General features: G+C 72.2%; 56 protein-coding genes and 1 pseudogene (2 of these 57 cut by a window edge). 28 read left to right on the top strand and 29 right to left on the bottom strand.

Translation table 11 applies throughout. The annotated features are described in order from the left end of the window. On the bottom strand, positions 1-902 hold the 5' portion of the coding sequence (locus ACWDXC_RS30885) for a hypothetical protein (RefSeq protein WP_449987531.1). 31 nt of this gene lie to the left of the window's left edge; only the first 902 of its 933 coding nucleotides appear in the window; its start codon is at positions 900-902; its stop codon lies beyond the left edge, outside the window. A 75-nt stretch (positions 903-977) separates the two neighbouring features. On the opposite strand from ACWDXC_RS30885, the gene ACWDXC_RS30880 reads away from it, so the two are divergent. Then, complete coding sequence (locus ACWDXC_RS30880) at positions 978-1,391, top strand: hypothetical protein (protein WP_449987529.1); 414 nt, start codon at positions 978-980, stop codon at positions 1,389-1,391. A gap of 5 nt (positions 1,392-1,396) precedes the next feature. Here the strand turns inward: ACWDXC_RS30880 and ACWDXC_RS30875 are convergent, their stop codons facing one another. The 8 genes from ACWDXC_RS30875 to ACWDXC_RS30840 all read right to left on the bottom strand — a co-directional run bounded on the left by ACWDXC_RS30875 (position 1,397) and on the right by ACWDXC_RS30840 (position 13,973). Further along, positions 1,397-3,898: a penicillin acylase family protein gene (locus tag ACWDXC_RS30875; RefSeq protein ID WP_364177287.1), complete on the bottom strand. Its 2,502-nt coding sequence runs from the start codon at positions 3,896-3,898 to the stop codon at positions 1,397-1,399. 384 nt (positions 3,899-4,282) lie between these two features. Next, complete coding sequence (cysS, locus tag ACWDXC_RS30870; RefSeq protein WP_449987526.1) at positions 4,283-5,656, bottom strand: cysteine--tRNA ligase; 1,374 nt, start codon at positions 5,654-5,656, stop codon at positions 4,283-4,285. A 9-nt stretch (positions 5,657-5,665) separates the two neighbouring features. Next, positions 5,666-7,507 carry a sigma factor-like helix-turn-helix DNA-binding protein gene (locus ACWDXC_RS30865; RefSeq protein ID WP_364176680.1) on the bottom strand — a complete coding sequence of 614 codons (1,842 nt, stop codon included), beginning with the start codon at positions 7,505-7,507 and terminating at the stop codon, positions 5,666-5,668. A gap of 48 nt (positions 7,508-7,555) precedes the next feature. Further along, a complete protein-coding gene (locus ACWDXC_RS30860) occupies positions 7,556-9,376 on the bottom strand; it encodes a UvrD-helicase domain-containing protein (protein ID WP_449987522.1) in 1,821 nt (606 codons plus the stop codon). A gap of 3 nt (positions 9,377-9,379) precedes the next feature. Next, entirely contained in the window at positions 9,380-11,641 is a 2,262-nt protein-coding gene (locus ACWDXC_RS30855) for a hypothetical protein (RefSeq protein WP_449987519.1), read from the bottom strand. A 145-nt stretch (positions 11,642-11,786) separates the two neighbouring features. After that, a complete protein-coding gene (locus tag ACWDXC_RS30850) occupies positions 11,787-12,563 on the bottom strand; it encodes a class I SAM-dependent methyltransferase (protein ID WP_219504750.1) in 777 nt (258 codons plus the stop codon). 100 nt (positions 12,564-12,663) lie between these two features. Continuing rightward, the gene (locus ACWDXC_RS30845; RefSeq protein ID WP_449987517.1) at positions 12,664-13,725 is read right to left on the bottom strand and encodes an ABC transporter substrate-binding protein; all 1,062 of its coding nucleotides are present in this window, start codon (positions 13,723-13,725) and stop codon (positions 12,664-12,666) included. A gap of 17 nt (positions 13,726-13,742) precedes the next feature. After that, positions 13,743-13,973 carry a putative acetyltransferase gene (locus ACWDXC_RS30840; RefSeq protein WP_219504753.1) on the bottom strand — a complete coding sequence of 77 codons (231 nt, stop codon included), beginning with the start codon at positions 13,971-13,973 and terminating at the stop codon, positions 13,743-13,745. A gap of 115 nt (positions 13,974-14,088) precedes the next feature. Here ACWDXC_RS30840 and fdxA point away from each other — a divergent pair, with 115 nt between their 5' ends. The 3 genes from fdxA (at position 14,089) to ACWDXC_RS30825 (ending at position 16,326) form a co-directional block, all read left to right on the top strand. After that, positions 14,089-14,412 (top strand): ferredoxin, encoded by a 324-nt coding sequence (gene fdxA / locus ACWDXC_RS30835; RefSeq protein WP_219504899.1) that lies wholly within the window; start codon positions 14,089-14,091, stop codon positions 14,410-14,412. A gap of 74 nt (positions 14,413-14,486) precedes the next feature. Then, positions 14,487-15,557, top strand: coding sequence for a succinyldiaminopimelate transaminase (gene dapC, locus ACWDXC_RS30830; RefSeq protein ID WP_449987516.1), 1,071 nt, complete (start codon positions 14,487-14,489; stop codon positions 15,555-15,557). Between the two features lie 100 nt (positions 15,558-15,657). Beyond that, a complete protein-coding gene (locus ACWDXC_RS30825) occupies positions 15,658-16,326 on the top strand; it encodes a DUF4178 domain-containing protein (protein ID WP_246644764.1) in 669 nt (222 codons plus the stop codon). Here ACWDXC_RS30825 and ACWDXC_RS30820 read toward each other — a convergent pair. After that, the gene (locus tag ACWDXC_RS30820) at positions 16,323-17,189 is read right to left on the bottom strand and encodes a hypothetical protein (protein WP_449987513.1); all 867 of its coding nucleotides are present in this window, start codon (positions 17,187-17,189) and stop codon (positions 16,323-16,325) included. The genes ACWDXC_RS30825 and ACWDXC_RS30820 overlap by 4 nt on opposite strands. Here ACWDXC_RS30820 and ACWDXC_RS30815 point away from each other — a divergent pair. The 6 genes from ACWDXC_RS30815 (at position 17,188) to ACWDXC_RS30790 (ending at position 22,162) form a co-directional block, all read left to right on the top strand. Further along, positions 17,188-18,024, top strand: a complete 837-nt coding sequence (locus tag ACWDXC_RS30815) for a 2,3,4,5-tetrahydropyridine-2,6-dicarboxylate N-succinyltransferase (protein ID WP_449987511.1) — start codon at positions 17,188-17,190, stop codon at positions 18,022-18,024. The genes ACWDXC_RS30820 and ACWDXC_RS30815 overlap by 2 nt on opposite strands. Then, positions 18,024-19,079 carry a succinyl-diaminopimelate desuccinylase gene (gene dapE, locus ACWDXC_RS30810; RefSeq protein WP_219504759.1) on the top strand — a complete coding sequence of 352 codons (1,056 nt, stop codon included), beginning with the start codon at positions 18,024-18,026 and terminating at the stop codon, positions 19,077-19,079. Before ACWDXC_RS30815 ends, dapE begins: the two co-directional genes overlap by 1 nt. Positions 19,080-19,289: 210 nt before the next feature. Further along, complete coding sequence (locus ACWDXC_RS30805; protein ID WP_449987508.1) at positions 19,290-20,087, top strand: LOG family protein; 798 nt, start codon at positions 19,290-19,292, stop codon at positions 20,085-20,087. A gap of 11 nt (positions 20,088-20,098) precedes the next feature. Then, positions 20,099-20,683 (top strand): LOG family protein, encoded by a 585-nt coding sequence (locus ACWDXC_RS30800; protein WP_449987505.1) that lies wholly within the window; start codon positions 20,099-20,101, stop codon positions 20,681-20,683. Positions 20,684-20,738: 55 nt separating this feature from the next. Then, positions 20,739-21,605, top strand: a complete 867-nt coding sequence (locus ACWDXC_RS30795; protein ID WP_449987502.1) for a hypothetical protein — start codon at positions 20,739-20,741, stop codon at positions 21,603-21,605. Then, positions 21,602-22,162 carry a DNA-3-methyladenine glycosylase I gene (locus ACWDXC_RS30790; protein WP_219504767.1) on the top strand — a complete coding sequence of 187 codons (561 nt, stop codon included), beginning with the start codon at positions 21,602-21,604 and terminating at the stop codon, positions 22,160-22,162. The genes ACWDXC_RS30795 and ACWDXC_RS30790 overlap by 4 nt, the downstream gene beginning before the upstream one ends. Here the strand turns inward: ACWDXC_RS30790 and ACWDXC_RS30785 are convergent. After that, on the bottom strand, positions 22,147-22,926 hold the full coding sequence (locus ACWDXC_RS30785) for an enoyl-CoA hydratase-related protein (protein WP_449987499.1): 780 nt from the start codon (positions 22,924-22,926) through the stop codon (positions 22,147-22,149). The genes ACWDXC_RS30790 and ACWDXC_RS30785 overlap by 16 nt on opposite strands. 20 nt (positions 22,927-22,946) lie before the next feature. Continuing rightward, positions 22,947-23,723 carry a PaaX family transcriptional regulator gene (locus ACWDXC_RS30780; protein WP_449987496.1) on the bottom strand — a complete coding sequence of 259 codons (777 nt, stop codon included), beginning with the start codon at positions 23,721-23,723 and terminating at the stop codon, positions 22,947-22,949. A gap of 181 nt (positions 23,724-23,904) precedes the next feature. On the opposite strand from ACWDXC_RS30780, the gene ACWDXC_RS30775 reads away from it, so the two are divergent. Together ACWDXC_RS30775 and ACWDXC_RS30770 are read left to right on the top strand one after the other, a co-directional pair. Then, positions 23,905-24,072, top strand: a complete 168-nt coding sequence (locus tag ACWDXC_RS30775; RefSeq protein WP_020545024.1) for a DUF3117 domain-containing protein — start codon at positions 23,905-23,907, stop codon at positions 24,070-24,072. Between the two features lie 78 nt (positions 24,073-24,150). Continuing rightward, positions 24,151-25,560 carry a leucyl aminopeptidase gene (locus ACWDXC_RS30770; RefSeq protein ID WP_449987493.1) on the top strand — a complete coding sequence of 470 codons (1,410 nt, stop codon included), beginning with the start codon at positions 24,151-24,153 and terminating at the stop codon, positions 25,558-25,560. Positions 25,561-25,584: 24 nt separating this feature from the next. Here the strand turns inward: ACWDXC_RS30770 and ACWDXC_RS30765 are convergent, their stop codons facing one another. Continuing rightward, positions 25,585-26,223 carry an O-methyltransferase gene (locus ACWDXC_RS30765; RefSeq protein ID WP_219504775.1) on the bottom strand — a complete coding sequence of 213 codons (639 nt, stop codon included), beginning with the start codon at positions 26,221-26,223 and terminating at the stop codon, positions 25,585-25,587. Between the two features lie 161 nt (positions 26,224-26,384). On the opposite strand from ACWDXC_RS30765, the gene sigE reads away from it, so the two are divergent. The 5 genes and pseudogenes from sigE to ACWDXC_RS30740 all read left to right on the top strand — a co-directional run bounded on the left by sigE (position 26,385) and on the right by ACWDXC_RS30740 (position 29,836). Continuing rightward, entirely contained in the window at positions 26,385-27,026 is a 642-nt protein-coding gene (gene sigE, locus ACWDXC_RS30760; RefSeq protein ID WP_219504778.1) for an RNA polymerase sigma factor SigE, read from the top strand. 1 nt (position 27,027) lies between these two features. Further along, a pseudogene (locus tag ACWDXC_RS30755) lies at positions 27,028-27,120 on the top strand (zf-HC2 domain-containing protein); the annotation flags it as partial. Between the two features lie 27 nt (positions 27,121-27,147). Continuing rightward, on the top strand, positions 27,148-27,555 hold the full coding sequence (locus ACWDXC_RS30750; RefSeq protein ID WP_449988054.1) for an anti-sigma factor family protein: 408 nt from the start codon (positions 27,148-27,150) through the stop codon (positions 27,553-27,555). Between the two features lie 164 nt (positions 27,556-27,719). Then, positions 27,720-29,393 carry a trypsin-like peptidase domain-containing protein gene (locus ACWDXC_RS30745; RefSeq protein ID WP_449987489.1) on the top strand — a complete coding sequence of 558 codons (1,674 nt, stop codon included), beginning with the start codon at positions 27,720-27,722 and terminating at the stop codon, positions 29,391-29,393. An 89-nt stretch (positions 29,394-29,482) separates the two neighbouring features. Then, positions 29,483-29,836 (top strand): sec-independent translocase, encoded by a 354-nt coding sequence (locus tag ACWDXC_RS30740; protein ID WP_219504782.1) that lies wholly within the window; start codon positions 29,483-29,485, stop codon positions 29,834-29,836. Positions 29,837-29,879: 43 nt separating this feature from the next. On the opposite strand, the gene ACWDXC_RS30735 is transcribed toward ACWDXC_RS30740, so the two are convergent. After that, entirely contained in the window at positions 29,880-31,019 is a 1,140-nt protein-coding gene (locus ACWDXC_RS30735; protein WP_449987485.1) for an Mrp/NBP35 family ATP-binding protein, read from the bottom strand. A 169-nt stretch (positions 31,020-31,188) separates the two neighbouring features. Here ACWDXC_RS30735 and ACWDXC_RS30730 point away from each other — a divergent pair, with 169 nt between their 5' ends. Further along, entirely contained in the window at positions 31,189-31,644 is a 456-nt protein-coding gene (locus ACWDXC_RS30730) for a MarR family winged helix-turn-helix transcriptional regulator (RefSeq protein WP_449987482.1), read from the top strand. Here ACWDXC_RS30730 and ACWDXC_RS30725 read toward each other — a convergent pair. Continuing rightward, a complete protein-coding gene (locus ACWDXC_RS30725) occupies positions 31,628-32,095 on the bottom strand; it encodes a DUF1003 domain-containing protein (RefSeq protein WP_219504786.1) in 468 nt (155 codons plus the stop codon). The genes ACWDXC_RS30730 and ACWDXC_RS30725 overlap by 17 nt on opposite strands. Beyond that, complete coding sequence (locus tag ACWDXC_RS30720) at positions 32,092-33,297, bottom strand: magnesium transporter MgtE N-terminal domain-containing protein (RefSeq protein ID WP_449987479.1); 1,206 nt, start codon at positions 33,295-33,297, stop codon at positions 32,092-32,094. The genes ACWDXC_RS30725 and ACWDXC_RS30720 overlap by 4 nt, the downstream gene beginning before the upstream one ends. 100 nt (positions 33,298-33,397) lie before the next feature. On the opposite strand from ACWDXC_RS30720, the gene ACWDXC_RS30715 reads away from it, so the two are divergent. After that, entirely contained in the window at positions 33,398-34,345 is a 948-nt protein-coding gene (locus ACWDXC_RS30715) for an EamA family transporter (protein ID WP_449987476.1), read from the top strand. Positions 34,346-34,349: 4 nt separating this feature from the next. Here the strand turns inward: ACWDXC_RS30715 and ACWDXC_RS30710 are convergent, their stop codons facing one another. Continuing rightward, a complete protein-coding gene (locus tag ACWDXC_RS30710) occupies positions 34,350-34,730 on the bottom strand; it encodes a hypothetical protein (protein ID WP_449987474.1) in 381 nt (126 codons plus the stop codon). A 61-nt stretch (positions 34,731-34,791) separates the two neighbouring features. Between ACWDXC_RS30710 and ACWDXC_RS30705 the strand changes: the two genes are divergently transcribed. Continuing rightward, entirely contained in the window at positions 34,792-35,724 is a 933-nt protein-coding gene (locus ACWDXC_RS30705; protein WP_449987472.1) for an HpcH/HpaI aldolase/citrate lyase family protein, read from the top strand. Here ACWDXC_RS30705 and ACWDXC_RS30700 read toward each other — a convergent pair. Then, positions 35,721-36,263 carry a DUF6529 family protein gene (locus ACWDXC_RS30700; RefSeq protein ID WP_449987469.1) on the bottom strand — a complete coding sequence of 181 codons (543 nt, stop codon included), beginning with the start codon at positions 36,261-36,263 and terminating at the stop codon, positions 35,721-35,723. The two genes, ACWDXC_RS30705 and ACWDXC_RS30700, sit on opposite strands and share 4 nt — an antisense overlap. Continuing rightward, on the bottom strand, positions 36,260-36,970 hold the full coding sequence (locus ACWDXC_RS30695) for a hypothetical protein (RefSeq protein ID WP_449987466.1): 711 nt from the start codon (positions 36,968-36,970) through the stop codon (positions 36,260-36,262). The genes ACWDXC_RS30700 and ACWDXC_RS30695 overlap by 4 nt, the downstream gene beginning before the upstream one ends. Before the next feature lie 101 nt (positions 36,971-37,071). On the opposite strand from ACWDXC_RS30695, the gene ACWDXC_RS30690 reads away from it, so the two are divergent. Continuing rightward, entirely contained in the window at positions 37,072-38,040 is a 969-nt protein-coding gene (locus ACWDXC_RS30690; protein ID WP_449987463.1) for a CPBP family intramembrane glutamic endopeptidase, read from the top strand. Between the two features lie 359 nt (positions 38,041-38,399). Then, a complete protein-coding gene (locus ACWDXC_RS30685; RefSeq protein WP_449987460.1) occupies positions 38,400-41,270 on the top strand; it encodes a hypothetical protein in 2,871 nt (956 codons plus the stop codon). Here ACWDXC_RS30685 and ACWDXC_RS30680 read toward each other — a convergent pair whose 3' ends face one another. After that, complete coding sequence (locus ACWDXC_RS30680; protein ID WP_449987457.1) at positions 41,271-41,648, bottom strand: NUDIX hydrolase; 378 nt, start codon at positions 41,646-41,648, stop codon at positions 41,271-41,273. A gap of 41 nt (positions 41,649-41,689) precedes the next feature. On the opposite strand from ACWDXC_RS30680, the gene ACWDXC_RS30675 reads away from it, so the two are divergent. Genes ACWDXC_RS30675 through ACWDXC_RS30660 form a run of 4 tightly spaced genes read left to right on the top strand, consistent with a single transcriptional unit; the run spans position 41,690 to position 44,782 of the window. Continuing rightward, complete coding sequence (locus ACWDXC_RS30675) at positions 41,690-42,364, top strand: DUF6758 family protein (protein WP_449987455.1); 675 nt, start codon at positions 41,690-41,692, stop codon at positions 42,362-42,364. Positions 42,365-42,400: 36 nt separating this feature from the next. Beyond that, the gene (locus ACWDXC_RS30670) at positions 42,401-43,009 is read left to right on the top strand and encodes a MarC family protein (RefSeq protein ID WP_308125735.1); all 609 of its coding nucleotides are present in this window, start codon (positions 42,401-42,403) and stop codon (positions 43,007-43,009) included. A gap of 11 nt (positions 43,010-43,020) precedes the next feature. Then, positions 43,021-43,728, top strand: a complete 708-nt coding sequence (locus ACWDXC_RS30665) for an MBL fold metallo-hydrolase (RefSeq protein WP_219504796.1) — start codon at positions 43,021-43,023, stop codon at positions 43,726-43,728. 28 nt (positions 43,729-43,756) lie between these two features. Beyond that, on the top strand, positions 43,757-44,782 hold the full coding sequence (locus ACWDXC_RS30660; RefSeq protein WP_449987450.1) for a PD-(D/E)XK nuclease family protein: 1,026 nt from the start codon (positions 43,757-43,759) through the stop codon (positions 44,780-44,782). A 96-nt stretch (positions 44,783-44,878) separates the two neighbouring features. On the opposite strand, the gene ACWDXC_RS30655 is transcribed toward ACWDXC_RS30660, so the two are convergent. From ACWDXC_RS30655 to ACWDXC_RS30645, 3 genes are all read right to left on the bottom strand, one after another. Continuing rightward, positions 44,879-45,790: an oxygenase MpaB family protein gene (locus tag ACWDXC_RS30655; protein WP_449987447.1), complete on the bottom strand. Its 912-nt coding sequence runs from the start codon at positions 45,788-45,790 to the stop codon at positions 44,879-44,881. A 13-nt stretch (positions 45,791-45,803) separates the two neighbouring features. After that, positions 45,804-46,694, bottom strand: a complete 891-nt coding sequence (locus ACWDXC_RS30650) for an alpha/beta fold hydrolase (RefSeq protein WP_219504799.1) — start codon at positions 46,692-46,694, stop codon at positions 45,804-45,806. 298 nt (positions 46,695-46,992) lie between these two features. Beyond that, positions 46,993-48,888, bottom strand: coding sequence for a DEAD/DEAH box helicase (locus ACWDXC_RS30645; RefSeq protein ID WP_449987445.1), 1,896 nt, complete (start codon positions 48,886-48,888; stop codon positions 46,993-46,995). Between the two features lie 352 nt (positions 48,889-49,240). On the opposite strand from ACWDXC_RS30645, the gene ACWDXC_RS30640 reads away from it, so the two are divergent. Then, positions 49,241-49,885 (top strand): ferritin-like fold-containing protein, encoded by a 645-nt coding sequence (locus ACWDXC_RS30640; RefSeq protein ID WP_219504803.1) that lies wholly within the window; start codon positions 49,241-49,243, stop codon positions 49,883-49,885. A gap of 348 nt (positions 49,886-50,233) precedes the next feature. On the opposite strand, the gene ACWDXC_RS30635 is transcribed toward ACWDXC_RS30640, so the two are convergent. From ACWDXC_RS30635 to ligD (ACWDXC_RS30615), 5 genes are all read right to left on the bottom strand, one after another. Further along, positions 50,234-50,464 (bottom strand): DUF3107 domain-containing protein, encoded by a 231-nt coding sequence (locus ACWDXC_RS30635; RefSeq protein ID WP_049574576.1) that lies wholly within the window; start codon positions 50,462-50,464, stop codon positions 50,234-50,236. Positions 50,465-50,551: 87 nt separating this feature from the next. Then, positions 50,552-51,172: a TetR/AcrR family transcriptional regulator gene (locus ACWDXC_RS30630; protein WP_364176594.1), complete on the bottom strand. Its 621-nt coding sequence runs from the start codon at positions 51,170-51,172 to the stop codon at positions 50,552-50,554. A gap of 61 nt (positions 51,173-51,233) precedes the next feature. Next, positions 51,234-51,446 (bottom strand): hypothetical protein, encoded by a 213-nt coding sequence (locus ACWDXC_RS30625; RefSeq protein ID WP_246644781.1) that lies wholly within the window; start codon positions 51,444-51,446, stop codon positions 51,234-51,236. A 47-nt stretch (positions 51,447-51,493) separates the two neighbouring features. Continuing rightward, positions 51,494-52,366: a non-homologous end-joining DNA ligase gene (gene ligD / locus ACWDXC_RS30620; RefSeq protein ID WP_364176591.1), complete on the bottom strand. Its 873-nt coding sequence runs from the start codon at positions 52,364-52,366 to the stop codon at positions 51,494-51,496. Then, positions 52,363-53,244, bottom strand: a complete 882-nt coding sequence (ligD, locus tag ACWDXC_RS30615; RefSeq protein ID WP_449987440.1) for a non-homologous end-joining DNA ligase — start codon at positions 53,242-53,244, stop codon at positions 52,363-52,365. Before ligD (ACWDXC_RS30615) ends, ligD (ACWDXC_RS30620) begins: the two co-directional genes overlap by 4 nt. A gap of 83 nt (positions 53,245-53,327) precedes the next feature. Between ligD (ACWDXC_RS30615) and ku the strand changes: the two genes are divergently transcribed. Then, complete coding sequence (gene ku, locus ACWDXC_RS30610; protein WP_449987438.1) at positions 53,328-54,221, top strand: non-homologous end joining protein Ku; 894 nt, start codon at positions 53,328-53,330, stop codon at positions 54,219-54,221. A gap of 1 nt (position 54,222) precedes the next feature. Here ku and ACWDXC_RS30605 read toward each other — a convergent pair whose 3' ends face one another. Then, positions 54,223-54,889 carry the 3' portion of a hypothetical protein gene (locus tag ACWDXC_RS30605; protein ID WP_449987436.1) on the bottom strand. Its footprint extends 107 nt past the window's final position, so 667 of the gene's 774 nt are visible here — the last part of the coding sequence; the start codon falls outside the window, past its right edge — the gene reads right to left on this strand; its stop codon occupies positions 54,223-54,225.

The raw sequence follows: 54,889 nt of genomic DNA, 5'->3' as shown, positions 1-54,889 counted from the left end.
TCGCCCGTCGGCTCGCTCGTGGGAGAGACGGTCGGCGGTGGCGGCTCGGTCGGGGTGTGACAGCCCGGCCCCGGGTCCGTCGGAAGGGTGGGCGGGGGTCCGGTCGGGGTCGGGGTCGGCAGAGGGCCGGTCGGGACGTCCGTCGGGACGTCCGTCGGATCAGGCGGAGGCGGCACGTCGGTGGGCTGGTCCGTCGGCGGGATCAGCGTGGATGTGGGCGTCGGAGTGATCGTCGGGGGCGGGGTGGAGGTCACCGTGGGCGGCATCGGGCCCGTCACCGTCGCCGTCGGGGTGACGGGCGGCACCGGGACCGGCTGACAGGTGATCGTCACCGTGGGGCCTGGCTCCGTGACGGTGACGGTCGGCCCTGGCTCGGTGACCGTGACGGTGACGGTTGCCGTCTCCGTGACCGTCTCCGTGGGGACCTCCGGGGGCGGCGCCGACGCGGTGACGGTGGCCGTGGGCGTGGCCGTGACCGTCCTGGTGGGCCACGGCAGCGGCTTGACCTTGATCTTCGGCTTGCCGCGCAGCTTGTACGCGCCCTTGCCCACCTTCTTCTGGACCTGGCCCGCGCCGGTGGTCACGGCGAGCTCGGCCGTGGTGGTCCGGCACGACTTGCCCTTGCAGGCGCGTTGCTTGACGCTGAACCTGGCGGCGCCGCCGTACTTGATGGAGACGTCCAGGTACGAGACGCCCTTCTTCTTGACGATCTTCGTCTTGGCGGTGTAGCGCCCGACCTCGGGTTTCGGGGTGGCGGTGCTGGGGAGCAACGCCAGTCGCGCGCCGGGAGGGGTTTCGATGAGGCGTAGGGGATCGGTGGTCGACGTCTGCGTGATCGCGATTCCGCCCGCACCGGCCAGTGCCGCGGTGCCCAGCAGAGCGCCCAGGATGGCTAATCTCATAATCCTGCTCTTGTGGGAGATTTCAGGACGCAGGCCATTATCCCGACCTGTCAAGATTGGTCAAGACTGAGACGTATGGACAGGCGCTATCGGTTCCGGCGCGTGGCGAACTATGTCAATCTCACCACGCCGCTCGGCCTGCTGATCGCCGCCGCGGGCGGGGCGCGCCGGCAGCCCGGCCCCGACGGGCTCGTGCTCGCGTACGGCTACCGCTACCGGTTCCCCGTCGCGGGCGCGTTCACGGTCGGGAACGTGGTGCTGACCAGGCGCGACGCGCTCAGCGACCGGCTGGTGCGACACGAGGGCAGGCACGCCACCCAGTGGGCGTGGTGCGCGGGGCTGCCCATGCTGCCGCTCTACCTGCTGGCCATGCTGGTCTCGCTGGCCGTCTGCGGCGACCAGGCGTCCTACAACCCGTTCGAACGCCTGGCCGACCTCGACGACGGCGGCTACCCGCGCAACGCCGCGCGCTGGCGCAGGCGGGCGTAGCCGCGTCAGGGAGTCAGCTTGAGCGTGTGCGCCGCCGCCTTCTTGACCGACTCCGGCTTCGAGCGCATCGGCAGCAGCTCGCCCCTGGCCCAGACGGCGGCCTGGTCCCAGTAGTTGTCGTGGAAGGCGTGCCCCGAGGCCCCGGTGAGGTTGATCCACTGCGACTTGTCCAGGTCGGACAGGTCGAGGACCATCCGCATCGACGGCACCGAGGTGATCGCGTAGTCCTCCAGGACGTTCCAGCCGGTGGCGTTGACCGCGTCCTTGTTGCCCGCGACCGCCAGCGGCCCCCGGTTGAACAGGGACTCGATCGGGCCGATCCCGGACGTGCCGAGCGTCTGGTGGGTGAGCGTGAGCCGGTGCAGGTCGCCCCAGCGCCACGCCTTGACGTCGTCGCCGAGCAGCTCGGTGAGCTCCCGGTAGGCGGAGGCGAGCGCCTGACGCAGGATGTCGTCGCGCTCCTCGACGCGCTCCTCGGTGGTGACGTCGTCCCAGAACGGGTCGCCGGGGGAGTTCAGCAGTTGCCCGACCACCTCGTACCAGCGGTCGCCGCCGCTCGGCCTGGCCGCCTCCGGCAGCTCGTCGTGGAAGGTCAGCCTGAGCAGGTGCCGCCAGACCGCGTTGAAGTACGCCGCCGGGGCCGAGTCGAGCCCCTGGGAGCCGTCCCAGCCGTCGAGGAGCTGCCTGGCCTGGGCGCTCGGCCCCGCCAGGCTCACCTCCATCAGCGCCGGGACGAGCGTCGCGGCCAGCCCGTTGTGGTCGTCCTGCTGGATGCGCGACATGGCGGCGGCGTCCAGCTTGCCCTTGCCGATCTCCTCCTTGAGCCGGTCGAGGATGCGCTGGGAGCGGAACCCGTACGACCAGTCCTTGGTCAGCAGCGGCGCGTAGCGGGAGGGGTCGATGACGGCGTTGTTGGCGGTGACGATGTAGCCCTCGGCGGGGTTGCGCACCGACGGGAGCTGGTCGTACGGGATCGGCGCGGTCTTCCAGTCGTACTCGCCGGTCCAGCCGGGCACGGGCACGGTGCCGTCGCCGTTCTCGCGTACGGGGATGCGGCCGGGGGCCTGGTAGCCGATGGTGCCGCTGGTGTCGGCGTAGACCAGGTTCTGCGCCGGGACGTCGAACAGCGCGGCCGCCGCCCGGAACTCGTTCCAGTCGCCCGCCTCGTTCAGCGCGAAGATCGCGTCGGCGGTCCTGCCGGGGGTCAGCGCCGTCCACGACAGGGCGACGGCGTTGGCCTCGCCGCTCGGCTTGACGGCGCCCATCACCTCGTTGACCAGCGGCCCGTGCCGGGTGGCGCGCACGGTGATGGTCACCGGCCGCCCGCCCGCGACCTCGATCTTCTCCTGCCGAACCTCCAGCGGGACCCGCTCGCCCCGGTAGAGGTAGGTGTCGCCGTCGACCTTCTCCAGGAACAGGTCGGCCACGTCCGGCCCCAGGTTGGTGAATCCCCAGGCGATCTTGTCCGTGTGCCCGATGACCACGCCGGGGACGCCGGAGAAGGAGAACCCGGTCACGTCGTAGGAGCACGCGTCGCTGAGCTCGCGGCAGTGCAGCCCGGTCTGGTACCAGACGGAGGGCATCTGGGCCGACAGGTGCGGGTCGTTGGCCAGCAGCGGCTTGCCGCTGACGGTGTGGTCGCCGGAGACGACCCACGAGTTCGAGCCGATCCCGTCGCGCTCGGCGGTGCTCATCGTGCTCGGCACCGCCTTCAGCGCCTGCGCGGCCTGGGCGAGCACCCGCGCGCCGGTGCGCTCCTCGCGCGGCGGCCGGGGGTCGGCCCGCTGGTCGTAGACCTCCTTGACGACCGCGCCCACGGTGACGATCGGGTCGTGCCTGTCGTACGGGTAGCCGGGGTAGAGCTGCTCGACCCGCTCGGGCGGCAGCTTGGTGAGGGCGAGCGCGCGGTCGATCTCGTCCTCGAGGTTGGAGCGCAGGTCCCACGCCATGGCCTTGAGCCAGGAGACGGAGTCGAGCGGCGTCCACGGCTCGGGGGTGTAGCCGCCGTTCTGAACCTTCAGGACGGAGTATTCGAGGCTGCGGTCGGAGGCGTTGGGGTTGGCCGCGAGCCAGGCGTTCACGCCCTTGGCGTAGGCGTCGAGGTAGCGCTTGGTGCGCTCGGTGAGCTCGGCCAGCTCCTGCTCGGCGACCCGGCGCCAGCCCATGGTCCTGATGGCCTTGTCGTTGTCGAGCGTCGCCGTGCCGAACAGCTCGGACAGCCGCCCGGCGGTCACGTGCCGCCGGAAGTCCATCTCCCAGAACCGGTCCTGCGCGTGCACGAAGCCCTGGGCCATGAACAGGTCCTCGGAGGTGCCGGCGTAGATGTGTGGGATTCCGTTTTTATCGCGATAAATCTCTACATTTCCGGTTAGCCCTGGCAACCGGAGCGTGCCTTCCAACTGCGGGAACGACTGGCGTACCGTGTGGACGAGCACCCCCGCCAGCACCAGCGCCAGTGCCAGCAGAACGGTCAAGATCCGCGCGGACCAGCGCAGTGGCCACGGCATCCACGCGTACGGCCTGAACCTCACGAATACCTCCATCCATCCCGCGCTGGACTAAGTCTGGCAGCCCTCGCTCACTCCTTCCGCCGCCCGTCACGGGGGGTTTCCGAGCCTGTACCGCGTGACATGACGCAACCCCGATGCAACCCACGATCTGCGTATCGTGCGCATGGCGCGTACCGTCCACCACCGCATCAGGACGGCGCCACGCGGGCGGACGGTCCCTGCCATGCCGTCCGCCCGACCTCTCGATAGGTGCTGTTTCCGCGCAGCGATCAGCCGCCCCGCCGCACTGCGTACGGCGGGGCGGCTGGGCAGCGGACCAGGCGGACCCTCAGGCGGGTCAGGCGGACCCTCAGGCGGGTCAGGCGGGTCAGGCGGCCGGGCTCAGCCCCAGCTCTGGCCGTCCGGGGTGTCCGACACCCTGACCCCCAGCTCGGCCAGCTCGTCGCGCAGCCGGTCGGCCGCCGCCCAGTCGCGCGCCTCGCGCGCCCGCGAGCGCTGCTCCAGCAGCTCGGCCGCGCCCCCGGGCAGCGCCGCGGGGCCCCTGCCGATCTGCGTCGACAGGTCCAGCGCCAGCACCTGGTCCAGGTGCAGGAACGACTCGAACTTGGCCCCGGGAGCCACCTCGGGGTCGCGCTCCAGCTCGCGCATCAGCCGCAGCGCCGACGGCGTGTCGAGGTCGTCGTCGAAGGCCGCCTCGACCCGCTGCACGTAGTGCGCGGCCATGGGCGAGCTGGGCGACTCCGACCACTCGGCCACCCGGGTCCGCCAGCGGCGCAGCGTGCGGTCGGCGGCCCGCAGGGTGTCCCAGGTGAGGTTCATCTGCTGGCGGTAGCGGTGCTCCAGGAACGCCAGCCGCACCGCCAGCGGGTCGAGCCCGGCCTCGGTCACGTCGGACAGCAGCACCACGTTGCCGCTCGACTTGGCCATCTTGCGCCCGTCGAACAGCAGGTGCTCGCCGTGCACCCAGTGCTTGACCACCTCGTGCCCGGTCGCCGCGCCGGACTGGGCGCGCTCGTCCTCGTGATGCGGGAAGCGCAGGTCGATGCCGCCGGTGTGGAGGTCGACGCGCTCGCCGAGGAACCGCAGCGACATGGCCGAGCACTCCAGGTGCCAGCCCGGGAACCCGGCCCCCCAGGGCGCCTCCCACGACAGGTCGCCCTCGGCGGGCTTCCACAGCGCCCAGTCGGCGTGGAAGCGCTTGCGCGGGTCGACGGCCTCGATGCGGTGGGCGGGCTGCAGATCCTCCAGCCGGTTGCCCGAGATCTCCCCGTAGGAGGGGAAGGTCCGTACGTCGAAGAACACCGATCCGTCCGGGACCGTGTACGCGTGTCCCCGCTCGATCAGCTTGGCCACCAGCTCGACCATCAGCTCGATCGTCTCGGAGGCGCGCGGCGTGTGCTCCGGCGGGCGCAGGTTGAGCGCCAGCGTGTCGCGGCGGAACTCCTCCTCGTACGCGCGCGCCAGCTCGGCGGGGGAGCGCCCCTCGGCCCGCGCCTGCATGCGGACCTTGTCCTCACCGGTGTCGGCGGCGCTGTCGTCCGTCACGTGGCCGACGTCGGTGATGTTCTGGCAGACGACCATGCGCACCCGCTGCCGCTCCAGCACCCGCCTGATCAGGTCGGACAGCAGGTAGGAGCGCAGGTTGCCGACGTGGGCCGACCGGTAGACGGTCGGCCCGCAGGTGTACATGCGCAGGGCGCGGGATCGCTCGATCTCCTCGACCTGCCTGGCACGCGTGTCGTAGATCCGCAGCATTCCCCGATGCTAGCCGCCCAGGTAGCCGAGGATGTCGCGGTCGCCGCGCTCCCGCAGCCTGGCGAGCACCTCCTCGCGTGTCGCCGTCTCCGGCAGGCCGATGCGCGCGCCGATCAGGCGCAGCCCCTCGGCCTCGGAGCTGACGGGCGCGGTGTAGCCGATCAGGTAGAGGGCCCGGTTCAGCGGCGGCATCGCGGTGGCCGCCGCCGGCAGGTGACGGGTCAGCAGCTCGCCGCCGTCGGAGACGGTCAGGAAGACGTGGTCGCCCTCGCTCGCCTTGAAGTCGGCCAGCACGTTGCGGATCGACCCCATCGTCGGCTGGTTGTGCCAGCTGATCACCACGTCGCCGGTCGCCGTGGACGCGGTGAGCTGCCCGCCGGGCGCCATCCCCAGGTAGGCGGCGAACCCGGTCGGCAGCGGCGATCCCGAGCCGCGCAGGTGCTCGGCGTTCACGTCCACCCGGTGCCACCAGCGGCCGTCGCGGCTGCGGAAGCTGCGCCGCGTCTCGGAGACGTCCTTGCGCGGCTGGTACGGCTCCGACTCCCCGGTGGGCGAGGTGCCCGCGACGCGGATCCAGCCGCGCTGGGTCCGCTCGAACCCCGGGCCGCCCGAGTAGGCGCGCACCGAGCTCTCGCTGACGTCGTAGCGGGAGGTGAGGTTGGTGACGATCGTGCTGACCGACGCCTCGCCGCCGGCCCGCTCGATCTCCCGGGCGATCATCTCCCTGATGCCCAGGTACTCGTCGCCGCCCCAGCGGGTCAGGCCGTACTTGTTCCTGTCGACGCGGCGGAAGCGCTCGTCGGCGGTGAGCTGGTTGCGGATGCCGACCAGGCTGTAGTCCTCGCCGATGCGCTCCTGGATCTCCTCCGGCGTCAGCGGGCGCCCGGCCACCGCCAGCACCGCCTCGGCCTTCTCGTTGATGCTGCGCGGCCACGGCACCACGTGCTGGTCGAGCACGCGCAGTTGCGGCACGGCGAGGATCCAGCGCTCGGCCACGTCCTCGCGGACGCCGAGCTGGGTGACCATGGCCACGGCCTCGCCCAGCGGGTGCGGGCCGTCGGCGAACAGCTGCCTGGTCTTCTCGCGCAGCTCGTCCGCGCCGCCCGCGACCAGCCACCCGTCGGCCTGCTCGTAGCCGGTCAGCAGCGTGCGCACGAACCGCCAGGCGGGGATGCCCAGCGTGCGCAGGTCGCCGCGGTGCCACGGCACGGCGGCGGCCAAGTCGTCGGCGGGCACGGCCGAGCCGAGCCGGCCGCGCAGCCAGGCGACGTGGGCGACCAGCGCGGCGGCGTCCGGCCCGGCCAGCCAGGCTTCGACGTGGTCGCGCAGGTCGCGTTCGATCTGCCGGATCCGCTCCCTGGTGACCGAGAAGCGCTGCGCCAGCTCGTCCAGCGTGGCCCGGTCGGCCGCGTACAGCCGGTCGCGCGCGATCGCCCGCTGGCGGTCGTCCAGCGCGCCGAACAGGGCGTCGATCAGCTCGGGCAGCGGCTTGTCCTGGCGGACCGGCACGGGCGCGACGGCGGCGGGTTCGAGCAGCCGGTCGAAGACGCCCCCGTACAGCTTCTGCACCACGTCCTTGCCGAGCATCTCGGGGGTCCGCTCGGCCTCGGCCGGGTCGGAGAAGCGCAGCAGGGGAAGGATGTCGCCCAGGAGCAGGTGTCCCCAGAAGGCCACGGACAGGTCGGCGAGCCGGGACGCGACGGCCTGCGTGCCGACGATGGCGCACACGCGGTCGAGCGGGATCGCCTGCCACCACGCCTCGGGCAGCTGGGGCTCTTCCGCGATCGGCGCGATCTGGCCAGGGGAGGTCCAGCGCAGGGGTGGCGCGAGGTCACTCAGGCTGAGGTTCATTGGGGTCCAACCGGCAAAGGGAAGATATCCGCAGTTCAGACTATGTGATCAGAAGGACAGAAAGGGGCTACCTCTTCCGGAATGGGATATGTAGAGCAATGATCGAGCACGCGTGCACGCGACGAACAGCATGCTCCGCTCCCGCTGCAACGCCCTGGCCCGGGCCCCCGGATCGTCGGGCGGCCGCTCGGGGACGACCCCCTCGGCCACCCCGATCAGCGCCACCCGGTCGAACTCCAGGCCCTTCAGATGCGCGAACGCCGACACCCGCACCGGCACGTCCCGCAACGCCCGCCGGGCCGCGCGCACCTGCTCCGGGCCGCGCGCGCCCACGGCGATCCGGTCCGCCGGCACGCCGTCATCCAGCCAGGCAGCGATCACGCTCTCCAATCCGGACAGCTCCGCCTCGGGCGACTCGAAGGCCCGCACCACCGGCCGCGCACCGAAGTGCGAGCCGCGGAAACCGTACATCGCCGACATGCCCTTGACCAGCCCATCGGCCGGACCGCCGCCACGCACCCGCACCGCGAACGCCAGCGTCTCGCGCGAGAGCCGGTGCGACAGCCGCAGCTCGTGCGACTCGGCCGGGATGCCCACCGCGCCCAGCGCCACCCGCGTGTCGGTCACCCGCTGGTGCGGGTCCCCGACGACGAACAGGTCGTCGTGCGCGCGCGGCGCCGCCGCGCGCAGCAGCCGCCACTGCGCCGGGCTCACGTCCTGCCCCTCGTCCACCACGATGTGACGGTACGGTTTGCGCCCCGGCTCCAGCTCGTCGAGCACGTCGCCCGTCGTCCTGGCCAGCAGCCGCAGCGCCTCCTCGGTCAGCTCGGCCATGCTCCGCGCCCCCGGCCCGACCAGCGCCGGACGCCGCCCCTCCGCCAGGCCCACGATGCGCATCGCCAGCCGTTCCGGATTGTCCACGTCGATCCGCTTGCGCAACGCCACGTCCCGCACGAGCAGGTCCAGCCGCGTCGCCAGGTCCTCCGCCAGCCCCTGCGAGAACGTCACCAGCAGCACCGGCCCGCGCCCGTGCGCCGCCAGATGCGCCGCCCGGTGCAGCGCCACCACCGTCTTGCCGGTGCCCGCCCCGCCCACCACCAGCACCGGACGCTCGTAACGCGCCGCCCTGGCCAGCCGGTGCTGCGGCGGATGCACGTACGTGCACCACTCCGGCGCCGTCAGCACCTGGTCCAGCTCCGACTTGTCCGACGCGAACGCCGCCCGGTCCGGGCTGCGCAGCAGCGCCGCGTGCAGATCCTCCGGATCGACCGGCTCCTCCGGCTCCGCCAGCGCGCGGCAGCCGTCCAGCTCCCGCCAAGCCTCCGTCAGCGTGCCGCCCCTGGCCAGCACTGCCAGCGGCAGATACTGCGTCGGCGGAAGCAGCGGCTCCAGCGCCTCCAGGTCCGCCTCGGTCGTCACGAGCCGCACCAGAGGCAGCGCCCGCGCGTCGATGCCCAGCGCCAGCAGATCACCATCACAGATCCGCTCGAACAGCCGCGAAGCCCCCGCCGACCGGCGTAACGCCGGCTCCACCCGCTCCAGCGCCTGCGCGTCCCACTCCTCGACCACGCCGATCACCGGGTTGACGCCGTAACGATGCCGCTGCGCGAACGACCAGGCGTCCGCGTCCGGCAGCACCGTGCGCAGCCAGTAGACGTCCCGCTGCCGCACCACCACCCCGCGCAGCCCCTCGGCCAGCCGCAGCGTCGCCACCCGCGCGTCCCGGCCGCCCCGCACCCGCTCGGGATGCGGCGCGCCCGCCACGTTCAGCAGGAACCGCCGCAACGCGACCACGGCGTCCCTGCGCACCGGCTGGGCCAGTGCGCTGAGCTCCCTGGGGGACTCAGGGCCGATCGCGAGCCGCGGCACGGCTCAGTCCAGAAGGCCGAGCAGGTCGCGGTCCCCGCGCTCACGGAGCCTGGTGAGCAGCTCGGGCAGCCCCACCGGGCCCGTCATCCCGATCCGCGTCGCGATCACCCGGGCCGCCTGCTCCCGCGTGCCGCCCGGAGCCGTGTAACCGACCAGGCGCAACGCCTTGGTGATCTTCTCGGCGCCCTGCGCGGCCACCGGCAGGTGCCGGGCCCGCAGCACGCCCTCGTCCGACAGCGTCAGGAACAGGTGGCCGCCCTCCTTGGCGCCCACGTCCACCAGCAGCCGCTCGATCGACTCCAGCACCGGCCTGCCGTGCCAGGTCATCGTCAGCTCACCCGCCGCGCTCCTGACCGTCCTGCTCTCACCCGGCGACAGCCCCAGGTAGGAGGCGAACCCGGTCGGCAGCGCGCACTCGCCTCCGGCGAGCTGCTCGGCCGTCACGTCGATCCGCAGCCACCAGCGTCCGTCCGGCTGGCGGAAACAGCGGCGGGTCTGCGACACGTCCTTCAACGGCTGGTACGGCTTGCCGTGCTCGCCCGAGTTCCCGTTGCCGTCCCCCGGCACCGGCACGGCCGGGGCGAACGCCTGGAACTGCGACGGCACCGGATCCGGCGGCACGAACCCCGGCGGCAGCGCCCCCAGCGGCCCGAGAGACCCGAGCGGTGTCGGCGGCTGCAACGGCGCCGGCGGCTTGGCCGGCTTCGGCGTGAACGCCGACGGGGCCGGGGGCGCCGGAGGCGCCTGAGGGACGGGCGGCACCGGCGTCCCGGGTGGCGGAGCCGGCGGGCGCGGCGGCAGCGTCGCGAGCACGAACTGCCACGCGGGCACCTCCAGCGCGCGGATCTCCACCCCGTGCCAGTCGGCCGCGTCGATCAGCCGCTCCTTCGGCGCCGCCGGGCCGATCGTCCTGCGCAGCTCGTCCAGATGCGCCCGGTACGGGGCCGCCTCCTCGCTGGCCAGCCAGCTGTCCAGCTTCGCCCAGAGCCGCTCCTCCGTGGCGGAGATCTCCGCCGGCGGCACCGCGAACAGCTTCGCCAGCTGGTCCACGGCCGACGGCTGGTCGGTGAACACCCGGTTCTGCGCGACGGCCCAGCTCTTGTCGTCCAGCCCGGCGAACGCCGCCTCGATCAGCTCAGGCAGCTCACCCGCCTGCGCCGGCCCTTCCCCGGCGGAGTCCTGGCGGCCCTCCTCCTCGGCCCGCTCACCCCAGCCGGCCTGCGCAGCGAGGGCCCCAGCGGGCTCCTCGGCCGCGTCCTCGCGCTCCTCGGCAAAGGCGGCGTGCTCGTGCCCGTGCCCCTCGGAGGCGGCGTGCTCGTGCTCGTCGTCGTCGGCGTCCTCACGCTCCCCAGCGGCGGCGCCGTCCTCACGATCCTCGGCGGGGGCCGCGTCCCCGTGCTCCTCCGAGAGGGCCGCGTCTCCGGCCTCTTCGGCGGAGGCGGCGTCCTGGCGTTCGTCCTCTTCGGAACGGTCACCCTCGGCGGCGGGTTGCGGGGCTTCCTGGGGCGCGCTATCTGCGGCGAAAAGCGCGGCCGCGCGCTCCTCCACGGGAGCCGCGTCCTCCTGCTCTTCGACGGAAGCCGCGTCCTCGTGCTCCTCGGCGTCGGCGGCGTCCTCACGCTCCTCGGTGGAGGCGGCCTCTGCGCGCTCCTCCTCCCCATCCGGACGCCCGCCCTCGGCGGCGGGGTGCGGGGGCTCCTGGGGCGCGCTGTCCGCGGCGAGGGGCGCGGCCGCGGCCTCCACGGCGGGCGCCGCGTCCTCGGCGGGGGCGGCGTCCTCGGGCTCATCGTCCTCGGGACGTTCGCTCGCGACGGCGGGGAGGGGCGTGGCGGGGAGTTCGCGCTCGTCGTCGAGGGTGACCGCGCCGTACCCGGACCCGGCCCAGGAACCGGGCCCCGGGGCCAGCCGGTGGAGTGCGGCCGAGAAGAGGGTGCCGAGCACGGGCCGGGCCTGGATGAACGGCTGGTCGGCCAGTTCGCGCCCGGTGAGCGCCAGCAGCCCCGGCCACGACCCCGCGCGGTCGAGCGCGATCGCGACGTGCGGTTCGTCCGCCTCGTCGGGGTCGAGCACGTGCAGCGCGGGCAGGATGTCGCCCACGGCGGCGGCGGGCCAGTGCTCCAGGGCGATCTCGGTGAGGAGTTCGCCGAGCGATTCCGGTCCGATGGCGGCGAGCACCCGGGGCATGGGCAGGCTGCGCCACCAGGCGTCCGGCAGGTCCGGCTGCCCGGTGAGCAGCGTGATCGTGGACGAGTCGCTCCACCTCAACGGTGGTACGAGGTCGCTCAGGCAGAAGTTCATCCCGTTCCGTTCACCAGCCCCTCACGCCGCCGTCTTGTAGCGGTGCCATCGTCGTCGCCCACGGAACAGACCATAGTCCGGCAAAACAGCCCTACGCATCATGCACTACGCATCAGCGTCGAACGGCGGCAAACCGTAGGCGCACGTAGTCGGCCATCCAGCCGCTCTCCCTGCGAAGGGCGGGCGCGGCGAGCTCGTTCACCCGCTGGAGCAGGGGTTCCACGAGGTCCTGGGGCAGCCCGTCGAGCGCCGAGGCGGCGAACATGCGCACCCAGTCGGCGGCCCCGCGCGGGCACTCGTCGAGCGGGGTGGGCCGGTCGAAGTACTCCAGCAGCCGCACGACGAAGCCTTCTTGCTCCAGGCGGCGGGCGTACTCGGCGGGGGTGGGGAAGTACCACGGCAGTTCGGGCTCGCGCAAGCCGTGCTCGCGCCAGGCGGTGAGCATCGCGGCGGTGAGCTCGGCGCAGTTGCCGGAGCCGCCCATCTCGGCGACGAAGCGCCCGCCGGGGGTGAGGGCTTCGCGCACGCTGGCGATGACGGCGGAGGGCTCGCGGCTCATCCAGTGGAGCGCGGCGTTGGAGAAGACGGCGTCGTACGGCCTGGCCACGGTGAAGTCGTGGCCGTCGCCGACGATGAAGTTCATGCCGGGGTACTGCGCGATGGCCTTCTCGATCATGGCGGCGGAGCCGTCGATGCCGAGCACCTCGGCGCCGCGGAAGGCGATCTGCGCGGTCAGCACCCCGGTGCCGCAGCCGAGGTCGAGAACCCGTTCGCCCGGTTGGGGGTCGAGCAGGTCCACGAGCGGCGCGCCCTGGGTGGACACGTAGCCGAAGCTGCTGTCGTAGGCGCGACTGTTCCACCGCTCCACGCTCGGTGTGTCGTATCGCAAGCCGATCAGCTCTCATTCGTCAGACATCGGGCCCCCGTGGCCGTGCTGTCCGTTCACTTTAGAGCCAATTGTCGCTACGACATATCAGGTCACTTCAGGCTCATCCCACGCTGCGCGCCCACTCCTTCCTCAGGTACGCCTTGGCGGCGTCCGTCTGCGGGATCGTCAGCAGCACGGGCGGCCCGGGGGCGACCGGCAGCTTGGCCGCCTGCTCGGTGTCGAGCGTGCCCTTCATCAGCATGGCCTCGCCGCGCGCCGGCCTGGCGTACCCCTTCTGGAACAGGTTCTGGCCCTCGTCGGAGAAGAGGAACTCCTGCCACAGCCGGGCGGTGGCCGGGTGCGGCGCGTCCTTGTTGATCGCCTGTACGTGGTAGGCGCCCAGTTCGGCGCCGCGCGGGATCGTCACCTTCCAGGAGGTGGCGTCCTGGGCGGCTCGGGCGGCGTTGAGGTGGTCCCAGTCGACGATCACGTTCGCGTGGGCCGGGTCGGTGAGCTGCCCGGCCTGCTTGAGCCTGCCGAACAGGTCGACGGCGCGCTTGGGCTGCGGCATGCCGCCCTGCAGCGACGCGGCCATCACGCCCTTGAACGCCGCGGCCGAGCGCAGCGGGTCGCCGTCGAGCGCCACCTTGTAGCCGGGCTTCAGCAGGTCGCTGAAGGACGCGGGGGCGGGCACGGCACGCGGGTCGTACCCGAGCGACATGTAGCCCCCGTAGGCGGCGTACCAGGCGCCGCGCGGGTCCTTCACGTGGTCGGGCAGGTCGAGCCAGCCCTGCACCTTGTACGGCGCGAACCGGTGCGCGTTGGCCACGGCCACGTCCATCGTCAGGTCGAACACGTCGGGCTTGAGCTGCGCGGCGGCGTCCAGCGAGCGCTTGCTGCTGGCCCCGGGCTCCAGTTCCTTGACCTCGATGCCGTACTTGTCGGCGAACGTGTCGATGATCTCGCCGTAGTTGACCCAGTCGCGGGGCAGCGCGATCACGTGCAGCGTGCCCTCCTGCTTGGCGGCCTGGGCCAGGCGCTCCATGCTGGTGAAGCCCTCCTTCATGGACGCGGCCTTGGCGTTGACCGGCGGCCCCGTCGGGGCGGCTTCGTGGGTGGACGACGCGCCGCATCCGGCGCTGGCGAGGATGGCTACTGCGGCGGCGCAGGTACGTACGGTCACAAGCTGAATACTTACGGTTACTTCCGCCCGGGTCGAGGAGGCGCGGCGGGAACGACGCGCCCGGCCACCAGCGTTTCCTCGGAAATTTCCACCAGGGTGCCGTCGCGCTTGCGGACGCGCAGCACGCCGCCCTCCCACGATTCGAGGATTCCCACGGCGTCGCGGAACCCTCCGGGCACCTTCCGGCGTGTGGTGATCCGTGCGCCGATGTCCGCGGCTGAGATAGTGATGACGAGGCGAGCGGCCACGAGTTTGCCACCCTCCGTTTCAGCCGGGGTCCGGGCACGGCAATACTAGGGCCTAGCAAACCGCGGTCAGAGTCATGCCATGGTGCGGAATGGTGCGGAGAAGAAGGAGCTCGAGGTGACCTACGTCATCGCGCAGCCTTGCGTGGACGTCCTGGACAAGGCGTGCATCGAGGAGTGCCCCGTCGATTGCATCTACGAGGGCGAGCGCATGCTTTACATCCACCCCGACGAGTGCGTGGACTGCGGCGCGTGTGAGCCTGTGTGCCCGGTCGAGGCGATTTTCTACGAGGACGACCTTCCCGAGCAGTGGAAGGACTTCTACAAGGCCAACGTCGACTTCTTCGAGGACCTGGGCTCGCCCGGCGGCGCCTCCAAGGTCGGCAAGATCGAGAAGGACCACCCGGTGGTGGCGGCCCTGCCGCCGCAGGCCGAGGGATAACGGGCGCAGGCACGCCCGCGGGTGCTCTGCCCGCGGGTCGTTCCCGCATGTACGGCGCCCGACCAAGGAGAAACGTGAACAACCTGCCCGACTTTCCCTGGGACCGGCTGGAGCCGTACAAGGAACGCGCCCGTGCCCATCCCGACGGCATCGTCGACCTGTCGGTCGGCACGCCCGTCGACCCGGTGCCCGCGCTCGTCCGTGACGCGCTCGCCGGGGCGGCGAACAGCCCCGGCTATCCCTTCACGCACGGCACGAAGGCGCTGCGCGAGGCCGCGGCCGGCTGGCTGCGCCGCAGGCACGGCGTCAGCGTGGGCGAGCAGGACGTGCTGCCGCTGATCGGCTCCAAGGAGTTCGTGGCCTGGCTGCCGACCTACCTGGGCGCCAGTCGGGTGGTCTTCCCCGAGCTTGCCTACCCCACCTACGACGTGGGCGCGCGGCTGGCCGGGGCCGAGGCGACGGCCGCCGACGGGCTGCTGAAGCTCGGGCCGGAGCGCGCCGACCTGGTCTGGGTCAACTCGCCCGGCAACCCCACCGGCAAGGTGCTGCCCGTCGAGCACCTGCGCAAGGTGGTGGCGTGGGCGCGCGAGCGCGGCGCGGTCGTGGCGTCCGACGAGTGCTACATCGAGCTGGGCTGGGAGGACCGGCCGGTCTCGATCCTGCACCCCGACGTCTGCGGCGGCTCGCACGAGGGGCTGCTGGCGGTGCACTCGCTGTCCAAGCGCTCCAACCTGGCCGGCTACCGCGCCGGGTTCGTGACGGGCGATCCCGTCCTGGTCAAGAGGCTGCTGGAGATCCGCAAGCACGCCGGCATGCTGATGCCCCAGCCGGTGCAGGCGGCGATGACGGTGGCGCTCGGCGACGACGCGCACGCCGACGCGCAGCGCGAGCTCTACGCGGCCCGGCGGGCGGCGCTGCGGCCCGCGCTGGAGGCGGCCGGATGGCGGATCGACCATTCGACGGCAGGGCTGTACTTCTGGGCCACTAACGGGCAGAACTCCTGGGACCAGGTAAGCAAGCTTTCCGAAATCGGCATATTGGTCGCGCCGGGCGAATTCTATGGATCAGCAGGTGAGCGGCACGTGCGCATCGCGCTCACGGCCACTGACGAACGGATCGGTGCGGCGGTGCGCCGCCTCCAGTAGGATCGCCCCGCAAGCGCCCCTTCCCGGGGGGTGACATCCGCGAGCACAAATAGATATCGGTCGTTTGCCTAGGCGAACCGCGAGTGGAGCGAGCCGAACGATGAGCATGACCTCCGTGGTCGTCCTCGGGCTGAGCATCGCCACCGTCCTCCTCCTTCTGGGGGCCTTCCTGGCCACCCTCCGCCAGGACAGGAAAGGCCGCACGACAGCGCCACCGGTCGAGGCCGCTCCCGTCGAGCCCCCGCTGCCGGCGCCGGTCAGCGAGCCCGCGCATGCCGGTGCCGACTACACCGACCCGCGCACCATCAAGGTCGGCGACAAGATCGAGGTGTACGGGGCTCCCGCCCGCGTGCTCGGCGCGATGCACCTGTCCTGGCAGGGCCAGCAGTGGATCGAATACCGGCTGCGCGACGCCGCCCGGCGCGTCCAGTGGCTGTCCGTCGAGATGCGCCAGGGCCCGGCCGCCGGCGACCCGCCCTTCCTGGAAGTGCTGCTCTGGACCGGAGTGCCGACCCAGGGCATGGTCCCCGCCCGCAGCTCGCTGGTCATGGACGACGTCGAGTTCCACCCGCTGGAGCGCGGCACCGCCGCCTTCCGCTCCGAGGGCAACACCGGCGCCCCCGACCGGGGCCTGCTCGACTTCGCCGACTACCGCGCCACCGACGGCCGCCTGCTCTCCTTCGAGCGCATCCAGGGCCAGGCGTGGACCGCCTCCTACGCCCAGCCGCTCCCGCCCGGCTCCATCTCGATCGTCAGCCGCGCCACCTAGGCGAGCTCGACCTGCCTGGCCCCCGCCTTGCCGCCTTCCTTCCAGCCGGTCGTCTCGACGTCGTTGACCCAGGTGGCCCCGCTGTAGGCGACCTGGCTCAGGCCGTACTCCTGCGCGTGGGCCACCGACCAGGCGGCGATCAGCCACCCGCGCTTCTCGCTGGTGACGGCGGCGCTGCCGAGCGCCCGGGTGAGCTGGCGGCGCGCCTCCCGGGTCCGCGCCTTGCGGGCCGCCTGCGTGACGCCGGGGTCCGACGGATAGACGCAGTGCACGGCCCTGGGGAGCCTGCCGGTGAACGCCGCGGCGAGGATGCGGGCGTCGTGCTCGTGCTGGGCGTAGGCGTAGCCGGCGGCCGAGCGCTGCACCGCCTGGGCCGCGTCGGCGATCGGCATCTTGCGGTAGCCCTTGACCTTGGCCAGCGCGGCGAAGAACTTGTTGGCCGAGTAAACAGGGTCCATGATCTGCTTCTTGGTGCCCCAGCCCTGCGACTCGCGTTGCTGGAAGACGCCCACCGAGTCGCGGTCGCCGTAGTTGACGTTGAACAGCTTCGACTCCTGCAGCGCGGTCGCGTAGGCGATCACCACCGCCCGCTCGGGCAGCTTGCGCCGCGCCGCGACGGCCGCGATCGTGGCCGCGATCTGCGCCTGCTCGACGTCCAGGCTGAGGGCGACCTTGTCCTTGGTGAGCGCGACGCAGCCCGGCTCCGTGACGGCCAGCGGCTTGGCCCGCTTGAGCAGCTGGTAGAGGCCGAACGAGATGGCCACGGCCAGGACGACGACGATCACCGCGATGGTGACGACGCCGCGGGAGAAGCGCAGGTGCACGCAGAAGAACCTACCCGGCCAGATAGGCTCCGTGGCCATGACAGACGTGAGCACCATGTCACCGTTGCCGGCGGTGATCGACGAGCTGTGGGAGCGTCGTGCGGAGTTGTCGGCTGCTGACGCGGAGGCGCGCCACGCGGTGGTCGCCGCCGTGGACCTGCTCGACACCGGCAAGGCCCGCGTCGCCCAGGTGACCGGCGACGGCCTGGTGGCGGTCGACGAGCGGGCCAAACGGGCGATCCTGCTGAGCTTCAAGGTGCTCGGCATGGCCAGGTCCCAGGTGGGCGACTTCCAGCACCACGACCGGGTGCCGCTCAAGAGCACCTTCGACGGCGTGCGGGTGGTGCCGGGCGCGATCGCGCGCTGGGGCTCCTACCTGGCTCCGGGCGTGGTGCTCATGCCGTCGTTCACCAACATCGGCGCATACGTGGGCTCCGGCACCATGGTCGACACCTGGGCCACGGTCGGCTCGTGCGCGCAGATCGGCCGCGACGTCCACCTGTCGGGCGGCGTCGGCATCGGCGGCGTGCTGGAGCCCCCGAACGCCGTCCCGGTCGTGGTCGAGGACGAGGCGCTGATCGGCAGCCGCGCGATGATCGTCGAAGGGGCCCGGGTGGGCCGCGGCGCGGTCGTCGGAGCCGGCACGATCCTGTCGGCCTCCATGCCCGTCATCGACGTCCACACCGGCGAGGAGCTCGGCCGCGGCCGCATCCCCGACTGGTGCGTGGCCGTGGGCGGCACCCGTCAGAAGGAGTTCCCCGGTGGCACGTTCGGCCTGCCGTGCGTGCTCGTGCTCAAGCGTCTGGAGCCGGGGCAGCGGCACGACAAGGCAGCGCTCAACGACGTGCTGCGCGAACACGGAGTGAACACCTGATGCTCGACCTCACCCAGGACGTACGCACACTGACCGCCCGCATCGTCGACGTCGAGTCGGTGAGCGGCGCCGAACAGGCCCTCGCGGCCCAGGTCGAGCAGGCGCTGACCGCGCTGCCCCACCTGAAGGTCGACCGGTCCGGGCAGACCGTCGTCGCCCGCACCGAGCTCGGGCACGCCGAGCGGGTGCTGATCGCCGGCCACCTCGACACCGTCCCCGTCGCCGCCAACCTGCCCAGCCGCGTCGACGGCGACCTCCTGTACGGGTGCGGCACGTCCGACATGAAGGCCGGGGTGGCCGTCGCGCTCAAGCTGGCCGCCACGGTGCCCGCCCCCGTGCGCGACGTCACGTACGTCTTCTACGACTGCGAGGAGATCGAGGCCGACCGCAACGGCCTCACCCGCGTCGCCCGCGACCACCCCGACTGGCTCGCCGCCGACTTCGCGGTGCTGATGGAGCCCACCGACGGCGTCATCGAGGGCGGCTGCCAGGGCACCCTGCGCGCCGACGTCGTCGTGCCAGGCAAGCGCTCCCACAGCGCCAGGTCGTGGTACGGCATCAACGCCATCCACCGCGCCGAGCCGATCCTGGCCAGGCTCAACGCGTACGAGGCGCGGCTGCCGGTGGTCGACGGGCTGGAGTACCACGAGGGGCTCAACGCCGTCGGCGTCCGCGGCGGCGTCGCCGGCAACGTGATCCCCGACGAGTGCGTGGTCACCGTCAACTACCGCTTCGCCCCCGACCTCACGATCGAGCAGGCGCAGGAGCACGTGCGCGACGTCTTCGACGGGTACGAGGTCCGCTTCGTCGACGCGGCGCCCGGGGCGCGGCCCGGCCTGACGCACCCGGTGGCCGCCGCGTTCACCGCCGCCGTGGGCGGCACCCCGCGGGCCAAGCTCGGCTGGACGGACGTGGCGCGCTTCTCCGCGCTCGGCGTGCCGGCCGTCAACTACGGCCCCGGCGACCCCAACCTGGCGCACCAGCAGGGCGAATACGTGTCGCTGACGCGGATCGTGGAGAGCGAGCAGGCGATGCGCACCTGGCTGACGACCTGACACCCGGCAGACAACATGAAAGTGGCTCTCCTCGCCGGCCATTTGGCGGGGAGAGCCACTTTCAGTCCCGAGCAGCACCCTCGCCGGTTAGACGCAGGGTCCGCGAAATTCGGTTCCAGGTTTCCCGGGAAGTTTTTCAAGATTCTTCCGAGCCGGGTAGACGTGGAGTTCGGGCACGATCCGCACCACACGAAGGGCTAGCGTGAACTCATGAAATCAACCCGCCGGGAAAGGCGTCAGGGGCAGGCTGTCGTACGCGGCGACATGGTCCCCTCCTCCACCCACGACCAGCGGCTGCTCGCCCGGCAGGGCCCGGCCGACTGGGTGCACATGGACCCGTGGCGGGTGCTGCGCATCCAGTCGGAGTTCGTCGAGGGCTTCGGCCAGCTCGCCGAGCTGCCCAGGGCCGTCACCGTGTTCGGCTCCGCCAGGACCCCCGGCGACTCGCCCGAATACGCGGCCGGCCGCGCCCTCGGCAGCGCGCTGGCCAAGGCCGGCTACGCCGTCATCACCGGCGGCGGGCCCGGCGTCATGGAGGCGGCCAACCGCGGCGCCTCCGAGGTCGACGGCGGCGTGTCGGTCGGGCTCGGCATCGAGCTGCCCTTCGAACAGCGCATGAACGACTATGTGGACCTCGGCATCGAGTTCCGCTACTTCTTCGTGCGCAAGACCATGTTCGTCAAGTACTCCTGCGGCTTCATCGCCCTGCCCGGCGGCTTCGGCACGCTCGACGAGCTGTTCGAGGCGCTGACGCTGGTCCAGACGCACAAGGTCACCTCCTTCCCCGTCGTGCTCATGGGCAGCGAATACTGGGGCGGCCTGATCGAGTGGATCAAGGGAACGCTGCTCGGCACCGGCAAGATCGCGCCGCAGGACCTCGACCTGATCACCGTCACCGACGACGTGGACGAGGCCGTCAGCATCATCGTCGAGGCCGACCGGGCCCGCTCCCAGCAACGCGAGGAGGAGATCCGGGCCACCGAGTCGCAGGTCGCCGAGCCGCAATAGGCTGGCTCCTCGTGAACATCTGCGTCTACTGCTCCTCCAGCCAGAACATCGACGGCAAGTACCTCCGCCTCGCCTCCGACGTGGGCACCGAGCTCGCCAAGCGCGGCCACACGCTGGTGAGCGGAGGCGCCACCGTGTCCTGCATGGGCGCCGTCACCACCGCCGCCCGCGCCGCCGGCGGCCACACCGTCGGCGTCATCCCCCAGGTGCTCGTCGACATCGAGGTCGCCGACCGCGACTCCGACGAGCTGATCATCACCGCCGACATGCGCGAGCGCAAAGGCGTCATGGACGCCAGGTCCGACGCCTTCCTCGTCCTCCCCGGCGGCATCGGCACGCTGGAGGAGCTGTTCGAGATCTGGACCGCGCGGGTGCTCGGCATCCACGACCGGCCGCTGGTCATCCTCGACCCGTGGGGCCTGTACGAGCCGCTCAAGGAGCTGATCGTCGGCATGCACGACGCCGGGTTCACCCGCGCCGGGGTTTTCGACGCCATCGCCTGGACCACCACCCTGGAAGAGGCGTTCGACCAGCTCGAAGGCCGTGCCACCCCTGTCAGGCCGAGCGTCGCCGAGCTCGGAGAGGCCGTCGGCTGAGCGGGATGCGGCAAGTGCGGGACTCATGCCTCCGTGGTATGAGTACGATGCCAATGTGCTGGTCATACTCGCCATTGCCGCGCTCGCCATCCTGGCCTGCGTGGTGCTGGTCTCCCTCGGCAGGGGCGGTGAGCTGACCGAGTTCCCGCCGGACGTGCCGCCGCTCAACCTTCCCGAAGCCGGCAAGCTCACCGCCGTCGACTTCATGGCGCTGCGGCTGCCCGTCAACCTCGTCGGCTACCACACGCAGTCCGTCGACGAGACCCTGCGCCGGGCCGCCAACGCGATCAGCGCCCGCGACACGCGGATCGCGGTGCTGGAGCAGCGGGTGTCGGAGCTGCTGTCGAGCCGGTTGCACGCGCGCCAGGAGGTCTACGCGGCCCCCGGCGCCGGCCTCCGCACCGACCACGAGCCCCCCGCCGCCCCCCACACCCTGCCCGACCCGGACCCCACACCCCCGCCCGCCGCCGCGACGGCCTCCGAGGAGCCCGCCGGGCCCGGCGAGGTCGCCGCCCCGGGCGTGACCGCTCCCGCAGGGGAGGAGGTCGCGCCCGCCGCCGAGCCATCCGCGCCCGCCGAAGCGGCGAGCGTCCCCGTGGAGTCCCGTGCCTCCGGTGAGGCGGCCCCCACGGAGACCACCGGGCCCGGTGAGGCCGCCGTCCCGGAAGAGACCACTTCCGCAGGGGAGGGCGTCGCCCTCGCCGCCGAGCCGCCCGCGCCCGCCGAAGCCGCGAGCGCCCCCGTGGAGGCCGCCGACGAGACTTCCGGTGAGGTCGCCGCCCCTAGTGAGGGGGCCACCGCGTCCGGCGAGGTCACGTACGTCGACAGGGTGGACGGCGCGGAGCGGGCCGGAGGCGGTCCGGGGCAGAACGGCGAGGGGGAGACGGTGCGGGTGGCGCGGGACGGGGACGAGCGGGCGTGAGCGAGGTGATCCGCTGCTCGTGGACGGGGATGACGGACCCGGTCTACATCGCCTACCACGACGAGGAGTGGGGCCGCCCGGTGCGCGGCGACGACGGGGTGTTCGAGCGCGTGACGCTGGAGGCGTTCCAGTCGGGCCTGTCGTGGCTGACGATCCTGCGCAAGCGGGAGAACTTCCGCCGGGCCTTCGACGGGTTCTCGATCCCGAAGGTCGCGGGCTACACGGACAAGGACGTGGAGCGGCTGCTGGGCGATCCGGGGATCGTGCGCAACCGGGCCAAGGTGGAGGCGGCGATCGGCAACGCGCGGGCGGCGCTGGAGCTGCCGGACGGCATTTCCGAGCTGGTCTGGAAGTATGCCGATCCCGACTCGCCGGTGCCCGCGTCGATGGCCGACGTGCCCGCCGTCACCCCGGCGTCCAAGGCGCTGGCCAAGGAGCTGAAGGGGCGCGGATTCAGGTTCGTCGGGCCGACCACCGCCTATGCGTTGATGCAGGCGATCGGCCTGGTCAACGATCACATCGAGGGCTGTGTGGCGAGGAGTCAGGCGGGCCGGTGAAAGGCGGGGCGTTCCTTGTTGAGGAACGCCTTGGTGGCGGCCAGGTGGTCGTCGGTGGCGACGCATTCGTCCTGGAGGTCGGCTTCCAGGGCGAGCGATTCGGGCAGTGAGTGCGTCGCGGCGTGGGCGAGTGCGCGCTTGGTGGCGGCGTACGCCTGAATGGGTCCTTGCGCGAGGCGGGCGGCCAGGCCGGCGGCGGCCTCGGCCAGCGTGTCGGCGGGGACGACGCGGTTGACCAGGCCGAGCTCCAGGGCGCGGGCGGCGTCGATCGGCTCGCCGAGCAGCATGATCTCGGTGGCGCGGCCGAGGCCGACCAGGCGTTGCAGCGTCCAGGAGGCGCCGGAGTCGGGCGCGAGCGCGATGCCGGCGAAGGCGAGCGCGAACTTCGCCTTGTCGGAGGCGACGCGCAGGTCGCAGGCGAAGGCGAGGGAGGCTCCGGCCCCGGCGGCGACGCCGTTGACGGCGGCGACGACGGGCTTGGGCATGGTGGTGATGAGCTCGACGATCGGGTTGTAGTGCCGGCGCACGGTGTCGGCGAGGCCGCGGCCGGCGTCGAGGTTGTCGGCGTGCTCGCGCAGGTCCTGGCCGGCGCAGAAGGCGCGGCCGGAGCCGGTGAGCAGGACGGCGCGGACGCCGGGGTCGGCGGCGGCCTTCCGGAGCGCGTCGAGGAGCGCGTCCTTGAGGCCGGCGGTCAGCGAGTTCATGGCGTCGGGGCGGTCGAGCGTGATGGCGGCGACGGCGTCGCGCACGTCATAGCGGATCAAGGCGTCTCCCTCAGCGGCGGTCAATGCATCTCCCTGTCGACGAACGCGGCGGCCGTGGGCAGCAGCCGGGCGGCCTCCTGCTCGAAGTAGGCGCGGGCCTTCTCGCCCGGCCAGCCGGCCGGCAGCAGTTCGGGCGGCAGGCCGGGGTCGCGGAACAGGAAGTTGCGCCATCCGTGCACGAGCCTGCTCCTGGTCGCGAACACCCGGTCGGGCGGGGCCCCGTCGGGCAGGGCGCTGATCAGCGTGACAGCCTCGGCGTGCCATTGCTCGTACGCCTCGCCGATGGCGGTCAGATCCCAGGCGCGGGAGACCAGCTCGCACGGGTCGCCTTCGAGCGCGGCGTCGAACCGGTCGGCGCGCACGCCCTCGGCGTCCAGCAGGTTGTCCAGTTCGGCGGAGGAGTGCGGGCCGATCCACGTCGTCTCGGACAGCGCGGCGTAGCCGAGGAACGTCAGCTCGGCCCTGATCCGCTCGCGGCGCGCCCGGTCTCTCACGGAGCCGAAAACGATCACGTGCCAGCGGCCGTGCCAGGTCACCGTCCCGGCTCGGTAAATTCTCAGCGCCGCCTCGTCCAGCCGTCTGACGCACTTCGGAGTGAGCCCGTACCCGGGTCCCTGGGGCAGTTTGACCGGCCGCAGCCAGCCCTGCCTGACCATGCGCGAAACGGCGGTACGCACGGCGGGAGCGGCGATTTCCAGCGGTCGCATGAGGCGGACGAGAGCGGCCACGGACGCCTGCCCACCGCGTGAGCGCAGGTGGTCTCCATACAGGTCGAACAGGGCGGCGCGTGCATGCACGAAGTCCAGTTTGGCCGCCTTCGCCCCCCTGGACAACGCATTCTGGGAGGAGATCGTTACCCATGAGGGCTCTCGATGCGGGAGAATAGGACATCACAGAAGACGTGAATGCGCCGACCACCCCCCACGGGCGGTCGGAAATCGCGGGCCGCGGGAGCCCAAGGCAGGAAGGGATGCACGCATGGCGGCGATGAAGCCGCGGACCGGCGATGGTCCGCTCGAGGTCACCAAGGAAGGGCGCGGCATTGTCATGCGGGTCCCCCTGGAGGGCGGCGGCCGGCTCGTCGTGGAGATCTCCGCCGACGAGGCGAAGGCCCTCGGCGAGGCGTTGAAGAACGTCGTCGGCTGAGAGATCCCGGGACAGGTTTGACCCACGACCCTGGCGTACGCCCGTCGCCAGGGTCGCTGACGTTGGAGGAGAGCGAACGTGCCCATTGAGACCGCTGCGTCGGTGGTCGCCGAGGTTCCCGCGGACGCCGCGCTGCTGGCCGTCCCGTACTCGGCGGACCTGGACCCGCCGGCCGTGGTCGACCTGCGCGTGCCGGTCGCGGGGCTGTTCGCCCACTACGAGGCCAAGGGCGAGGCCGGCGAGATCGTCGAGGTTCCCGTAGCGCGCGGCGACGGCGTCGGCCGCGTGCTCCTCTACGGCGTGGGCGACGGTTCGCCGCGCGCCCTGAGCAAGGCCGCGGCCACGCTGACCCGCCGCGTGCGCGGCCAGGACGAGCTCGTGGTGCTGACGCCCGAGGGCGACGTGACGGCGTTCGCCGAGGCCGCGCTGCTGGCGGCCTACTCCTTCAAGATCGGCGCGCCGGGCAGGCAGCCGGTGGCGGCGCTGACGTTCGCGGGCGCCGACGAGGGCCAGGTGCGGCGCGGCGAGAGCGTGGCGCGGGCCGTGGCGCTCGCCCGCGACCTGGCCAACACGCCGTCGTCGGTGAAGAACCCGGCCTGGCTCGCCGACCGCGCCGCCGAGCAGGGCCTGCCGGTGCGCGTGTGGGACGAGGAGGCGCTGCGGGCCGAGGGGTTCGGCGGCATCCTGGGGGTCGGCCAGGGCTCGGCCAGCCCGCCGCGGCTCATCCAGCTCTCCTACACGCCCGCCGAGCCGGCCGCGCGGCACGTCGTGCTGGTGGGCAAGGGCATCACGTTCGACTCGGGCGGCCTGTCGCTGAAGCCGACCGACAACATGAAGACGCAGAAGACCGACATGGCGGGCGGCGCCGTGGTGATCGCCGTCCTCGGCGCGCTGGCCCGGCTGGGCGCGCCCGTGCGCGTCACCGGCCTGATCGCCGCCGCCGAGAACATGCCGTCCGGCACCGCCCAGCGGCCCAGCGACGTCATCAGGCAGTACGGCGGCCGCACGGTCGAGGTGCTCAACACCGACGCCGAGGGCAGGCTGGTGCTGGCCGACGCGCTCGCCTACGCCGACGCCGAGCTCGACCCCGACGTGGTCGTCGACATCGCCACGCTGACCGGTGCGATGAGCGTGGCGCTCGGGCGCAACGTCGGCGGCCTCTACGCCACCGACGACGAGCTGGCCGGCCAGCTCGTGGCGGCCGGGCGGGAGAGCGACGACAGGCTGTGGCGGCTGCCGCTGATCGACGACTACGCCGACGGGCTGCGCTCGTCGGTGGCGGACCTGGCCAACATCGAGGTCGGCTCCACCTACGGGGCCGGGTCGATCACGGCGGCGCTGTTCCTGCGGGAGTTCGCCGGGAAGCGGCCGTGGGCCCACCTGGACATCGCGGGCGTGGGGCGCAGCACGGTCGACGAGGGCGTGCTGACCAAGGGCGCCACGGGCTTCGGCGTGCGGGTGCTCCTGGAGTGGCTGACCCGCTCCTGACGGCCCGTACGGAGCGCGTACGGGCTAGTCGGCGATCTTGATGGCGGCGAGCAGGCCGTCGCCGAGCGGCATGAGCACCGAGCGCAGCCGGTCGTCGGTCTGCACCAGCTTGCCCAGCTCGCGCAGTGAGACCGTGTCGGGGTCACGCTGGGCGGGGTCGGCGACCCGGTTGTGCCACAGCACGTTGTCGAAGGCGACGATGCCGCCCACGCGTAGCAGGCGCACCGCCTCGGCCAGGTAGTCGGCGTACTCCTGCTTGGCGGCGTCGGCGAAGACCAGGTCGTAGCCGCCGTCGGACAGGCGGGGCAGCACGTCGAGCGCGCGGCCGGCGATCAGCCGCACCCGGCCGCCGGAGAACCCGGCCTCGGCGAACGCCTGCCGGGCCAGCCGCTGGTGCTCGGGCTCGACGTCGACGCTGGTCAGCGTGCCGTCGGAGCGCATGCCGCGCAGCAGCCAGAGCCCCGAGACGCCGCAGCCGGTGCCGACCTCGACGACCGACTTGGCGTTGACCGCCGTGGCGAGGAAGCACAACGCCGCGCCGCCGCCGGGAAGGATGGGCGTGGCGCCCATCTCCAGCCCGCGCTGCCGCGCCGCGTGCAAGATCTCATCTTCCTGATGGAACTGCTCCGCATAGGCCAGAGTGGCCTCTACCGGACTGGTCATCGGCCTCCTCCCCCCACTTTCGTGCGATTGGTCACCGATCGCAGCCTAGGGGAGACACGCCGGGACGGGAACTCAGGAGGCCCCCGAGGCGTTGCAGGTTTAAACGGGCTTTGCCGGTCCTGAAGGCAGCCAGTGCGCATGAAGGGACAAAACCAGGCACTATGGCGGTAGCGGTGGTCCCAAAGAGAGGAGTTCTGGTGGACGAAAGTGACCACCAGGCCGAGACTCCGACGAGCATGTCCGAATCCGACTGGACTCCCCCCACATGGGAGGAAGTAGTGCGGACGCATTCCGCACGCGTCTATCGCCTGGCTTACCGCCTGACCGGCAACGTCCACGACGCCGAGGACCTCACCCAGGAGGTCTTCGTCCGCGTCTTCAGGTCGCTGTCGAGTTACACCCCGGGCACGTTCGAAGGCTGGCTGCACCGGATCACGACCAACCTGTTCCTCGACATGGCGCGGCGCAAGCAGCGCATCAGGTTCGAGGGGCTGGCCGACGACGCGGCGGAGCGACTCCGTGGCCGCGAGCCGTCGCCGGCGCAGGCGTTCGACGACGCGCACCTCGAGCCGGACATCCAGGCCGCGCTCGACGCGCTCGCCCCGGAGTTCCGGGCCGCGATCGTGCTGTGTGACATCGAAGGCCTGTCGTATGAGGAGATCGCGGCCACGCTCAGCGTCAAGCTGGGCACGGTCCGGAGCCGCATTCATCGTGGCCGGGCGCAGTTGCGGGAGGCGCTCGACCATCGGGCTCCCCGTAATTCCCAACTCCCCCCGACCGTTACCCGTGGGGAGGAAGTCTGATATGGCTCATCTTGGAGAACGCGTATCCGCGCTGGTCGACGGAGAACTCGGCCACGCCGATCGTGAGCGCGCGCTCGCGCATCTGACATTCTGTGCTGACTGCAGGCGGGAGGTCGAGTCGGTGCGGGCGCTGAAGTCGCGCCTGCGCTCGCTCGACGGCCCGTCGATGCCGGCCGACCTCACCATGTCGCTGCTGCGCATGGCCGAGCCGGGCGGCCCGTTGCCGCCCCGCGAGCGGCCGTTCCCGGCCCGGACGTTCGGAGGTGTGCCGATCCCGGGCCCGCACAGCATCGCCCCTTTGGACAACAGGCCCCGCAGGGGCGCCAGTGGTGGCGCTTCTTCGGGGCCGGGCCGAGGCGGTAGGCGGCGCACCGCGTACGTGGCCGTCAGCGTGGTCTCGGCGGCCGTGGCGCTCGGCACGTTCTTCGCCGTGTCGGGTGGCGGCCAGACCACCGCGCCTCCGGTCGAGCTCGTCAAGCGGGTGCAGAACTCGCCCTCGACCGCGCAGACGAGCGCGCCCACGCCTTGACCGGTTCGCTCCTGGGATACTCGGGATGGCGTAGTCCATGGCGTGGTGGGCATACGATCTGAGATCGGGATTTGTCGGGCGATTTTGCTGACAATTGCTTTACGACTCTCGTATGCCGATCACGCCATGATTGCGGTGTCCGAGCAAGGAGTGGTGAGTAGTAGATGACCGACGAGACGCGCCCCGACGATGGACGCACGCCGTCGGACAACCCTGATCCACAGGGGCGGCCGGAGTTCCTGCCCGCCGGCGAGCAGCCGGAGCGGCGGCCCGAGCCGGGCTGGGGCGCACCGTCGGGCGAGCCCGGCGACACCACGATCTACGGCTCCCCGCCGCACACGTTCGGCTCTCCGGAGTCCGGTTCACCGGAGTTCGGCTCGCCTGAGGGGGTCAGGGGCGACACACGCGCCTACGAGACCCCCTCCTTCGGTTTCGGCAACCCCGGCGGCGAAGGCCCCTCCTACGCCCCTCCGGGCCCCGAGAGGCCGCCCTACGGGTTCAGCAGCCCCAGCGGCGAAAGCCCCTCCTACGGCTTCGCCAGCCCCGGCGGCGAGGGTCCCTCGTTCGGCTTCGGCAACCCCGGCGGCGAAGGCCCGGCGTTCGGCCGGCACGGCACGCCGCCCCCGCCCCAGCGCGCGCTCGGCATGGGCGCCGGATGGGCGCCGCCTCCCGGCGGGTTCGGCGGCGGCGCGATGGCGCTGCCCCGGCGCGGGCCCAGCACCTCGTTCCTGGTCGTGCTCGCCGTCGTCATCGCGCTGGTGGCCTCCCTGCTCGGCAGTGTCGGCACGTACCTGCTGACCAGGCCGGGCAGCGGCACCGACCCGAGCTTCAACCTCGGAGCCGCGCCCACCGGCAACACCAACAGGCCGCCCGAGTCGGTGGCCGGGGTGGCCTCGCGGGTGCTGCCCAGCGTGGTGTCGCTGGAGGTCGGCAACGTCGGCAACACCGAGGGCGCCTCGGGCTCCGGCTTTCTGATCAAGGACGGCTACGTGGTGACCAACAACCACGTGGTCGCGCTCGCGGCCAAGGGCGGCGAGATCAAGATCCAGTTCAACAACCGCAAGACCACCACGGCCCGCATCGTCGGCCGTGACCCCGGCTCCGACCTGGCCGTGGTCAAGCCGGAGGAGACGTTCGGCACCCCGGAGATCCGGCTGGGCAACTCCGACGAGGTCGTCGTGGGCGACCCGGTCATCGCGATCGGCTCGCCGCTGGGCCTGACCGGCACGGTCACCACCGGCATCGTCAGCTCGCTCAACCGGCCCGTCATCGCGGGCGACGAGAGCGGCGCCACGGGCGAGGAGCCCGCCTACATCAGCGCCATCCAGACCGACGCCGCCATCAACCCGGGCAACTCCGGCGGCCCGCTGGTCAACGCCAGGGGCGAGGTGGTCGGCGTCAACTCGGCGATCGCCACGCTGAGCCGGTCGGTCACCAGCCAGAGCGGCAGCATCGGCCTCGGCTTCGCCATCCCGGTCAACCAGGCCCGCCGCGTCGCGCAGGAGCTCGTCACCACCGGCAAGGCCAAGCGGCCCAAGATCGGCATCGTGCTCGACCCCGAGTGGCGGGGCGAGGGCGTCCGCATCGCCTCCGGCAACCGCAGCGGCCGCCCGCCGGTCGACGCCGGCGGCCCCGCCGAGAAGGCCGGCCTCAAGGCGGGCGACGTGATCCTGGAGGTCGACGGCCTGCGCCTGCAGGACGGCAACGAGCTCATCGCGCTGATCCGCAGCAAGGCCCCCGGCTCCAAGATCGAGATCAAGTACGAGCGCGACGACCAGGAGCACATCGCGACCCTCGTGGTCAGCGCCGACGAGGAACCCGTGCCCACCCCGTCCTGACGCGGGTGCCGACCGCTTCGCAGGAGCCCGTACTCTGTGGATAGGCCGGGGGTTTTGTCCTCGGAGCGGATGGACCGGTAGGAGCTCAGGTGTTCGGACTTGGCTGGTTGGAGATCGGCGCGCTGATCGTCATCGCGCTGCTGGTCTTCGGTCCGGAGAAGCTGCCCCAGGCGGCCGCACAGGCCGGCAAGACGCTGCGCAACCTGCGGCAGATGGCCAACAACGCGCGTGACGACCTGCGGGCCGGGCTGGGGCCGGAGTTCAAGGACTTCGACCCGGCCGACCTCAACCCGCGCAACTTCGTGCGCAAGCACCTGCTCGACGACCTCGAGGACGACTGGAACGCCAAGCCCGCGCTGGACCCCGCCCCCGCCTACGCCGCGCCGATGGCGGAGGAGCTGGGCGTGGGGGAGATCCCCCCGTACGACACCGAGGCGACCTGACGGGCCCACCCGCGTGGTGGGCCCGCCGTGATCGCGAATCGTGTCAGCCCCGGTTGGGTGACAGGCCGAGCTGCATGCCCTTGAGGCTGGAGCCGCGCTTGCTCAGGCCCGCGGCGATCGAGCGGAGCTCGGCGGCGGCGGGCGAGTCGGGGTCGGTGAGGACGAGCGGCTTGCCCTCGTCGCCGCCCTCGCGCAGCCGCAGGTCGATCGGCACCTGGCCGAGCAGCGGCACCCGGGCGCCGAGCGTGCGGGTCAGCGCGTCGGCGACCGTCTGGCCGCCGCCCTCGCCGAAGACCGCGATGCGCTCGTCGCAGTGGGGGCAGGGCAGCCAGGCCATGTTCTCGATGACGCCGGCGATCTGCTGGTGGGTCTGGGCCGCGATGGACCCGGCCCGCTCGGCCACCTCGGCGGCGGCCATCTGCGGCGTGGTGACGACCAGGATCTCGGCCCCCGGCAGGCGCTGGGCCACCGAGATGGCGATGTCGCCGGTGCCGGGCGGCAGGTCGAGGAGCAGGACGTCGAGGTCGCCCCAGTAGACGTCGGCGAGGAACTGGTGCAGCGCCCGGTCGAGCATCGGCCCACGCCACACGACCGGCGTGTTGCCCTCGGGCTTGAACATGCCGACCGAGATGACCTTGATGTCATGCGCCACCGGCGGCATGATCATGTCTTCGACCTTGGTGGGCCGCTCGGCGGCGCCCAGCATGCGCGGGACGCTGTGGCCGTAGATGTCGGCGTCGACGATGCCGACCTTGAGGCCGCTGGAGGCCATGGCGGCGGCCAGGTTGACGGTCACGGACGACTTGCCGACGCCGCCCTTGCCGCTGGCCACCGCGAACACGCGGGTCAGCGAGCCGGGCTGGTTGAAGGGGATCTCCTTCTCCGGCCCCCGGTCGCCGCGCAGCGTGGTCTGCAACGCCTTGCGCTGCTCGGCGCTCATCACGTCGAGCTCGATCTCGACGCCGGTGACGCCGTCGAGCTTGGCGACGGACGTGGTGACGTCGCGCCGGATGGTGTCCTTCATCGGACACCCGGCCACCGTGAGGTAGACGCCGACCCGCACCTTGCCGTCTGCGGCGATGTCGATGCCCTTGACCATGCCGAGGTCGGTGATCGGGCGGCGGATCTCGGGGTCGATGACGGTGGCGAGGGCGGCCGTCACCTGTTCCTGGGTTGGTGCCATCGAAGTCTCGGCACGCCCGCGAACGAGGGTGCCGTCCCTCCTTTGCCGGTATATGTGTGACAGGCGCCTGCACGCCAGTGAGGATGCCCCTCCATGGTATGAACCAGGCGGGCCGTCCCGTTAATCCAGCGCGGTTTTAGGTGTTTGTGCAACGTTCTAAGGTTACTCCGTGACTGTTCTGCCCGACGAGGGGCTCACCGCCGGGGAGCTGGCGGTCTGGCGCGGTCTGCAGCGCGCCCAGGTGGGCATCACCCGTCACCTGGAGGCCGAGCTGCTCGACGGCCACGACCTGCCGCTGGCCTCGTTCGACGTGCTGACGCACTTGGCCGAGGCGCCGGGGCGGCGGCTGCGGATGAACGACCTGGCGGGCCGGGTGCTGCTGTCGCGCAGCGGGCTGACCCGGTTGATCGACCGGTTGCAGCGTGACGGGCTGGTGACGCGCGAGGCGTGCGCCGACGACGCGCGCGGGCTGTTCGCGGTGCTGACGCAGGCCGGCGTGGAGCGGCTGGCGGAGGCCACGCCCACCTACCGGCGGGGCGTGCGGGCGATGTTCCTGGACCGGCTCACGCCCGGCGACCTGGCCCAGGTGCGCGGCCTGCTCGACCGGCTCACGGGCGCTCCCTGAGGTCCTCGGCCAGCCGCTGGAGCTCCGAGCGCAGGTAGTCGCGGGTGGTCACCTCGCCCAGCGCCATCCGCAGCCCGGCGATCTCCCGGGTCAGATACTCGATCTCGGCCTGGTTGCGCTCGGCGGTCTCGCGGTCCTGCTCGTACTGGACGCGGTCGCGGTCGTCCTGGCGGTTCTGCGCCAGCAGGATCAGCGGCGCCGCGTACGAGGCCTGCAGCGACAGCATGAGCGTCAGGAAGATGAACGGGTACGGGTCGAACTGCAGGCGGTCCGGGGCGGCGACGTTCCAGAGGATCCACACCGTCACGAACACGGTCATGTAGACCAGGAACCGCGCGGTGCCGAGGAAGCGCGCGATCCGCTCCGACAGCCGCCCGAACGCCTCGGGGTCGTAGTGCGGGCGCAGCGAGCGGCGCAGCTCCCTGGGCTGGTCGAGGCGCTCGCTCGTCACGGCTCCGGCCTCTCGCGCCAGTCCTCCGGCAGCAGGTGGTCCAGCACGTCGTCCACGGTGACGGCGCCGACGAGCCGGTTCAGCTCGTCGACCACCGGGGCCGCGACCAGGTTGTAGTTGGCCAGGTAGAAGGCCACCTCCGGCAGCGTGAACTCGGGCCTGATCGGGTCGATCGACGGGTCGATGACGGCGCCGAGCAGCGTGGACGGCGGGTCGCGCAGCAGCCGCTGGAAGTGCGTCACCCCCAGGTACGGGCCCGTCGGCGTCTCGTTCGGCGGCCGGGTGATGTAGACCTGGGCGGCCACGGCGGGCGTCAGGTCGTGCTGCCGGATGTGCGCCAGCGCCTCGGCCACGGTGCCGCTCGGCGGCAGGATCACCGGCTCGCTGGTCATCATGCCACCCGCGGTGTCCTGCGGGTAGGTGAGCAGCCGCCGCACCGGGGCGGCCTCCTTGGGCTCCATCAGCGCCAGCAGCTCGGCCGCCTGCTGGTCGGGCAGGTCGCCGAGCAGGTCGGCGGCGTCGTCCGGGTTCATCTCCTCCAGCACGTCGGCGGCCCGCTCGGGCTCCAGCATGCCGAGGATGCCGATCTGGTCGCCGGGCGGCAGCTCCTCCAGCACGTCGGCCAGCCGGTCGTCGTCGAGCGCGCGGGCGATCTCGATGCGCCGCTTGCCGGGCAGGTCGTGCAGGGCGCTGGCCATGTCGGCGGCCCGCATCTCCTCGAACGAGGCGATCAGCCCGGCCGCCCCCTGGTCCTTCTGCAGGATGTCGAACCCGGACACCTCGTCCCAGCCGACGACCTTCGGCTCGCGCCTGCGCCTGCCCTTGTAGACGGCGACCTTGGTGATCTCCCAGGTGGACGGCTTGATCTCGGCCATGGCCACGTCGTAGACGGTCATCTGCTCGTCGCGCACCCGGACGGTCAGGTCCAGCATCTCGCCGATCACCAGGGTCTCCGTGACGCGCTGCTCGAACCGGCGCATGTTGATCCGCCCGGTGAAGATCACCGCGCCGGCCTCGATGCCGCGCACGCGGGTGATGGGCAGGAAGACGCGGCGGCGCGGCTGGACCTCCACGACCATGCCGTGCGCGCTCGGCGGCCGGCTGCCCCGCAGGGTGGTCACCACGTCGCGGATGCGGCCGATCTGGTCGCCGGCGGGGTCGAAGACCGGGGTGCCGGCCAGTCGTGCCACGAAGATCTGCACGTCAGCCACGTTAACAGGGGCCCGGCGTTGCGCCGGGGACCCCGGGCGTGTCAGTATCAAACGTTTCGAACGGTGATTACTCCTCCCTGGTGGTGCGCCCATGCGGTATGCGGGACTCGCGATCGCTTTCGTGTCCTCGGTGTGCTTCGCGTTCTCCGGACCGATGGCGAAATATCTCATCGCGGCCGGGCTCGCCCCCATCGAGGCCGTATGGGCGCGCATGGCCGGCGCCGGGCTGCTCCTGCTCGCCGTGCTCGCGCTGGTCAAACCGGCCGCGCTGCGCATCCCGCGCTCGCGCCTGCCGTTCTTCGGGGCGTACGCGATCGTCGCGGTCGCGGGCGTGCAGGCGCTCTACTTCGTGGCGATCACCCGGCTGCCGGTCGGCATCGCGCTGCTGCTGGAGTTCATGGCGCCGGTGATGGTCGTGCTCTGGGTGCGGTTCGTGCGGAAGGTACGGCTCGCCAGGGCCGCGTTCGTGGGCGCGGTGACGGCCGTGCTGGGGCTGGGCATCGTGGTCGAGTTCTGGGACGGGCTGCGGCTCGACGCGCTGGGGCTGTTGCTGGGGCTGGCCGCGGGGGCGTGCTGCGCCGGATATTTCCTGATGAGCGATAGCTTCGGCGACGACGTGGACCCGCTCGGCCTGATCGCCTGGGGCATGACCGGAGCCGCCGTCGTGCTGCTGCCGTTCGCCCGGCCCTGGGACATCCCGTGGAGCGCCTTCGCCACCGCCGCCACCCCGGCCGCCGGGGCGTCGGAGCTGCCGGTGCTCGGCGCGTATCTGTGGATGGTGCTCGTCGCCACCGTGACGGCCTACATCCTGGGCGTCAACGCGGTGCGCCGGCTGTCGGCCGCCGTGGGCGCCACCGTGGCCTCGCTGGAGGTCATCGGCGGCGCCGTCGTGGCCTGGGTGCTGCTCGGGGAGGCGCTGGGCGTCTTCCAGATCATCGGCGGCCTCCTCGTGCTGTCGGGCGCGCTGCTCGCCCAGACCGCCACCGCGGGCGCTCAGCCCTCGCCCGCCACCGGCCTCGCCGAACCGGTGCGCACCTGACGCCTCAGCAGGTGCACACCGGCTTGGGCGTCAGCCGCAGCACCGAGGAGCCGGCCGCCCACCGCTCGGCCAGATGCTCGCTGTCGGTCGTGTTGAGCCGCTCCTTGACCAGCGCCGCGACGGCCTCGGGCTCGGCGGCCTGATCGACCAGCTCGATCCTGGCCTGGAACTCGGCGAGCCTGGCGCCGTTGTCCTTGCTGCGCAGCGTCACCCAGACACTGCCCAGCCCCTCCAGGCCGGGCAGATACTGCTCCTCGCCGCCCGTCACCACGTAGATGGCGCCGTCGTGCCAGGTGTGCCAGGCCAGCCGGGCACGGTCGAGAGAGAGCCAGAGGACGCCGGACTTCTTGGCGCCCTCGATGATGGCCCCGTTGATGTCGGTCACGGCTCGACCTTAGCCGGGGGGCCGATTCCGGGAGGGCCGAACGGGCCACTAGCGTGGGCGCATGCGTTCACGTCGCTCGGTCCTCGCGGTGCCCGGCAGCAATCCCCGGTTCCTGGAGAAGGCGCAGGGCCTGCCCGCCGACGAGGTGTTCCTCGACCTGGAGGACGCCGTCGCGCCCCTGGCCAAGGAGGAGGCGCGCCGCAACATCGTGGCCGCGCTGCGCGAGGGCGACTGGACCGGCAAGACCCGGGTCGTGCGGGTCAACGACCTGACGACGCAGTGGACGTACCGGGACGTCATCGAGATCGTCGAAGGCGCCGGAGACAAGCTCGACTGCCTGATGCTGCCCAAGGTCCAGGACCCCACCGAGATCGTCTGGCTCGACACGCTGCTCACCCAGATCGAGAAGACGATGGGCTTCGAGGTGGGCCGCATCGGCATCGAGGCGCAGATCGAGAACGCCCGCGGGCTGGTCAACGCCGACTCCATCGCCGGGTCGTCCAAGCGGCTGGAGACGCTGGTGTTCGGGCCGGCCGACTTCATGGCCTCGATCAACATGCGCACCCTCGTCGTGGGCGAGCAGCCGCCCGGCTACGAGGAGGGCGACGCCTACCACTACATCCTGATGCGGCTGCTGATGGCCGCCCGGATGCACGACCTCCAGGTGATCGACGGGCCCTACCTGCAGATCAGGGACGTCGACGGCTACCGGCGGGTCGCGCGGCGGGCCGCGGCGCTCGGCTTCGACGGCAAGTGGGTGCTGCACCCGTCGCAGATCGAGGCGGCCAACGAGGTGTTCTCGCCGTCGCAGGATGACTACGACCACGCCGAGCTCATCCTGGAGGCGTACGAGCACTACACCACCGTGGAGCGGCGCGGCGCCGTCATGCTCGGCGACGAGATGATCGACGAGGCGTCGCGCAAGATGGCGCTGGTCGTGGCCGCCAAGGGCCGGGCCGCCGGGCTGACCAGGACGACCCGGTTCGAGCCCTAGACCTTCAGCCCGATCGTCGTGAAGAACCAGAACGACGAGGTCAGCCAGAGCCCCACCAGCGCGGTGAACGCCAGCCCGCCCAGCATCGGCAGCGTCCAGCCCGGCGCGTCGGCCCTGCGCAGCGACAGCATCTTGGCCACGAACACGCCGTAGAAGAAGCAGCCGAGCAGCGAGTGGACGGCGACCCTGGCCACGTCGTACTGCAGCCCGAGCGCGTACAGGCAGTGGAACGCGACCGGGATCGTGAGCAGGAACGCCAGCCTGCCCGACCAGCGGTGCACGCCCGCCGGGATGTCGACGCCGAGCCGGCCCCACAGCGACAGGGCGGAGACGACCTGCACCAGCGCCAGCACGGTGGCGCCCGTCGTCAGCCACACCTTCATCGGCAGCGCGGCCGAGAAGCCCGCGACGCCCACGGCGAAGCCCGTCGGGGTGTGCGCGCGGCCGTACACGCCGAGCGCGACCATGATCAGGCCGCCGGCGAGCAGCGGCAGGAGCAGCGCGGCGGCACGGGCCGGGCGGTGCTGGATGGCGGTCATCGCATCTCCTCGATGAAGCCGTCGACGTCCTCCGGGTAGACGGTGGTCCCGCCGACGGTGACGGGGCCGGTCGGCTCGTCGCCGTCCAGCCGGGGGACCGGCACCTGCTCGTCGCCCGCGAACGCGGTGCCGACCTGGGTGAACCCGCCCTGCGGATCGCGCAGCACGATCCAGCCGGCGCGGATCCTGGCCCCTCTGACGATGGCGCTGGCCCGGTACAGGCCGGACGGCTTCTTCGCCACCGGGGCCACGAAGGTCCAGCTCTTGCCGCCTATCGACACCCGGCCGGTGGCCCTGCCGTCGCCGAGCTCGGCCTCGACCTTGGCCCCGCCGGAGCCCTTCAGCACGAGCTCGTCGCCGGTCGCGTCGCCCTTGAACCAGACCTCGGTCCTGCCGTCGCAGAAGTAGGCGATGGCCTTGCCGTCGCGGACGGAGATCGCGATCAGGCCGCCGTTGCCCTTGACGCGGCCCGCGTAGTCGGCCCTCCTCGGCGCGGCGGGCACGGACTCCTCGAACGTGGGGGTGGCGCTCGGCTCGGGCGTGTTCTCCGCCACCGGCGCGTTGGTCCCGGTGGTGTTCCTGGCGGCGTTGTCGCCGGTTACGGCGGGGGTGTCCGCCGCGGGTGTCGCCGTGATGCTGGCGACACCCAGCCCCACGGCGAGCACGGCGCCCGCCGTCAGGGTGATGACTGGTCCCAGCCTTGACATGGATGCGCTCCCAGGGTCGACATGACCTACGTCCCTGAGCATCCGCCGAAATCGCCGCGCCGTCTGTGAACTATTGCGTACAGGCTGGGAAGATTCTGTAGATGCAGGAGAATCCTGGGCCACCGCATTCCTACGGCACGTACCCGTACCCGCCGCCGCAGCCGTCCTGGTACGTGCCGACACCGCGCGGCGCCCGCTACGACCATCTGGCTCGCACGCCCGCCGCGCAGCTCTGGCGGCAGGTCGTCGGCACGCTCGTGGTCGCCGCCGGGTTCTTCGCGGTCGGGTTCGTCGTGCTGCTCGCCGGGATGATGCTCGGCACGATCCTCGGCATCCCGCCGCCCGCCAACCCCGAGCAGATCTCCAGCGACCCGGTGTTCGGCATGGCCCAGCTCCTGCTGTCGCTGGCGGTGGTGCTGCCGGTGGTGTTCGGCACGGTGGCGCTCGTGCAGCGGCGGCGGCCGGGCACGATCTCCTCCGTCGCCGGGCGGCTGCGGTGGGGCTGGATGCTGCGCTGCGCCGCGCTGGCCGTGCTGGCGCTGGTGCTCGGGCAGGCCGCCCAGCTCGTCACCCTCGCGATCACGGGGGAGCCGGTCGACGACTTCTTCGGCTGGGTCGGGTGGACGTACTTCCTGCCGGCGCTCGTCGTCATCGTGCTGCTGGTGCCGTTCCAGGCGGCCGCCGAGGAGTACGTGTTCCGCGGCTGGTTCCTCCAGGCGTTCGGGGCGCACGTGCGCAATCCGGTGTGGAGCATCCTGATCAGCTCGGCGGTGTTCGCGGGGATGCACGGCTACTCGTCGGCGGGGCTGGTGGACGTGTTCCTGTTCGGGGCGGTCATGGGGTTCCTGGCGGTGCGGACCGGCGGGCTGGAGGCGCCGATCGGGCTGCACGTGGTGAACAACATGGTGGCGTTCGGGCTGAGCGCGGCCTCGGGGCAGCTCGACGACGCGCTGTTGCAGGACCAGGTGCCGTGGCAGTCGCTCGCGGGGTCGCTGGTGCAGCTCGCGGTGTACGCCATCGGCGTGCTCTATCTCGCTAAAAAGCGGTCAATCAGCGCTTATTCCGGATAAATCGCCGCGCGGTGCCGGGAATCTCGCTAGAGAGGTCTCGCCATTCCGGCTCCGGCATGCTGGTCTGGATGTCGTGGGTTGCGAGCGTCATTCGGAAGTGATCATCGGCGCCCCCCGGGGTAGAAGCAGTTGGAACGGTCCGCCTCCCCGCGGCCCGATCCACCCGCCGACCAGGCCAGACCTGACACGTGGAGGAGGTACGGCACGTGGCCTCCGGCGCCAGTGACGAGCCTCGGCTACCGCCGGGCGACGACGACCCGGGTTCCGGGAGCGGATCCGGCGAACCCCGGATCCGGCACACCCCGCCGGGTCCCAGCGACGACCGTGCCCGCGGCTTACCGGTGACATCGCCCTGGGGCATGCCGCCGTTCGCCGCCCCCACCCCCGAGGACGACGACGAGGCCGGTGACGACCCGCCCAAGGGCCGGCGCCCCTACAGCTCCCCGACGGCCGACCCCGAGACCGAGCCGCGCCGCCGTCCCCGCCGCACGGTCAACCGGCCCGACAAGCTCGTCGCCTCCGGACCGCCCCGTCCCACGCCGGAGGCCGCCAAGCCCAAGGAACTCCCCTACCACCTGCCCCTCCCGCAGACCGACGACGAGCCGCGCCCCGTCCGCATCCCCCCGTATCTCCTCATCCACCACCCCCCGGCCCCCGCGCAACCCGACGCCCCCGTACGGCCTCCCGCCCCGGAAGAAGCGGACCGCGTACGGCCTCCTGCCCCGGAAACCACGGATCCCGTACGGTCCTCCGATCCTGACGAAGCGGACCCCGTACGGCCCCTCGCTCCTGAGGAGGCGCGGGCCGAGGGCGGCGAGGGGGACGAGGAGACCGTGCGGCGGGTGGGGAGGCCGCCGGCGGGCCGGCCGACGCGGCCGGACCTGCTCGTGGCGGCCGGCCCGGAACGCCCCGGCAACGGGGGCAGGCACGAGCGGACCCTGGCCCCGTCGGCGGTGCGCCGGGCGAGCCCGATGCGGCGGCGCCGGCGCGGCACGGTGCCGATGGCCGTCGCGCTCGTCGTCGCCCTGCTCGTGGCGGGCGGCGTGCTGCTGTGGCAGTGGGTCACCCCCGACGACCCCGGCCTGAGGCTGGCGGCGGGCGTCGGCAGGCCGGGAGACAGCCTGTTCACCGTGCCGGCCTCCACCGGTCTGGGCTCCAACCAGAAGCTCAACGACATGGCCTCCGTCGGCGGCGCGGTCGTGGCGGTGGGCAGCGACATGACGAGCCCGACGCCGCGCCCGCTGTTCCTGTTCTCGCCCGACGGCGAGCGGTGGCGGCTGGGCCGGGTGACCGGCGCGGCGGCGCCCACGGTTCAGCGGGTCGTCGGCGGCGGCGGACGCTGGCTGGCGAGCGGCGGCGACGAGCTGACCGGGCGCGCCATGTGGACGAGCGCCGACGGCCTGACCTGGGAGGCGGTGGAGCCGGCCGGGCTGGCCGCGTTCCGCGACGGCGACGTGGTGCACGACATCGCCAGGACCGGGTCCGGGTTCGTGGCCGTGGGCCGCTCGACGCTGCAGAACGGCGGCGCGGGCCCGGCCGCCTGGCACTCCGCCGACGGCCGCTCGTGGGACCGCGTCGACACGCGCGGCCTGGACGTGGGCGAGCTGCGCGCGGTGGTGGCCAAGGGCGACACGGCGGTGGCGCTGGCCCAGCCGGGGCAGGGCGACGGCTCGCGGGTGCTGCGCTCGGCCGACGGCGGCCGGAGCTGGGCGGCGACCGGGTTCCAGCTTCCTGAGGCGATGCCGAGGGCGGGCTCGCTGGCGGTGGCGCCGAAGCGGTTCGTGCTGGTGCCGGTCCGGCACCGCACGGCCTCGGGCGACGTGCGCGTCTACTGCTCGCCGACGGGCGCGGAGTGGTCGCAGTGCGGCACGATCGACGAGCTGGGCGGGCAGAGCCCGGGCGTGGAGTCGCTGATCTCGCACGCGTCGGGCGTCGCGGCCGTCAGCCAGGCGAACCTGGGCGGCTATTCGGTGCTGACCAGCGCCGACGGCGGGTCGTGGAAGGAACGGGCCGAGCTGGGCGACCTGGCGGGGGCGACGCTGCGCGGGTTCACGATCTCCGGCGACGGCACCCTGTTCGCGGGCGGCGACCAGGCGGCGGCCGACGTGGACAACCAGCTCGTGCTGATGGCGGCGCCCGAGCGCGGCAAGCCCGCCCGGGTGCGGCTGGCGGGCGTGGACGGCCTGTCGCGGGCCGCCCGCGAGACCTCACGGGTGGCCGGGCACGACGGCCGCTACGTCGCGGTGGGCTCGGCGTCCGGCGACGCCGGCATCTGGACCAGCCTCAACTGGCAGGACTGGACGTCCATCAGCCTGGGAGGCCCGCGCCAGCAGCGGCTCAGCGACGTGGCCCACGGCCGCAGGGGCTGGCTCGCGGTCGGCGCCACCCAGACGGACGTGCAGGTCACCGAGCCGCTGCTGGTGGCCTCGGAGGACGGCCGGGCCTGGCGCAAGGTGGCCGCCGACGGCGACCTGGCCCGGCCGGGCGACCACCCGTACCTGGACGCGCGCGTCCTGGCCGCCGGGCCCGACGGCTACGTGCTCGCGGGCGAGGACCGGGGGCCGACGGGCACGGTGTCGGCCGCGCTGTGGTTCACGCCGGACCTGCGCCGGTTCACCCGTTCGGACAAGCTGCCGCAGGGCGGCTCCGACGTGCGGATCCACGACCTGGCGGCCACCTCCGACGGCTATGTCGCGGTCGGCGGCGCGGGCGTGGGCGCCGGCGAGAGCGGCGTCGTGTGGGTCTCCGGCGACGGCGTCAACTGGAAGGCGCGCAAGCGCGTCGCCCCGCCGGGCACGTCCTCGGCCGGGCTGCGCCAGGTGGCCGCCTACCAGGACCGGCTCGTCGCCATCGGCGCCGCCGTGACGGACCAGGGCGCCCGCCGCGCCTTCTCCGCCGTCTCCGAGGACGACGGCGCGACCTGGCGTACGGCCTGGCTGCCCGCCGAACGGGCGGCGGCGGTGTACGACCTCGCGGCGGCCGGCCCGGGGCTCGTCGCGGTCGGCTGGCACGGCACGCCCGGCGACGGCGACAGCGCCGCCTGGACCTCCGAGGACGGGATCGGCTGGAGCCGCCTGGACCTGACCGAGGACAGCCTGGCGGGGCCGGGGGCGCAGTGGCTGACGGCGGTGACGGTGGCGGGCGAGGAGGTCGTGGCGCTGGGCCGCTCCACCACCTACAGCGACGACCACCTGATCCTGTGGACCTCCACCCTCACGTCCAGCCGCTGATCAGGGCGGGAGCGCGTCCCACTCCCGCAGCGCCTCCAGCAGGCCGGGCGAGAGGGCCAGGCGGGTCAGCTCGGCGCGGGCGCACCAGCGGGCGTCGGCGGCGTCGTCCGACGCGCCGAGCACGCCGCCGGTGACCGTGGCGAAGTAGTCGCGGATCTCGTACGTGACGCCGGCCGGGCCGGGACGGTCGACGGCGCCGGCGAGCGGGCCGACGGCGACGCGCAGGCCGGTCTCCTCCATGACCTCGCGGCGGACCGCGGCCTCGTCGCTCTCGCCGGGCTCCACACGCCCGCCGGGAAGCGACCACAGCCCGGCCGACGGAGCATGGCCGCGCCGTACGAGAAGCAGCCGCCCGGCGTCGAAGATGATCGCTCCCACACAATTTACGCGCACATGACCAAGATTACGACGGGATAACGATGAGCGGCCTTGACGGGGCCGGGCCCGAGGAAGCACCGTGGGTAGCTGTGAGAGCGGCTCCAACGTGCCCACGGTGTTTTGGCCCGCTTCACGGGCCCGGTGCGTGGTCCAGCGCATGGCGTTGCGACGCGCACGGAGACGTCCTGCCGTATCAGCCGCCCCGGCCGCCGTCCGCGACGGCCCTGGAGGCGATGCGGAAGAACTCCATGGTGCCCGTGTGGCTGCCATGGCCGTTGCCGTCCAAATGGATGGTGACCGGCTTCGCGGAGGTGGGCGACGAGCACAGAGGCGTCCGGGCCAGCGTGGTGGCGCTGAGCGGGCCGTCGTTCATGCACGGGCCGGCCGACCTGCTGATCGTCGCCGAGGAGCCCGGGGTGGGGTTGGGCGCGGCGTTCGCCGGGCTCGACGGGCCCGACCCGGGCGAGGGGTTCGACCACGGGCCGCCGAACGCGAAGATCGAGGTGCTCGGGCATCCGACGCCGTTGTGGTGCGTGGGCGCGGCGGCCGACCGGGCCGTCTACGCGGGCGAGGCGCTGGGCAACTGGCTGTGGACGATCGCCTGGCCGTCGGAGGCCGGCTGCCTCATCGCGCTCGCCGAGCTCAGCCTGCTCGATCTGCGTGACCTCGACCTCGACGTGCCTTACGGGGCGTTCTCTCCGAGACTGGAAGACTGACAGGCGTTCCCCCTCGTACGGCGTGCTGGGGGAGCGGTGCTGAGGTTCTTCGTCGAGGCGTTCGTGACGATGTTCGTCATCATGGACCCGCCGGGAGTCATCCCGCTCTTCCTCGCCTACACCTTCGGGCGCACCGCCCAGGAGCGCAAACGGGTCGCCTGGCAGGCGTCGGTGACCGCGTTCTGCCTGATCGTGGTGTTCGCGGTGTTCGGCCAGGCGATCCTCGGCTACCTGCACGTCGAGGTGGCCGCCATGCAGATCGCGGGCGGGCTGCTGCTCCTGCTGGTCGCGCTGGAGCTGCTGCGCGGGGCGGCCGAGCCGCGCGCCGACACCGTCCGCTCCAACGTGAACGTCGCCCTGGTGCCGCTCGGCACGCCCCTGCTCGCCGGGCCCGGCGCGATCGTGGCGACCATCGTCTTCGCCCAGCAGGCCGCCGGGGTGCCCGGCGGCATCCTGGCGCTCGGGCTGGCGATCGCGGCCGTGCACATCCTGCTGTGGCTGTTCATGCGCTTCTCCGTGAGCATCATCCGCCTCATCAAGGAGAACGGCGTCGAACTCGTCACCAGGATCGCCGGTCTGCTCCTGTCGGCGCTGGCCGTGCAACTCATCATCAACGCGATTCGCTCACTCACGCAGACGGGCTAGAGTTCGGAGGCGTGACAGCGCGTATCGAGCGAGTGGTGACCGAGGGCGTCGTCGAGATCGACGACGTCGAGCACAAGGTCGAGAACAACACGTGGATCATCGGCGATGACGACGAAGTGATCGTCATCGACCCGGCGCGTGACGCCGACAAGATCCTTGAGCAGGTCGGCGAGCGCGAGGTGCTCGCCGTCATCTGCACCCACGGCCTGCCCGACCATGTCGGCGCGGCCATCGAGGTGGCCAGCCGCGACGAGGCGGTCATCGCCCTGCACCCCAAGGACAAGCCGCACTGGCGCGAGACCTGGACCGAGACCTGGCCCGACATCGACATGGAGGACGACGGCATCTTCGGCGTCGCCGACGTGCAGCTCGACGTCATGGAGACGCCCGGGGTGACGCCGGGCGGCGTCTCGCTCTACTGCGAGGCGCTGGAGGCGGTCTTCACCGGCAAGACCCTCCAGGCCGACGGCCCGGGCAAGCTCGGCGGCGAGTACCCCCGCCTGGCCGACCAGCTCACCGCGATCGGCGGGCGGCTGTTCACGCTGCCGGCCGCGACGCGGGTGCTGCCCTCGCACGGCGAGGAGGTCACCGTCGGCGACCTGGAGCCGCACTTCGACGACTGGATCTCCGGCTCGCTGACCCGTGAGCCCGCCCCCGAGGGCCCGCTCTCCGACGGCACCCGGGTGTCGGGCATCAAGCTCAACCCGGGCGACGAATAGGGTGCAGGGCCAGCTTCCGCTGGAAGGGATGCCGCGGCGGCTCTATTCGTGCACGCCGTCGCGGTTGAACGCCTGGCTCGACTGCCGGCGCCGTTACCGGTTCACCTACCTGGACCGGCCGCAGCCGTCCAAGGGCCCGGCCTGGGCGCACAACAGCGTCGGGGCGAGCGTGCACAACGCGCTGGCGGCCTGGTGGCGGGAGCCGTACGAGCGGCGCACCCCGCTCACGGCGGCCACCCTGCTCACGAGCGGGTGGATCACCGAGGGGTTCAGGGACGGGGAGCAGTCGGCGCGGTGGCTCGCGCGTGCCCGCGACCTCGTGTCCGGATATGTCGCGACTTTAGACCCCAGTGATGATCCGGTCGGCGTCGAACGCACCGTCGCCACCCGCACCAAGGTCATCGCGCTGTCCGGCCGCATCGACCGGCTCGACCGGCGCGGCGACGAGCTGGTGGTCGTCGACTACAAGACCGGGCGGCGGCCCCTCACCCAGGACGACGCGCGCTCCTCGCTCGCGCTGGCGGTCTACGCGATCGCGGCGTCCCGGATGATGCGCACCCCCGCCCGCGCCGTCGAGCTGCACCACCTGCCGACCGGCGAGATCGTCGAGTGGCGGCACACCGACGAGTCCCTCGGCCGCCACCTGAGCCGCGCCGAGGAGATCGCCCTGGAGGCGGCCGACGCCGACGACCGCTATCGCGCGGCGGTGTCCTCCGACGCCTCCAGCGCCCCGAGCCGCCGCTCCCGGCCCGCCCCGGCCCGGGACACCGGACCCGGCGGCCCGGCTCTCCACGCGCCGCCTCAGCCGCACCCAGCGGAACCTGCTCCGCGGTCCTCGGCGGATCCGGGCAACGCGGGGGCCGCCTGGCCGTCCAGGGACGACGTGCGGCGCGAGCGGGCGTCCGTGGGACCGGCCGCCGTGCCCGCCGAGATCGACGCGCTGTTCGCGCCCAGCCCGGGGCCGATCTGCGGATGGTGCGACTTCCGCCGCCACTGCCCGGAGGGGCTGGCCGCCGCCCCCGAACGCCGCCCGTGGGACGGCCTGGCCGAATAGCGCACCCCTGACCGGCCCGGTCAGGGGTCGGGCCAATGGCGCGGGCCGACGGCGCCGGTCAGGGGCTGGGCCAGTGGCGAGGGTCGACGGCGTCGGTCAGGCGCCGGGCCAGTGGCGCGGGTCCACGGCGCCGTGCAGCCCCTTGCGGACGTCGTAGCCGGCCGCCGCCAGCCGCTGCCGGGAGTGGCGCAGCATCCGCCGCGTCGCGGGCAGGAACGCCCGGTCGTGCAGCGGCTCCGGCAGCGCGTTCATGGCCAGCCTGAACGCCGCCAGTCCGGCTGTCACCGCGCCCCGCGGCACCTCGGGCAGCATCCCGTACATCCGCCTGGCCCAGTCCGGCAGCGTGTAGTAGCACAGCGCCCCGAACGGGAAGTAGACCGGCTTCCCGGCCGACAGCAGCCGCAGCCGCGGCGGCATCTTTGGCCACAGCAGGAACCGCACGGCCGCCCTGGCCTCCTCCGTGACCCGCAGCGCGGGTCTGGCCGCCTTGAAGTAGGCCGCCATCTCGGCGCGCGAGCCGGGCACGTCCTCGGGGTGCAGCCCCACGTAGGCGGCGCTGCGCCGCTGCTCGGCGAGGTAGCGGTCGGCCTGCGGCCCGGTGAGCGCGAGCCCGCCGCGCCGGGCGACCTCCAGGTAGGACGAGACCTCGGCGCAGTGCACCCACAGCAGAAGCTCCGGGTCGTCGACCCGGTGCACCCGGCCGCCGGGCTCGACCACGCGCAGGCTCCGGTGGATGCCGCGCACCCGCCTGCCGATCGCTCCGGCCTCCTCCGGGGTGCCGAACGTGACCCGCCCCACGAAGTCGGCGGTACGGCGTAGCCGTCCGAACGGGTCGGTGCGGAAGTCGGAGTTCTGCCAGACGCCGAGCATGGCCAGCGGGTGCAGAGCCTGGAGCATCAGCCCCCGGACGCCGCCGACCCACATCGTGCGGTCGAGGTGCACCCGCCAGGTCGCGCTGCGCGGTGACTGGACGGCGAGGGGCGACGGGGCGGCGAGCTCTTCGGACATGGTGGACGCATGGTTACACAGCGCCCGATCGAGTGTCCAAAAAGTGGCTTTCGGCGTCGTTCCAGAAGCGGACCAGCGCGGCCGCCGTCGTCTCGGGCGCCTCCACGGCGGGTGAGTGCACGGCGCCCGGCACCACCACGCACTCCGCCTCCAGCGTGGCCGCCATCTCCGCCTGCGTCTCGGCCGGCCACCCGTCGTCGTGCTCGCCGTACAGGACCAGCGTGGGCACCTCGATCTGCCGCAGCTCGGGCGTGCGGTCGTGCATGGTGAGCACCTGCTCGGCCATGCACGCCAGTCCGGTCGGGGAGTTGGCCAGCAGCCGCTTGCGCAGGAACGCCATGATGTCGTCGGGCACCCCGGCGGCCACGGCCTCCGGCTCGAACCTGGCGTGCCACACGTGCTCCAGGCCCAGCTCGGGGATCTCGCGCAGCATCTTGCGGCCGTGGTGGGCGCGCTTGCCGGCGATCGCCGACGGGCCGGAGCTCATCAGCGTGAACGAGGCGAACTTGGTGCGCCCGTCGATGACGGCCTCCCGCGAGACCAGGCCGCCGAAGGAGTGGCCCACCAGGTGCACCGGCTCGCCGCCGCCGAGGGTCTGCGCGAGCTGGTCGACGTCGGCGCCGAGCGCCGCGCAGGTGTAGGCGCCGGGGTCGTCGGGGCCCGGCGACTCGTACTGGCCGCGCAGGTCGATGGCCAGCACCCGGCGGCCCGACTGGGCCAGGGTCTGCAGGACCGCGATGAAGTCTTCCTTGCTCCCCGTCAGGCCGGGCACCAGGAGTGCGGGCCAGCGCTCCACCACGCCGCTCACCGGCGACGCCTCCAGGGCCGCGAACGTGCCCTCGGGGGTGTCGATCTTGCGTGGTGCAACGCCGGGAGGCAGCTGCAGGAATCGCGGCGTACTCACGTGGGGCAACAATACCCAGAGGTCAGCGCGTCAACACCGGCTAACCTCCTACGCTGGTGCCGGATTTCGGGGGAGTTGCCAGCTTATGGGGGTGCCGGACGCCGGGTCCGGGACACGCGGCGCGTACCTGGAAGGCCGGTGCGCGGGGTTCCGGCCGGAGCGCTCGCCCGCCCGTCACGGAACCCGCTGACACGCGGAAGGGCGCGCACCCGGGTGGGTGCGCGCCCTTCACGCTGAGCTCTTCACACTCAGCTCTTCACGCTGAGCTCTTCACACTCAGCTCTTCACACTGCGGTCGTCAGCCCGCGCGGCGGCGGTTGCCGCCGCCACCGCCGCCACGAGCCTGGCGGCGCTGCTGCTTGCGCTCGGTGGCGGCGGACGGGGCGATGTCGTCGTCGTCCGTCGCCAGGTCGGGCGACTGGAAGATCACCGTGAACGGGCTCGGCGGGATGATCCGCTCCGGCTCCCTGGACGCCGCGGGCGGCGGCGGGGTGGTCAGGAAGCTGGGCACCGGCTCGGCCGGCGACGGCTCGACGGCAGGCGCCACCCGGACCGGCTCCGCGGCCCGCGCCGGCTCCGGCGCCCGCGTGGGCTCCGGCGCCCTGGCGGGCTCGGGAGCGCGTACGGGCTCGGCGGCCTTGACGGGCTCGGGCGCCTTGACGGGCTCGGCGGCCTTGACCGGCTCGGCGCTCACCACGGGCTCAGCGGCCTTGACAGGCTCTGTGGCCTTGGCGGGCTCTGTGGCCTTGGCCGATCCGGCGGACCCCCGCTCCGCCGACGAACGGCGGGTGCGGCGGCGCGGCTCGGCGGCCACGGCCTCCACCTCGTCAGCAGAAATGATCGCGGGCGTCTCCTCCGGCTTGCGGGAGCGACCGTTCACGAGCTCGACCTCCGGCGTCTCGACGGGAGTGCCCTCTTCGGCGGACTTGCCACCACGGGTGCGGCGGCGCTGGCGAGGCGTGCGGGCCGGACGGCGTTCGTCACGCTCCTCACGCTCGTCACGGCGTCGGCCGCCGCGGTTGCGGGGACGGCCCGTCTCGCCGAGGTCCTCGATCCGCTCCGCCGACAGCCCCGCCCGGGAGCGGTTGGCGTGCGGCAGCACGCCCTTGGTGCCCTCGGGGATGTTGAGCTCGGTGTAGACGTGCGGCGAGGTGGAGTAGGTCTCGACGGGCTCGGCGAAGTCCAGGCCGAGCATCTGGTTGATCATCTTCCAGCGGGTCAGCTCCTCCCACTCCACGAACGTGACCGCGATGCCCGTGCGCCCGGCCCGGCCGGTGCGGCCGATGCGGTGCACGTAGGTCTTGTCGTCGGTGGGAGCGTCGTAGTTGACCACGTGGGTGACGTCGTCGATGTCGATGCCTCGGGCCGCCACGTCGGTGGCCACCAGCACGTCGATCTTGCCGTTGCGGAAGGCGCGCAGAGCCTGCTCGCGCTGGCCCTGGCCGAGGTCGCCGTGGACCGCCGCGACCGCGAAGCCGCGGGTGTCGAGCTGCTCGGCGACCATGTCGCAGGCCCGCTTGGTCTCGCAGAAGACCATGGTGAGCCCGCGGCCCTCGGCCTGGAGCAGCCGGGCGACGATCTCGATCTTGTCCATCCGGTGGGTGCGCCAGACGATCTGGCGGACCTGTGGAGTGGCCTCGCCCTCGCCGCTCTCGTGCTCGGCGCGCACGTGAGTGGGCCGGTTGAGGTATTTGCGCGAGAGCGAGACGATCTCACCCGGCATGGTGGCCGAGAACAGCATCGTCTGCCGCTGCGCCGGGATCAGCTTGAAGATCCGTTCGATGTCGGGCAGGAAGCCCAGGTCGAGCATGCGGTCGGCCTCGTCGAGCACCAGGCTGGTGATCTGGCTGAGGTCGAGGTGCTTCTGCTTGACCAGGTCGAGCAGGCGTCCGGGGGTGCCGACGATGACGTCGACGCCGGCCTTCAGCGCCTCGATCTGCGGCTCGTACGCGCGACCGCCGTAAACGGTCAGGACACGCGAGCCGAGCTTGCCCGCGGCGGTGACGAGGTCCTCGCTCACCTGGTGGGCCAGCTCGCGGGTCGGCACGACGACCAGCCCGCGGGGCTTCTTGCGGTTCTTGCGCGGCTTGCCGATGCTCTGGAGCATCGCGATGCCGAACGCGTAGGTCTTGCCCGTGCCCGTGCGTGCCTGTCCGATGAGGTCCTGGCCGCCCAGTGCGAGCGGGAGAGCCATCTCCTGGATCGGGAACGGTGTGGTGATGCCCTCGGTCTCGAGGGCATCGGCGATTTCTGGTGTGACTCCGAGGTCTCGGAAAGTCGTCAGCGTGGCCTGCCTCAGTCTCAAATGAAGGCGGGCCTGCCGGGACCGATCGGGCGGAAAAATACCCCCGTGCCTGGGTCCTCGCGGTAGAGCCAGCCCTCTCATGTCATCAGCGACCGCGCACCCGGGGAGCGGGGGCATCCGGGAGAGATTCCCCCGAATTTACACAGTGCGGTCGCACTTTCACAGAGCAGTGTACTCGATACCACAACGCTGGCCGAGCTCACGTATGTTCCCGAAGATTGACCGAAGTACGCTGCGACGTATGAACGAGTCCCCTGCGGTCGTCGATTTGCTCGGCGTCCTGGCCTATGCCGAGCTCAGCGCCTTCACGCGGATGACCGACGACGCGGCGCGGCTGGCGCCCACGCTGGCCGACCGGGCCGCGCTCAGCGAGCTGGCCGTGGCGGAGTACGCGCACTTCCGGCTGCTGCGCGACCGGCTCACCGAGCTGGGCGCCGATCCGGACGCGGCGATGCAGCCGTTCGCCGAGGCGCTCGACGCCTGGCACCGCCAGACCACGCCGACCGACTGGCTGGAGGCGCTGGTCAAAGCCTATGTCGGGGTCGGCATCGCGCTCGACTTCTATCGGGAGGCGGCCCGGCGGCTGGAGCCCGCGATCGCCAAGCTCGTGGACGAGGTGCTGGCGGACGAGGGGCGGGCCGGGTTCGCGGTCGAGCGGGTCAGGGCGGGCATCGCCGCCGACCCGGTCGTCGGCGGGCGGCTGGCGCTGTGGGCCAGGAGGATGGTCGGCGAGGCGCTCAGCCAGGGGCAGCGGGTGGCCGCGGCCCGGCCGGAGCTGGCGATGATGCTGGTCGAGTCGGGGGCCGACGACCAGGCCGAGATCTCCCGGATGTTCGCCCGCCTCACCGAGGAGCACAACAAGCGCATGGCGGCGCTCGGCATCTGAACCCGGTGCAGGGCTGTCGAGGGGATCGCACGGCGCGGCGCGGCGAACGGCTGTAGCGTGCCAGGCATGAGGGCCTCGCGCCGCTACGGCAGTTCCTTGACCAGATGTGGGCCGAATCGCTGGCCGTCGCGGGCCGTGCTGCGCAGGGGAGGCGCCTGGTGCCCCGCCCGGGGACCGGAGATCACCCCCCGGCGCCGCCGCCCACGCGGCTGCCGCCTCGCCTGACCTGATCCGGCCTGACCTTGATCGGGCGCTGATCAGGCCCGGCCTGGTCCGGCCCGCCAGACCCGCGACCCCCGGGGCCGGTGGAACGCGGTCCCGGGAGTCAGGTCGTGCGGGCCGGAAAGGTCAGAGGGTGCCGCCGAAGCCCACCGGGCGGGATTCGTCCTCGCCGATCTCGATGAAGCCGAGCGCCGCCACCGGCACGACCACGCGCCTGCCCTTCACGTCAGTGATGGCGAACACGCCCCGCTCGGCTGCCAGCGCCTGCCTGATCTCCTCCTCGACCTGCTCCGACGACAGGTCGGTCTCCACCACGAGCTCGCGGTGTACGGAACGTACCCCGATCTTGACTTCCATCGTGCTCCCTTTCGACGGGGCTGTGCTGGTCCCATCGTGGCCGCTGCGTGCCGGAAACACGCCGATTGATCGCGCCCAGCGAACGGGTTATGCCGTACGCGGAAAACCGCTGATGCCCCGCCAGGCCAGCCGGGCCATGAGCTGCTCGGCCGCGTCCTTCGGGATGGAGCCGTGCTGGGTCACCCAGTAGCGGGCGCTGACCTCGGCCATGCCGACCAGCCCGACCCCGAGCAGGTGCGCCTCGTCGCTGGTGCAGCCGGTGTCCTCCTGGATCACCGCGCTGACCATCTCGGCGCACTCGCTCAGCGACCGCTCCACCCGCTGCCGCACCGGCGCCACGTTGCGCAGGTCGGACTCGAAGACCAGGCGGAACGCCTCGCCCTGGGTGGAGACGAAGTCGAAGAACGCGCTGAACGTCGCCTGGACCCGCAGCTTGTTCTCGCTGGTGGAGGCGAGGGCGTCGCGGCAGCGGTTGACCATGTCGTCGACGTGCAGGTCGAGCAGCGCCAGATAGAGCTCCAGCTTGCCGGGGAAGTGCTGGTAGAGCACCGGCTTGCTGACCCCGGCCCGCTCGGCGATCTCGTCCATGGCGGCCGCGTGGTAGCCGTTCTCGACGAACACTTCCTGCGCGGCGCTGAGCAGCTGCCGGCGGCGGGCGAGTCGGGGCAGCCGGGTGCCCCGGGGCTTGGCGTCCGGGGTAGCGGTCACGCGGGTCTCCAACGTCTTCGTGCGGATCGTGCCGACATCCTACGCGCGGGTAGCCGCCGCCTCAGCGATAGTCGTCATCGTCGAGCTCGACCACGCGGTCCTGGTCGGCCGCGTCGGCGGGGTCGACGTCGAACGGGACCTCCCGGCGCGGCCGGGACTCGTCCTCGCTCAGCCTGCGCCGCTGCTCGACGGCGTCGGCCTCCGGCGCCTCCAGCGGCCGCTCCTCGTCGTCGGCGAAATTCGCCTCGTCCCCGCGTACGTCCATCTCCGACATGTCGTTCCCCTTCACATGTGGCCCCGTTGCGTGCGGACGCACCCAGCCTACGCCGCGTCGAAAAGGTCGCCGTGCTTCTCCACCCTGGCGAGCACGTCGGCCGTGGTGAACACCAGGTCGTCGGCGTGTTCGCAGCTCTCGACCTCCTTCCACAGCAGTGGCGTGGAGACCGTCGGCCTGGCCCTGGCGCGCAGCGAGTAGGGGGCCACGGTGGTCTTGGCCGGGTTGTTCTGGCTCCAGTCGATGAACACCTTGCCGGGCCGCAGCTTCCTCGTCATGACGCTGACCACCTCACCCGGATGCTCCTTGGCCAGCGCCTGGGCCAGCCGTTTGGCGTACGCGGACGGCTCCTCGCGGCCGTCCCAGGCGGCGTAGAGCTGCATGCCCTTGCTGCCGCTGGTCTTGGGCCTGGCGGTGAGCCCGTCGGCGGCCAGCACCTCGCGCAGCATGAGCGCCACCCGGCAGCACTCGACGATCGTGGCGGGCGGCCCCGGGTCCAGGTCGAACACGAGCGTGTCGGGCGGCAGCGCCTCGCCGTCGTCCGAGACGCGCCACTGCGGGACGTGGAGCTCCAGGGCGGCCAGGTTGGCGTAGTAGACGAGGGTCGGCAGGTCGTCGACGACGGCGAAGTCGATGCTCTCGCGGTCCTTGGTGCTGCCCGGCACCGGCAGCCGGACGCGCCGGACCCAGCCGGGGGTGTGGTCGGGGGCGTTCTTCTCGAAGAACGAGGCCCCCTCGACCCCGTTGGGGTAGCGCTTGACGGTCAGCGGGCGGCCCGCCAGATGGGGCAGCAGCACCGGGGCGACGCGGCTGTAGTAGTCGATGACCTCGGCCTTGGCGAATCCCTCCTCCGGGTAGAGCACCTTGTCCAGGTTGCTCAGCGTGAGCTCGCGCCCGTCCACCTTGACGGGGACCTTCACCGCGTCACCTCCGCAGGGAGCTTGTCCGCCCGCAGCCCGCGCCACACGGGATGGCGCAGCCGTTGGTCGTCGGTCCACATCGTGTAGGCCACCTCCCCGACCAGATCGGGTCTAACCCATCGATTACGCCACGGGACCGCGTTGCTGAACGGGCTCCGCGCGATCTCCAGCGGCGCCAGCATCCCGTACAGGAGATCCAGGGCCTCCTCGGTGAAGCCGGTCCCGACGTGGCCGACGTACGTGAGGCCGGCGGGCGTGAACACGCCCATGACGAGCGAGCCGACGCCGCCCGCCCGGCGGCCCTTGCCGGGCTTCCAGCCGCCGATCACCACCTCCGTGATGCTCAGGTTCTTGACCTTGATCCAGGCGGGGGAGCGCACGCCGGGCTGGTAAGGAGAATCGAGCCGTTTGGCCACCACGCCTTCGAGGCCCTGCTCCGAGGTGGCCGCCAGCAGGCCGGAGTCGCCGGGGAAGTAGGGAGGGGCGCCGATGTCGAGCTCGTCCAGGAGGCTGCGCCTGGTCCGGTACGGCAGGTCGCACAGGGACATGCCGTCGAGATAGAGCAGGTCGAAGGGCAGGTACGTGACGGGGTAGCGCTCCAGGATCAGCGGCTCGGGGTCGGTCAGGTGCATGCGCCGCTGCAGCCGGACGAAGTTCGGCCGGCCGTGGCGGTCCAGCGCCACCACCTCGCCGTCGATGACCGCACTTTTCATGCCGAAGTCCGAAATTTCGGGGTAGCGGCGGGTGTAGTCCGCCCCGTGCCTTCCCGTCACCCGGAGGCCACCGTCCACGTGCACGATGGCGCGAATGCCGTCCCACTTGACCTCGAGGCCGTACCGGTCGTGATCGGAGGGTAGTTCCCCTGGTACAGCCAGCATTGGTTCAATCGAGTGTGGCATTGGTTGCACCATGACGGGTATGTGCCCATTGGTGGACCGCCCGCTACTGCTGAGGAGTGCCCATGCGCAGCATCTGGAAAGGTGCGATCTCCTTCGGGCTGGTCACCATCCCCGTCAAGCTCTACTCGGCCACCGAGCAGAAGGACGTCAGCTTCCACCAGGTGCACCGCGAGGACGGCGGCCGCATCCGCTACAAGAGGGTGTGCACCGTCGACGGCGAAGAGGTCGCCTACGCCGACATCGCCAAGGGCTACGAGCTCGGCACCGGCGAGATGGTCGTGCTGACCGACGAGGACTTCGAAGGACTGCCCCTCAGCACCTCCCGGCGCATCGACGTGCTGCAGTTCGCCCCGGCCGAGCAGATCGACCCCATCTACTTCGCCAAGTCCTACTACCTCGAACCCGACGCCCAGGGCGCCAAGCCGTACGTGCTCCTGCGCAACGCCCTGGAGAGCTCCGGGCAGGTCGCCGTGGTCAAGGTGGCGCTGCGCCAGCGTGAGTCGCTCGCCACGCTGCGGGTACGCGACGGCGTGTTCGTCCTGGAGACCATGCTGTGGCCGGACGAGATCCGCAAGCCCGACTTCGAGTTCCTGGACGAGGACATCGAGGTACGGGCCCAGGAGCTCAAGATGGCCGAATCGCTCATCACCACGATGGAGGCCGACTTCGACCCCACCGAGTACCACGACACCTACCGCGAGGCGCTGCAACAGGTGATCGAGGCCAAGGTGGCGGGCAAGGAGGTCGTCGCGGCCCCCGAAGAGGAGGAGGCCGGGCCGGCCGTCGACCTCATGGCCGCGCTGCGCGCCAGCGTCGACGCCGCCAAGCGCGAGCGCACCGGCGGGGGCGCCGCCAAACCCAAGAGGGCCGCCAAGGAGTCCAAGGAGTCCAAGGAGTCGAAGGAGTCCAAGGAGAAGGAGGCGGCCCCCAAGCGCAAGGCGCGCAAGTCCGCGTGACTCAGACGGACAGCCACTTCTTCGGGCCGAGGTTCTTCAGCCTGTCGGTGCGCGCATAGCCGATCTTGCCGCGTTCCGGGGCCAGGACCTTCGTCCACTTCTCACCGGGGCGCGACGCGCACGCGCCCAGCGTGCGGCCCTGGGAGCCGAAGTGCTCCAGCTCCTTCGCGCCCCGTTCCGGCTTCACGTAGACCCGCGTCCCGGCCTTCACCCGGTAGGCGCACGTGGTCAGCCGCGCCTGCGCGGTGGCGTCCCCGCGATCCCGGGTCTCCGGCCTCGGGCCCTGCGGTCCCCGCGCCTCCCTCTCGACGCGCCCCTCCGTCATGCCGGGCTCCTGCCGGGCGTCACGCCGGTCACCCGCTCGGCGGTCGCGCAGGTCGCCGGGGGCGCGGCGGTCCTGGAGCGCGCGGGTGTCCTGGAGGGCGCGGGTACGGGCCTCGCGGGCCTCACGGGCCTCACGGGCCTCGCGGTGGTCGCGGGCCGGGTGGCGGTCGTTCGCCCAGTGGTCCGGGTGGGTGGGGAGGTTGTCGGCCCAGTGGCCGCGCCGGTCACGCCGGTCGTACCGGTCGCGGTGGTCGGCGGACCAGCGGTGGCGGGCTTCCTGGAGGTCGCGGGCCCGGGCGTGGCGGGACTCGTGGAGCTCCTGCCGCAGCTCGCGCAGGTCGCGG

The sequence above is a fragment of the Nonomuraea sp. NPDC003214 genome, assembly GCF_053590035.1.
Note: the sequence above shows the minus strand (reverse complement) of the source record. Positions and strands in the feature narration are given on the sequence as shown.

What these genes read in the sequence shown, in the direction of transcription:
- ACWDXC_RS30880 (WP_449987529.1), top strand. Translation starts at nt 978, where the DNA reads ATGGACAGGCGCTATCGGTTCCGGCGCGTGGCGAACTATGTCAATCTC.
- ACWDXC_RS30875 (WP_364177287.1), bottom strand. Translation starts at nt 3,898, where the DNA reads ATGCCGTGGCCACTGCGCTGGTCCGCGCGGATCTTGACCGTTCTGCTG.
- cysS (WP_449987526.1), bottom strand. Translation starts at nt 5,656, where the DNA reads ATGCTGCGGATCTACGACACGCGTGCCAGGCAGGTCGAGGAGATCGAG.
- ACWDXC_RS30865 (WP_364176680.1), bottom strand. Translation starts at nt 7,507, where the DNA reads ATGAACCTCAGCCTGAGTGACCTCGCGCCACCCCTGCGCTGGACCTCC.
- ACWDXC_RS30825 (WP_246644764.1), top strand. Translation starts at nt 15,658, where the DNA reads ATGAGCATGACCTCCGTGGTCGTCCTCGGGCTGAGCATCGCCACCGTC.
- ACWDXC_RS30815 (WP_449987511.1), top strand. Translation starts at nt 17,188, where the DNA reads ATGACAGACGTGAGCACCATGTCACCGTTGCCGGCGGTGATCGACGAG.
- ACWDXC_RS30820 (WP_449987513.1), bottom strand. Translation starts at nt 17,189, where the DNA reads ATGGCCACGGAGCCTATCTGGCCGGGTAGGTTCTTCTGCGTGCACCTG.
- dapE (WP_219504759.1), top strand. Translation starts at nt 18,024, where the DNA reads ATGCTCGACCTCACCCAGGACGTACGCACACTGACCGCCCGCATCGTC.
- ACWDXC_RS30805 (WP_449987508.1), top strand. Translation starts at nt 19,290, where the DNA reads ATGAAATCAACCCGCCGGGAAAGGCGTCAGGGGCAGGCTGTCGTACGC.
- ACWDXC_RS30775 (WP_020545024.1), top strand. Translation starts at nt 23,905, where the DNA reads ATGGCGGCGATGAAGCCGCGGACCGGCGATGGTCCGCTCGAGGTCACC.
- ACWDXC_RS30765 (WP_219504775.1), bottom strand. Translation starts at nt 26,223, where the DNA reads ATGACCAGTCCGGTAGAGGCCACTCTGGCCTATGCGGAGCAGTTCCAT.
- sigE (WP_219504778.1), top strand. Translation starts at nt 26,385, where the DNA reads ATGGCGGTAGCGGTGGTCCCAAAGAGAGGAGTTCTGGTGGACGAAAGT.
- ACWDXC_RS30745 (WP_449987489.1), top strand. Translation starts at nt 27,720, where the DNA reads ATGACCGACGAGACGCGCCCCGACGATGGACGCACGCCGTCGGACAAC.
- ACWDXC_RS30735 (WP_449987485.1), bottom strand. Translation starts at nt 31,019, where the DNA reads ATGGCACCAACCCAGGAACAGGTGACGGCCGCCCTCGCCACCGTCATC.
- ACWDXC_RS30715 (WP_449987476.1), top strand. Translation starts at nt 33,398, where the DNA reads ATGCGGTATGCGGGACTCGCGATCGCTTTCGTGTCCTCGGTGTGCTTC.
- ACWDXC_RS30705 (WP_449987472.1), top strand. Translation starts at nt 34,792, where the DNA reads ATGCGTTCACGTCGCTCGGTCCTCGCGGTGCCCGGCAGCAATCCCCGG.
- ACWDXC_RS30700 (WP_449987469.1), bottom strand. Translation starts at nt 36,263, where the DNA reads ATGACCGCCATCCAGCACCGCCCGGCCCGTGCCGCCGCGCTGCTCCTG.
- ACWDXC_RS30695 (WP_449987466.1), bottom strand. Translation starts at nt 36,970, where the DNA reads ATGTCAAGGCTGGGACCAGTCATCACCCTGACGGCGGGCGCCGTGCTC.
- ACWDXC_RS30690 (WP_449987463.1), top strand. Translation starts at nt 37,072, where the DNA reads ATGCAGGAGAATCCTGGGCCACCGCATTCCTACGGCACGTACCCGTAC.
- ACWDXC_RS30685 (WP_449987460.1), top strand. Translation starts at nt 38,400, where the DNA reads ATGCCGCCGTTCGCCGCCCCCACCCCCGAGGACGACGACGAGGCCGGT.
- ACWDXC_RS30675 (WP_449987455.1), top strand. Translation starts at nt 41,690, where the DNA reads ATGAGCGGCCTTGACGGGGCCGGGCCCGAGGAAGCACCGTGGGTAGCT.
- ACWDXC_RS30660 (WP_449987450.1), top strand. Translation starts at nt 43,757, where the DNA reads ATGCCGCGGCGGCTCTATTCGTGCACGCCGTCGCGGTTGAACGCCTGG.
- ACWDXC_RS30655 (WP_449987447.1), bottom strand. Translation starts at nt 45,790, where the DNA reads ATGTCCGAAGAGCTCGCCGCCCCGTCGCCCCTCGCCGTCCAGTCACCG.
- ACWDXC_RS30645 (WP_449987445.1), bottom strand. Translation starts at nt 48,888, where the DNA reads ATGGCTCTCCCGCTCGCACTGGGCGGCCAGGACCTCATCGGACAGGCA.
- ACWDXC_RS30640 (WP_219504803.1), top strand. Translation starts at nt 49,241, where the DNA reads ATGAACGAGTCCCCTGCGGTCGTCGATTTGCTCGGCGTCCTGGCCTAT.
- ACWDXC_RS30635 (WP_049574576.1), bottom strand. Translation starts at nt 50,464, where the DNA reads ATGGAAGTCAAGATCGGGGTACGTTCCGTACACCGCGAGCTCGTGGTG.
- ACWDXC_RS30625 (WP_246644781.1), bottom strand. Translation starts at nt 51,446, where the DNA reads ATGTCGGAGATGGACGTACGCGGGGACGAGGCGAATTTCGCCGACGAC.
- ligD (WP_449987440.1), bottom strand. Translation starts at nt 53,244, where the DNA reads ATGCTGGCTGTACCAGGGGAACTACCCTCCGATCACGACCGGTACGGC.
- ku (WP_449987438.1), top strand. Translation starts at nt 53,328, where the DNA reads ATGCGCAGCATCTGGAAAGGTGCGATCTCCTTCGGGCTGGTCACCATC.